Origin of the sequence: Embleya sp. NBC_00888, assembly GCF_045207655.1 — a bacterium.
GTDB lineage: Bacteria > Actinomycetota > Actinomycetes > Streptomycetales > Streptomycetaceae > Embleya.
On the sequence record NZ_CP108784.1, the window covers coordinates 3,108,162 to 3,165,343 of the forward strand.

Sequence of the window (57,182 nt, forward strand, 5' to 3'; positions counted from 1 at the left end):
CGCTAGAGTCTGCACTGGCCGCGCACCAATCCGCTAACCTAGGCGCCACGTGCACGCCACACCAGCTGCGGGTGTAGCTCAATGGTAGAGCCCTAGCCTTCCAAGCTAGTGGTGCGAGTTCGATCCTCGTCACCCGCTCCAAAGGTAAAGGCCCAGGTCAGAGGTTGTTTCTCTGATCTGGGCCTTTGTCGTGCCCGGGCTCTTTCGAGGGGCGCGCACCAGATGCGCACCAGATGGTCCCGGCGGTCTAGTCCCGGTCGGATCGCTCCGAGGCCGGTTTCTTGGCTCGATTCTTTGCCGTCTTCCGAACGGGCTTGGGGGCGACGACCGGCTTCCGCGCCGCCTGGATCTTGGCACTGACGGCCGCAGCGATCTCTTTGTCACGTTCTGCGGTCGCGTGCTGGTAGATGAGCGCCGCACGGGTCGAGGAGTGTCCCATCCGTGCCATCAGCTCACGCAGGCTTGCCCCGGTAGAGGCCGCAAGTGTGTTCCCAGTGTGCCGAAGGTCATGAAAATGGACATCTTTGGTTCCGGCTTTGCGAAGGGCCCGCTTCCAGATGCGGTTGAAGTTGTTCCGGCGGATCGCGCCGCCGCGTGGGCCGAGGAACAAGAGCGCGTCCGGCTCCTTGCCCGTGTACTCGTCCAGGTGAATCTTGATCTCCGGAAGGATCGTCTCCGGGATGGTGACGCTGCGCCTGCTCGCCGTGCTCTTGGGGTCCTTCTCGTACAAAGTCCCCTTGTTGGTCTGGCCACCGACCCGGCGGACGTGGATCAGCCCGTTGTCGAGGTCGACGGAGTTCCGGCGGAGGCCGGCCAGCTCACCGAGGCGGAATCCGAGAAACGTCGCGATCAGGACCATGGCGCGGTAGCGAGGGTCGATCGCTTCCGAAACGCGGAAGACCTCATCCAGGGTCAGCGTCGGTCGTTCGGGTGAGTGCTCGTCGCCGCCGCCCTTGATCCGGCACGGGTTGCGCTTGATCACACCGTCGTCGGCCGCGGTGTACAAAATCGCGCGCAGGAGTCGGTACGACTTGGCCACGGTGACTTGGCCGACGCCGCTCTTGAGCAGGCCGGAGCGCCAGGCCCGGACGTTCGGCTCCTTGATGGCGCGGAGTTCCTTGCCATCGAAGGTCGGGCCGATGTGGAGCCGGAGCAGGATTTCGTACAGCTCGCGCGTGCTCACCGCGAGCTTGGGGTGATCGGCCACCCACTGCTTCGCGTACGGGCCGAAGAGCACCTTGCCTGCGTCGGGATCGATCCAGTTCTCACGCGTGATGTCCGCTTCGACCTGCGACAGCCAGATCTCGGCGTCCGTCTTGGTCTCGAAGGTCTGGGGCGATCGGTGTTCGGTGCCTTCGGGGCCGAGGTAGCTCGCGGTCCATCGACCCGAACGGTATTGGCGGACAGCGCCGAACCGGCGACGGCTCCCCTTGTTGTTCGGCATTACGCGGCCCTCCCCCACGGCTGAGCGGATCGGGGCAGGAGGGGTTGAACGGTGCCGGCACCGATGAGCGCGTCAACGGCGTCGACCGGCACGCGGACGTGACGACCGAGACGGACGAAGGTGATGCGCCGCTCGGAGATCAGTCGCCGGACGTATCGCTCTTTGACGTTCAGACGCTCGGCGGCTTGGGGGACGGTCAGGAGCTTGCGCGGCTTGGGTGCCTTGTCGGTCATGCGGCCCTCCCCCGGGCAGTTGCCGAATTGTCGAGCGGTCCGTCTGCGCGGGCTTTCGCCTCGTCCATGGCGGTGCGCCAGCGGACGCGTTCGGCGACGGCGCGGAGGAGTCGATGGGAGAGCGGTGCGACGTCCGGGTCATCACGGCCGACCGGTTGCCACATGAAGCGGTTGGGGTCGGGGACGTCGGCGGGTTGGCCGATGAGGTCGAGGACCCAGGCGCGACGCTCGGTCTTGTGGTCGGCCATGGTCTTGCCGGACCACTTGCGCGAGACGAGGACCCGCCGGCCGCCGTAGCCGAGGTGGGTGCGGCGGTGGGCCTTCGCCTTGCAGCAGCCGGGGCGCAGGCCCGCGCGGGCGTTCTTCGGCTGGACCCCGTAGAGCAGCCAGTTGGCGCAGGTGGGCGAGCAGGGCTCGTAGCGGAGGGCTTCCACGAGTCGGTCTACGTGTGCGTTCTGGGCGCCGCTCTGGGCTTCGTGGGACTCGTGTGCGGACTTGTTGAGGTACTTGGTCAGGTAGCCGATGCAGCGACGTGCGTCCGGCGAGCCGACCAGGACGCCTTTCGCGTCGACCTGAGTCCCGAACCGGGCGACGTGGATGGGTTCGGCGTCGTCGGCCAGGTCGTCCAACGCCTCGTCCCAGGTGGGCAGTTCGGCGCCGTCGGACGGGTCGAGGTACGTGCCGGCTTCCGAGTCCCAGACCGGCGGAAGGTCGGTCGAGTAGACCGGCTCGTCGCACGCTGGCCACCACACTTGGTGGTAGGTGGCTGCCGCGACCTGGCGGAGTTCGGCCCGGGAGACCGTGCCCCGGATCGCCAGGTGGATATGCGGTGCCAGCCGCCGCTGGTACTCCACCGCGGCGAAGTACTGCACGTCGAAGCCGACCAGGCGCCGCAAGTTCTGCACGAACCGATCGACCAGCTTCGAGAAGTGCAGCGCATCCCGAGCCGCCGCCCGGTAGTCGTAAGCCGACGCATCGACCGGCGTCCCGTCGCGGCGTACACGCCCGTACGAGGGCAGCGTGAGCGTCACGAACAACGACGGCCGGAACACCTTGCCATCAGGCGCGGTATACGCCTTCCCAACCGTCCGCGCGTCGACCTCACGCCGGGGCAGATCAGGAGCATCCTGCCGCCGCCGCGTGGACCGCACCCGCCGCGTGACCGGGTCAGGGTCGATGTTCCCGCGCACCCCGGAGTCGGCCAACTCCTCGTCCACAGCCGCCAGGTCTTCCCCGAGTTCGTCCCGCTCCCCGCCACGCGCCAGGTCGTGCTTCTCCGTCCAGTCCGCCCGAAGCTCTGCCAGCAACCGCTGTTCGTCGGTCGGCTCGTCCGCCTCCTGCACCGGCTCCTCGGTCAGGTGCCACCCCTCCCGACACTGCGCCATCCGCAACCGCCGCTTCCGCTCCGCACAGGTCGGACACACGCTCGCCAGCGTCGCCCCGCATGGGATGTCGACCACGGTCGTCTCACCGGTCATGACATCCGTGCGCCGCAGGGCGATCGGCCGGACACAGACCCCGTGTTCTTGAGCCACAGCCCGCACTACCTCACGTGCCAGCGGCATCCGCGCACGTTCCGCCCGGGTAGTCATCGATCACCCGCCGGAGGCAACGGACCGTACCTTCGGTCGAGTTCAGCCATGAGGGCGTCGTCACTCCGCCGCGTCTGGCTGACCAGATCTGCACGCACGCGATAGAGCACCGCCGTGGCCGTGTCGATGCCCTGGATAGCGGCGTTTGCGGCCTCACGTCGTCCCCCCGAGGTGGGACCGTCCGTCTCGCCAGTCCAGACGGCCACCGCCCTCCCCGCAAGTGCCAGCAGGTTGTACACCGCGGCCATGCGCTCGCTCATGCTCGGCTCAGCCATGGCACGACCCCTCACCGGTCGATTCATCGCTCAGACGTGCCCGCGACCACACGGTGATCGAGGCGCCCGCGATGCTGCCCACCGCCTGGTATTGCACGTACGACGCGCCCGAGGTGGTCACTTGGGCCGACGTCGTCACGCCCTTGGCGATTTCTCCGGCCCACATCCCAACGGCTGCCGCAGCGAACGCCGAGTCGGTGTCGTCGAACACGCGCGCCGTCAGGTTCCACTCGTCAGTCTCCGCGCTCCACACCGTGTGGACGGAGATCAGGTCGGGCAGCGCCGGACGGGCTTCGATCAGCGCGGCCAGGCCCGCGAGCACGTCCCCGAGGTTGGTCAGGATCGGGATGGATGTCATGCCGCCGCCGCCAAGCCGCCGCGTCGGCCGTAGTCGTGGACCATCGCGTCGATCGCGTCATCGGAGACGAACGCCGCTCGAACGCGGACCGGTTCCGGCTGTGTCTCGTGCTTGACGTAGCCGACACCCGCGCCGATCTCGGGTTGCGGCGAGATCAGGTCCGCCGCGGCGCCACGCTCCCTGGCACCGTTGCCAAGGACCATGTCCACCTGGTTCGGCTCGTCCAGCCGGAGGGCGATCCGGTCCGGGAACAGGTTGCGGATGTTCATGACCTCTTTGCGCGGATCCTGCAACGCCCCGATGACGCAGAACCCGACGGACCGTCCCTGTGAGGTGAGCGTGGCTATCGCCGCGTCCGCGCGCTTTCGTAGGTCGCGGTCCGGTTGATACGCCGTCAGGAACGCCAGCTCATCGACGATCAGCACGACAAACGGGCAGGCAGAAGAGGGTTCGTGCTTGCGAACCTTGCCCGCGAACGTCTGGGCCCGCGTATTCATCTCGCCCGCGGCGTCTTCCAGGAGTTCGACCATGGCCGCCGGCTCACAGGCGTAGCGGTGGAAGAGCGACCGGCCGTAGGACAACTCCATGCGCTTCGGGTCGCACGCCCAGAGTTGCACGATGCCCGAGCGTGCAGCCGGCAGGAGCGCGCGGATGACGCCCCAAAGCACCGACCCCTTGCCCGCGCCGGTTACCCCGGCCACCAGGACGTGCGTTCCGTGAAGTCGCAGCCGCCACGGCGACCCGTCGTCACACCGCCCGATCTCCGCAGACGTGAACTCCGGTGTCCACGGGTCCTCGCGCTCCTCCGCCGGCCGCCCGAACCGGATGGACGCCAGCCCGGCAGCGCGTTTGGCCATGTCACCCAGTCCGGGCAGCGGAGGAGCCTCGAAGGATTCGGCCAGCGGGTCCGTGAACCAGGCCCGCAGTACGACGACGCCCCGAGCAGGCGAGGACGCTTCGACCCGGAAGACCTTCCAGGTGTGCGCGATCCCTTCGACGTGGTCACCGAGGTTCTTCGGGATCTGCCCCGGCAGGAGGGACACGACGACGTCGAAGCCCAGTTGGTGACGGCGGATGCGCAGGATCTTCGGATACCGGTACTCGAAGGTCTCGTCGATCCGCGACACCGGTTCCTGTTGCCATAGGCCGAGCGCCTTGGACAACGCGGGCCAGCCCCTTCGGACTCGCGCCGCGAAGGAGAACAGCCACCACCAAATGCCGGCCACCGCCGACGTCAGGTAGATGGAGACGACCAGGTACGAGGCAGTCAGGCCGGCTTTCGCGCGCACCGCCTCATAGACGACGTACAGGGCCACGAGCAGTAAGGCACCCAGCCTCACCCAGGGCCGGTTGAAGACATGCATGATGGGAGACACCCCTTCGAAGATCATCAGGTCGTTCGGATGGGGGCGGCCCCGGTGCGTGAGACCCGCCAAAGTCAGTTCGCACCGGGGCCGCGTCGTACTCCGTGCACGACGAGCCGTCAGGCCGCCGTCTTGATCGCGCTCTTCAGCGGTCCACCCGGCGCTCGCAGGCCGGAGGCGCGGTAGGAGAACGCCACGCGGTTGTTGGACTGGTTGACGTACGCCGTCACCGTCAGGCCCTCGAACTCCACCGGCCGGAACGGCAGTCCGGGCAGCGCGTCCGGAAGGACCGGTTCGGCGTCCGAGGCGACCTTGACCTTCACGGTCGCCTCGTTCGCGTCCGGGTCACCGTCGACCACGGAGACCGCCCAGACCGGCAGCCCGGTCGTCTTGTCGCGCGCCTGAACCTTCACGCCGCCCTTGGACGCCTCGAAGTCGGCCATCGGAACCACCGACTTCGCGAACGCCCCGAACGGGAACACCGCCGCGAAGGACACCGGGATCGCACCCTTGATTGCCACGAACACACCCCTTGTCCAGTTGACTTATCAAGCACTATCGAAGTTAGACATGACAGGTTGACTTGTCAAGTTGCTTTGCGGAGGAAACCCGCCGCCCACAGCGGGATCCTCAGTGAACCGAGTAGACGTCTTCCAGCTCGTGCCGGTCACCGGCCAACACCACGTCCGCGACGTACCAGGCCCGACCGGTCGAGTCGTGGCCGATCACCAGCAGACCGAGCACCGGCTCCCCCGCCGGCAGCTCCAGCAGTTCGGCTTCCTGGTCGCCGGCGCGCCGCGCGCAGATACGCTCGGTGATGTGGTCGATCCGGACCTTGCCGCGGCTCTCGAGATGAGCCCTCAGCCCGCCGGGCAGTGGCTGATCCGAGGCGAGGTCCGTGCGCTCCGCGAGTTCCAGTGGGAAGTAGGACGAGACCAGGTCCGAGGGTCCGTCCTCATCGCGCACCAGCCACCGCCGAAGAAGGGCCTTGGCGCCGGGAGGCAGGCCCAGCGCGGAGGCGGCCCGTCGAGGAAGGTCGACCGTCGTGACCGCGATCAACTCGCCGGAGCCGGAGTCCTCATCGCGCTCCATGACCTCCAGGCCGCGGCGAGCAGGCGTCGCGCGAGACGACTCGGGCCGCCCTCGGACGAAGGTGCCCCGACCTTGCTGCGACTCGATCCAGCCGTCCTGCCGCAGGATCTGGAGCGCCCGCACCACGGTGGGCCGCGACATCCCGAACGCCTGCACGAGCTGGTGTTCGCTCGGCAGGAGCGAGCCGGCCGGATAGGTGCCGTCTTCGATGCGCGACTGAAGCGTCTGCACCAGGCGCACGTACTTCGGTGGAGCCACCTCATACGCCATGCTGCACCCGGTTCTCACTTGACCTGTCAAACGGTTGACCCGTCTACATTCGCAGCAGATGTAGCCACTTTCAAGCTCATCCATGCAGCTCAGTCGATCAAGCAGGCCACGCGTCACTGGCGGAACCGGCTGGTCAGGCCAAGCGAACGGTGAACCACACGATGGTCCCGCCATCTCGGCCGCGCTCGCTTCCGCAGTGCTCGGAGAGCATGCCGACGAGGAAGAGACCTCGTCCGTCGCAGTCCTCCGGTCCGGGCGCGCACGAGAAGGGAATTCCACGCCCGGGGTCGTGCACTTCGATCCGCAACACGTCCCCGTCGAGCCAGCACAGCACGTTGATCAGCCACTCGTACGCGACCTTGACGTGCTCAACCGCGTTGGTGACCAGCTCCGAAAGCATCAACACGCAATCGGCGGAGTCGAATTCGGGGTAGAGCATGTCCAGCAGCGTCGACATCTGGGAACGGCCGACGGCGACGGCTTCCGCAACCGGACGAAGCACGATCCCACCCAAGAGTCGGGCTGTCGGGCTTGGTGCGATGGGACTGATGGGGATGGACATCGTCACGTGCGCTCCTTACCGCTGCCATCACAGTCGAGGCAGCGCCGCTTCTGAGTGACTCTCTTTCGGCCGTTCGAGACGCTCAGCGCCGCACTCGCCCGACCACCCACGTGCTTCCAGCCGCGACCGCGGCAGCGCGGGCACTTCCGAGACGGCGAGTCCCCCGACTTCCCTGACGAGCCCATCCCGCCGCCCCCTCTCCTCAAGTGGCCTTAGCCACTTACTGGATAGTGGCATTGGCCACTTCGGAGCGCAAGCGGTTCTGCACAGATCGTCTTCCGGCGTGCTATCAGCCCAGCGGGTACTCACGCTCGAAGGCCCATCGACCCTGCGGGTAGACCGCTTCCGCGAACTCCAACGGCCGATCGGCGTCGTCGTACACCGTGTGCCGAACGACCATCACCGCCGCTGGTTCGCTCATCCCCAGCTCAGCGGCCTCGTCACCGTGTGCAAGTCGTGCGCAGACCCTGTCTTCGCCGTATCGGCCGTGCCGTCCGGTCACGTCCTCGACATAGGCAAGAGTGCCTTGCCGGATGCGCTCCGGGATCAGCAACAGCGGCGCGACCTCGACAAGCGACGGAGCGAACCATGACGTCGAGACTTCGACCGGCCCACCCTCGTTGTTCGTCACCCGCCGGCGGTGGATCGCTTGCGTCGTTCCGGCCGGAAGCCCGAGACCGCGTACGACGTAGTCAGGGGCATCGACCAGGCCGGTCGACTTGATCACCGCGTACTCGCCGGGCCCATAGATCTTGCCCAACTGACGGGCACGTCCGTACCGTTCGCGGGCCCGTCGGTGGATCTGGACTTCCTGAACGTACGTACCAGAGCCCTGCCGCTTCTCGACCAGGCCCTGTTGCCGAAGCGCGTCGAGTGCTCGGGCCGCGGTCGGCCGAGAGACGCCCCATTGCGTCACCAAGGCTCGCTCGGAAGACACCTCATCGCCGGGGCGAAGGTCGCCGCGCAGGATCTGATCCCGCAGGAAGTTGGCGATCTGAAGGTACTTCGGCAAGCTCTCCTCGATCTCGGGCACTGCTCCTCCTAAAGTGGCTATGACCACTGGCCACTATAGAGCTGGGCTGCCTGCCACCCGCATAGGGTGACCATGTGACGCGGCTCTTACTGGCTGCTGGGGGAGGTGGCGACGCCGTAGCCGCCGCCATGATCCACGCAGCCGAACACGGCACCGACCAAGAAGCCCTGATCCTCACCTACGCGTGGGACCGGCTCCTCATCGACCCACGCCCAGGCCCACGCAGCGCGGCCGACTTCAGCGGCCTGGAAACGTTGGCCCCGGGTGTTCTCGCCATCCGCCCGACGTCAGCTCTCGTCGACCCGGTCGGCTCGTCGACCCTGCCCCGCCTCTCGGGTGAGATCAGGCCCGCGATCGCGCTCTTGGACCCGTACCGCGGCGCCGACGGCTTGACCGAGCAGATCACCGCAGCCATCAACCACACCGGTGCGGACAGCATCGAGATCATCGACGTCGGAGGCGACGTCATCGCCCGAGGCGACGAGCCCGGCCTACGCAGCCCGTTGGCGGATGCCCTCACCTTGGCCGCATGCGCGAACGCCCACGTGCCCACGGTCGTCACAGTCGCCGGCCCCGGCCTGGACGGCGAACTCCTCCAAGCCGAAGTCCTGTCCCGGCTCGGCGACCCGGCCTTCACCCTGACCCGCGACCAGACAACCGCCTTCCTCCCGGTCTTCACCTGGCACCCCTCGGAAGCCACAGCCCTGTTGTCGGCAGCCGCCCGCGGGACCCGAGGAGTCTGCGAGATCCGCGACGCCGGCCTACCGGTCGTACTCACCGAAGCCAGCGCCAGCGTCTACCGCGTCGACCTAGACGACGCCTTGGCCATCAACCTCCTGGCCCGCCGCCTGATCGCCACCACGTCCCTGGACCAGGCGGAACAAATCACCCGCGACGTCTGCGGCTTCAGCGAACTCGACCACGAACGCAACAAGGCAACCTGGCTCAACACAAGGCAACCGACGGACAGCAGCAAGGACGACCACTCGTCCCGCCTGCAAGCGTTCCTCACAGAAGCAGCCACCCGCAGCAGCGACTACGTCACGTTCCGCCGCCTAGCCGAAGCCCTGGAAATCCCCCAGGCCCAGTTGCCAGCCTTCCGAGCCGCTTTGATCACGACCACCCCTGACGCGGACTCGCCACTCGTCTGGCCCACGAGGACTTAAGCCCGCGCCGATCCCTACGGTCGGACGCCGCCGCGGAACGCCAGGACATGCAAGAGCCCGACCAGGCCCCCCGAACTCCAGATCAACCCCTTGGCGATCAGGTCCGGAACATCCGCAAGCGGCACCCACTCCATACGCGCCATCTCGCTCGTCTCGGTCGGCTCCGCGACCTGGGTGGCCCCCTCCCCCACGAACACTTCATGCCACGAGTCGACCATCCCGACCATGGGCTGAAAGCGCGCCACACGCCGGAAAGTGGCCGGCCGATAGCCGGTCTCCTCAAGCAACTCCCGAAGCGCCGTCTCCTCCGGGTCCTCCCCGGGTTCGACCAGCCCGCCGGGAATCTCCCACCCCCACCGGTCCGACACAAACCGATGCCGCCACATCATCAGGACCCGTTCCTGATCATCGATCAGCACCACCATGGCCGCAGTACGCAGCTTGATCACGTGATGCTCGAACCGCTCCCCATCAGGCAGTTCAACATCAGCCAGGAAGACACGCATCCATTCGTTGTCATAGATGATCCGCTCGCCATGAACGACCCAGGCCGAGGAAGTGTCATCGTCAATAACCACACAGGGACACTACCGGCCAAGCCGCCCTCAAGCCGGCCCCTGACAAAGACACCGAGCCGGATGAGCCGCCCCGGCCTTCACTTTTAGATTCGGCTTTATCCGTCAATCTGTTCGAACCGAGCATCCGGTCCCTTCCACCACGTCCAATGCAAGTCAGCTTCAAACCCAGAAAGTGGAACACCAGAGGTCTTTATCATTTGATCCTTATTGTCTAGAGACAAGCACTTTCGCTTATTCTGGACATCAAAGATGATTTCCAGATGCCACTCACAACTCGCAGCTTCAGTGGAACCGATGACGATAAGTTCACATGCTTCACCAGGCATTAGTTGAATTATTCTTTTATCGAAATATGGGACATCTCCGATCTGACGTCGCACTCCTTCATAACTGCATTCCCACGCGTTCGGGCTAGGGGAATCCAAATCGAAGCTCAGAAAGATGAAATCTACAGCCCCTGCCGGAGGATGTCGGACCCGTACGCCAGAAATCGGTGAAGAGACACGGGTTTTGACTACTCGAATTTCACGGATCACACAAGCCCTATTACTGCGGTTCTGGATCGACAGTCGCGCCCGCGACTCTCGGAAGTCATAGGCTCCACGCTCAGCGAGGTAGCGATACATATCGGACGAGGAGTGTGATTCTTTCGGAATATCAGCCAAAGAATCTGCACTGTCGAGCGCAAGCTTCCAATCGCCAGGAATTACTCGATCAAACTTTACGCGTAGTGGTTTCCTGCGATTCCATTGGTTTCGCAAAAAGCCCGTGCTGCGGACGACTGCGGCGCCAGTTGAAACTGTCACGAACTCCAAGGATGCCTCCTAGTCTCGGGTCAACTTCAGCACAACGCGACTAGAGTTCGCGAGCTTCGCAGAGTCACACTGCCGAATTTAGCTCTATTGGATCAAGCGGCGCGCTCCGCGCACCGACGTCCGGGGCCGCGCCGCGCGTGCGGCGCACCCGCCGGTCACGACGCGGCCCCGGACGCCACGAGTCGTGGCTACATCTCGCTCTCACGCGCTTCTTTGACCAGATCCGAAAGTCCATGAGAATCGTAGTAGTGAGCGTTTTGTTCGATCCTATGCGACAAATAATCCCGAATAATACTAAAGCCTGGATACGGACATTCAAAGGCAAAGTCTGCTTCGTCATACTCCAATCTGTAAACATATCTCCCGGACAGGGAATCCCCATCGGACATAAGAGCCATGCCCCCTTCAGTGCGAAAGAAGATGTCTACTTCATCCGCCGCAACATCGATGAGCCAATTGACCGCCTTTGTGGCCTCTGCTGTCAAGACATATACACACATGCGTTCAGTTTGAAACTCCGCAAAAAGCCGCTTGTATAGCTCAGGATCCCATCCGATGCCCTTATATTCTCTGCGCAAATGCCAAAAGTATTCACTTTCCCGAATCATGCAGGTTTGCAGGTGCCCAAGCAGATCGCCAATGACAGAATTCAAGTTACGAAAGGCTGCTTTCGTGCGGGGATATCGCACCGGCCATCGCATTCCAAGCATCCACATCCCGGCCTTGACCAGATTGTCATAGCGCGAATCCAAGAGTCTCGGAATGGCTGCATTTAACTCCGCCGTCAAGTCGCTCCAGCGATCGAGGTCAATCTTTTCTTCCCAGAGAGCGAGTAGAGCAACAGCTTGCTCTGAGATAGAGCGATCCATCTCACCGCTCGGACCGAGTCGATCCGCCACCTGTTTCTCATGTGAAGATTTCATATTGAGAATCAGTTCCACTGAAACATGCTTTCCATCATTCTTGTCGATCAAGGTGTGGTGAGTAGGACACAGAAGGATCAAGTTTGCATATGTATCCAACTTGGCAGAGTCATATTTCGCATCATATCGAGGGCCGTCTTTTCTTGCCGATCTAATGTGAGCCTCCTCTCCCATCACAATCCCAGCCTCTGCAAACATGGGCGAGTCTTCCCCTAGGTCAATTGTCAAAAGCTCCGCACACTGGGAGTATGCGCATCTGTTCCCAGCGCGCCCCCACAGCAGTTTCCGATTCAGCACACTGATTGACATATATCCAGCATGCCAGTTGCAACGGCCGCCCTGGGCTAATTCGACAGAAAGTGCGGTTCGAAGTGGGACTCCGCCCCAGACCCCGGCCCTCTCTCGGAGGGGGTGAGCAGGGCATACACGCTGCGGTTCGTGGATGGTCTTGGGGTCTGGGGGTTCCCTCCTCGATCGGGCACCGGAGGCGTACCCGGAACCCCGGAGGGGCGCAACGGCCGAGCGCGAGCGTCACGTTGTGAGCCGTTGCGCCCCTCCGGGAACCCGGGTCCGTGCAGGCATGCCTGATCGAGGAGGGAACCCCCAGACCGACCACCCACTTGTGGAGCGAGGCAGGCCCGGCTTGCGCACCAGATGCGCACCAGAACGGGGCGCGGCTCAGGGGTCCTCACGGGCACTCAGGGGATGCGCGAACGCCCTGCCGCAGGTGGGTTGTTGCGCACGTCGCGCCCAAGATCACAGGCAACCCTTCCAAGCTAGTGGTGCGAGTTCGATCCTCGTCACCCGCTCAGAAGTACGAAGGCCCAGGTCAGGGGATGTTTTCCCCGGTCTGGGCCTTCGTCGTATCTCGGGACTTTCGGCCCTTGTGTGGTTCTGGCGTGGCTTTGGCTTCTGAAGCGGGCTTGCGGGTTCGGGTCTCGTTCGGGGATTGGGGCGGACAGATTTTTCGTCGGCTTTGGTGTGGCTCCCGGCTCGATCGGGCTTGGTCCGGTGGGGCGACACGTCGGTGGCCGCGTGATCACGCTCACTGGATCGATGTGCCGCGATGGGGCCTGCCGGGGCGGCTTCGTGGTGGAGAGGCGGGTCTTTGGTCCCGGTGCCGAGCGACCTTTGTCCCGTAGTACTCCGGTGAGGCCCACGACCCCTCGAAGCCGTCACGGTCGGTGTACATGGCCGCCCCCGAGGCGGCTCGAGAACGGCCGAGGAGGGGGCTCGCGCGTCGAGCTTCGATGGCGGATCGATCGCGCATTCGATGCCGGTGTTCGTCCGGATCCGCCTGATGTCGGTCGGCGGCTTGGATGCCCGGAGGTGACAGGGGTCCGTTGTCGATGGGGTCTCGGCTGCGTGCCGGGCGGGTTATGGCTGGTGGGTGGTGAGGAGGGGGGCCATGGCTTCGAGGTGGGTGCGGTCGGTTTCGGGGGGCTGGAGGCGGGTGGGTTCGCGGTAGCGGGGGTCGAGGAGGACGTGGGCGATACCGAGGGTGGCGAGGGTGGCCAGGTCCGTCTCGATTTGCGGGAGGGTGCCCTCGCCGGGGAGGCGGTCGGCGTCGGGGATCGGGGTGGTGGTGACTCGGAGTGGGGTGCGCAGGGCGACCGTGGGGGTTGGGCGGGCGGCCTCTTCGGCGGCGGCGCGGAGGGCGGGGAGGCCCTGCTTTTCGAGCCATTGCGGGGTGACGCCCAGGGGGTGCCAGGTGTCGCCGTGGCGGGCCGCGCGGCGGATGGCGGCGGGGCTGTTGCCGCCGATCCACAGCGGTGGGCGCGGGGATTGCAGCGGGCGCGGGGCGGTGTGCACGTTGTGGAAGGAGGTGTGGGTGCCCTCGAACGAGGCGACGTCCTCGGACCACAGCGTGTGCAGCGCCGCGAGGTATTCGTCGGTGATCCGGCCGCGCTCGGCGTACGGGATCTTCAGCGCGGCGAACTCCTCCTCGGCCCAGCCGATGCCGATGCCCAGGACCAGGCGGCCTGCGCTGTACCGGTCCAGGTTGGCGGTCACTCGGGCGGTCAGCAGTGGGTCGCGGTAGGGCAGGATCAGGACGGTGGTGCCCAGTCGGATTCGCTCGGTACGGCCGGCCAGCCAGGCGAGGGCGGTCAGCGGTTCGTAGAAGGGCGCCGGGTATTGGGCGGCGACGTCCGAGGTGACCGCGATGTGGTCGGACAGCATGGCCAGGTCCAGGCCGAGATCCTCGGCATGCCGGACCGAGGTCAACATCGCGTCGGGGCTCGCGGTGGGCCCGTAGTTGGGAATGTTCACGCCGAATCTCATGTACGCCTCCGGGTTGGCCTCGATCGGTCGGCTACGTCGGACTGTCGGCAACACTGACTCGACCGTAGGGCCTGGCACTCGACTCGGGGCCGGATCGAAGGAAGCCCACGCGCGCCACGGGCGGTGAGCGCAGCGAGGAGCCCGCATCGCGGATGCCGTGCCGGGCGCGGCACTAGGGGAGGTTGATCGCGGTTATGCCGGTGAGGACCAGGATGGTGGCTGCTATTCGGTGGCGGCCGTAGGTCTCGTGGAAGATCAGGGTGCCGATGATCGCGCCGAAGACGACCGAGGTTTCGCGGAGGGCGGCGATCGTGGCCAGGGTGCCTCGGGTTTGGGCCCAGATGACGAGGGTGTAGGCGGCGAGTGACATCGCGCCGCCGAGCAGGCCCCAGGCGCGTTGCGGGTTGGGGGTGGTGGTGGGGTCTCGGCGGGCGCGGAGGCGCAGGACCAGGATGGTCGGGGCCGATTCGAGGACGAACAGCCAGGCCGCGTACGACATCGCCGAGCCCGAGGAGCGTGCGCCGACGCCGTCCAGGACCGTGTACAGCGCTATCGCGCAGCCGGTGGCCAGTGCGGCCAGGACCGCGGTGGCCTCGCTGCGGCGCGGGATGCCGCCGGCCAGGGCGAGGACCAGCATGCCCACCGAGATCACCACGACACCGACGGTCTGCGTCAGAGTCAGGTACTCGTGCAGCAGGGTCACCCCGATCAGCGCGGTGACCCATGGGGAGGTGCCGCGCGCGATCGGATACACCTGGCCGAAGTCGCCCAGCCGATACGTCTCCAGCAGGAGCAGGTTGTAGACCATGTGCAGGGCCGCCGAGCCGAGCAGCCACGGCCAGGCGCCGGCGGCCGGGACGCCGACGAACGGCAGGCAGGACAGGCCGATGGCCAGGCTTGCCACCTGGATCATCACCATCGTCCCGAGCCGGTCCTTGAGCCCGTGCGCGAGCGCGTTCCAGGCCGCGTGCAATCCCGCCGAGCCCAGCACGGCGACGGTGACGGCGGGCGTCACGTGCGCTCGCGCGGCGGCCGGGCCGGCGTACGGAGGGCGCCGGTCGCAGCGGCGTCCCCGTTCGGAGCGGCTTCGTCGGTCCGGAGTCGGACGGCGCGCTCGGGCGCCCGGGAGCAGGTCATTCGGGGCATCCAAGCACGGGACATCCAAGCACGGAGGGCGGAATAATGACTTTCCATATGACGCACGCCTCTTCCGAAGACGCCTCCTCCGCCCGCACTCTCTCCGTCCCCTCCGTCCCCGCCACCCGCCGTACCCCCGCCGCCCGCGCCGCCTCCGCCCTCGCCTCGTTGCGCGGCCTCGCGCTGGGTGACGCGCTCGGCGCCCAGTTCTTCGTCCCCGACAACCTCCCGCACCTGGCCGATCGCAGCCTGCCGAGCGGCAGTTGGCCGTGGACCGACGACACCGAGATGGCCTGCGTCCTGCATGCCGAGTTGACCGGGCGCGGCACCGTCGACCAAGACGAGTTGGCCAAGTCCTTCGCTCACCGGCACGACTTCGATCGGGGCTACGGGCCGTCCACGAACCGGATGTTGCGCCTGGTTCGCCAAGGCGGTGATTGGCGCACGCTGGCCGCCGAACCCTTCGACGGCCAGGGCTCGTGGGGCAACGGGGCGGCGATGCGCGTCGGGCCGCTGGGCGCGTGGTTCGCGGACGACCTCGACATGGTGGCGGAGCAGGCCGCGTTGTCGGCCGAGGTCACGCACACCCATCCCGAGGGCGTCGCCGGCGCGGTCGCGGTGGCCGTCGCGGCGGCAGGCGCGGTGACCCTGGGCCGACCGGGTGCGGGCGACTTCGTGAGCTTCGTCCGCGATCGCACCCCCACCGGCCTGGTCCGCGAACGGCTGGGCGCGGCACTGGATCTGGTGGACCGTCAGGACTCCCGCGCGGTCGGCCGGATACTCGGCAACGGTCGCGAGGTGAGCGCACCGGACACGGTCCCGTTCGCGGTGTGGTCCGCGTCCCGGCACCTCGACGACTACCCGGCGGCCTTCTGGTCCACCGCGAGCGCGGGCGGCGACGTGGACACCACATGCGCGATCGTCGGCGCGATCGTGGGTGTCCGGGCCGATGTGCCCGCCGAGTGGACGAGGCATGTGGAACCGCTGCCGACATGGTGGCAGGAGGCGGTGGCGAACTTCCCGCTCAAATAGTTGGCAGAGTTCGCCGAGGTGCACGATGATGAGCGCGCTCTCGTCGCGACGCGCCGATCGGCACCAACTTGCCGTCGGGGCAGGCCGGTTCGTAATGCGTCGCGGAGAGCCCCGACTCGTTCGTCGCCGGCTGAACCGTCTTGTGGGGAGACGTGGTCCGGGCTGCGAGTTCGGTGTGTCGACTTCCTGATGGCCCGTCACACTCTCTTCGCGGCCCGCCGCGTCGTGCTCTCGCGCGACGCTGCGAACCGGCGTGGTGCGTCGGAGCGGGCCGCATTCCTCGGAGGAACCCGTTCCATGCGCACATCCATGTCTCGACTGGGCTCGATCCTGATCACCGGTGCACTGCTCGTTGCGGCGACCGCGTGCGGTTCCGACGACGACAAGAAGGACAGCGGGAAATCGGCCGCCGGCACGCCGAGTCCGAGCGCACCGACCGCGCCGTCAGCGCCGTCAGCGCCGATTCCGGGTACGCCGATGGCCGGCACGACGCCGCCGGCTGCCCCGTCCTCGGCCGCCGGCGCGGTTTCCGCGTTGACCGGCCCGCAATTGGAGAAGGCCGTACTCACCGCCGCCGACCTCCCACAAGGCGTCTACCTGACCCGGCCCGCGGCCGGGTCGGACGACCGGGCGACCGCGACGCCCGCCGACTGCCAACCGCTCGTGGACCTGTTCCTGCCGAGGCAGGGCGCCACGAAGCCGGCCGCCGTCGCACAGGCCTTCGTGTCGATCGGCACCCCGATCCCCACCGGCGTGATCGGTAGCGAGTTGTTCTCCTTCTCGGGCACCGACGCCGAAACCGTGATGGCCAAGGGGCGCGCGGCCCTGAAGAACTGTGGGTCGGTGTCGATGAAGGACCCCGAGGGGGAGACCTCGACGATCAAGCACACCGAGGTCGCCCACCCGAAGCTCGGCGACGACACGTTGGCGATCACCAGCTCGCCCGAGGACGGCGGCGCACGCGCGTCGATCGCGATCCGGGTCGGCTCCACGCTGATCGTGATCAGCTCCGCGGACCTTTCCGGCAACACCGTCAAGGTGCCGGAACTCGCCCTGGTCACCAAGCAGGTCGAAAGGATCACGGCAGCGGCGAAGTCGTGATTCCCGACGGGTCGGCGGTGAATGGTTGGCAAATGCAAGCAGGTTCCAGCATGATGTTGCCGCTCTCGTTGCGCCCCCCGTCGACGGGGCGGCCGCGCCCGGCCGGACACGGCCGACGCTTCGGCTCCGGGGCGGCGAACTCCGCCCGATCGGCGCCGGATGCCCTGCTCGTGGGTGGGATGAGCGTGCGGCCGGTCGGCCGCTGTTCCGCTTCCTGATGGCCCATCGGATCCCGATCGGCCCGATCGCCGTCCTCGTCCGGCGTTCGGGCCCCACCGGAACGACCGAGCTTCTCCGAAGGAACCTCGTATGCGCAGAATCGTGATTCGGGTGGGAACGGCGGTGATCGCCGGGGCTGTGCTCCTGGCGGCGACCGCGTGCGGTCGCGACGAGGAGGCGTTGGCGCGCGAGTACGCGAACACGGCCACGCCCGAGGCGACGGCCGCGGCGACACCGGCACCGTCCGGGACCGCCCCGGCGGGCTCCGCGCCGCCGGCCGCCGGGCCGCCCGCCTCCGGCCCGCCCGCCGCGGACTCCTCCGCCGGGGAGCCTCCGCCCGCACAACCCCCCACCGACGAGTCGGCCGCCCCGTCCGAGAACGGCAACGGGACCGGTTCCGACCCGTCCGCGCAATCCCGCCTCGATGCCGCCCTGTTGACCGCTGCGGAGATGCCGCCCGGTGCCTACGAGGCCGTCTCGAACGACCGCACCGAACTCCGGCAGACCGCGCGGGACACCGCGTGCCAGCCGCTGATCGACCTGCTGCGCCCGGCCCAGGCCGCCGGCGCGCCCACCGCGTCCGCGCAGGCGTCGGTGACCAGGGGCGACCCGACACCGAACGGCTTCACCATCGTCGAGCTGTTCGCCTTCACCGACGCCGGCGCGCGGAACCTGTTCACCCAGGGCCGCGACGCGCTGAAATCCTGCGCGTCGATCACCTCCACCGACGCCGAGGGCGAGACGAGCACCGACGCGTACGCCGCGATCGCGCACGCCACCCTCGGCGACGAGTCGTTGGCGGTCGGGATGACCCCCGAGGCGGGCGGCGCGCTGGGCCAGATCGTGGTCCGGATCGGCTCGACGGTCGTGGTGGTCAGCAACGCGGACCTGTCCGCGACCACACCCACGCTTCCGGCCGACGACCTCGTCTCCCGCCAGATCGCCAAGCTCACGGCCGCCCCGCGCGTCTGACACGGCCCGCATCCCGGCACCCGGTCGGCGCGCCCGAGCGCCGACCGGGTGCCCCCTCGACGCTCGCCTGCGCCAACTCGACGCCCACCGGTGCCCGCTCGACGCCTGCCGGTGCCCACTCGACGCCCACCACCGCGTGCGACACGCTCTCGACGGGGGGCGCCGAGCACGGTCAGCTCGAGTCGCGGGCCCGCAACGTCATCCGCCACATGTCCAGATCGCCCTGGATCGCCCCCTCGCCGACCGCGACGATGGCCGCCGCCACCGCGCTCATCGGCTTCAACTCCTCGAAGGCGACCGAGGTCAGCCGGGGCCGGACCATCTCGCACAGGCTCAGGTCGTCCGTCCCGACGATGGCGAGTTGCTCCGGGATCGCGACGCCCACGTCGGCCAACGCGCCCATGAGCAGCGCGGCGTATTCGTCGTTGTAGCCGTACACCCCGTCGGGACGCCCCTCGTCCCGCCACTCCCCCGCGATCCGCGCGGCCTCGGCCGGATCCTCGGCCATCTCCACGACCCGCACCGTGCCACCCGCCGCCTCGGCCGTGGCCCGGAAGCCCTCGAGCCGTTCCAGGCCCATCTCGGCCAGGCCCGGCTCGCGCGGCACCACCACGGCGAAGTCGCGCCGACCCCGTTCGATCAGATGCTCGGCGGCCCGGCTGCCCGCCGCCTCGTGATCGGCCTTCAGAGTGAGCGCGACCGGCGCGGGGCTGTGGCCCAGGGCCACCACGGCGATCCCGCGCGAGGTCAGGTATTCGACGCCGTCGGCCGACATCCGCTCCGGCAGGACCAGCACCACCGCCGGGTTCAGCGCGCCCCACGCCTTCGCCGCCTCGATGCCGTGCGCGGCGGGATTGCCGTGGATCACCAGGGTGTACCCCAGGGCGTGCAACTCGCGGGCCAGGCCGTCCAGGAAGCGCTGGATCAGTTGTCCGAACGGCACCACGTAGGTCGGCACGATCACCAGATCGGTCCGCCCGCGCCGCAACGATCGCGCGTCCGAACGCGGCTCGTAACCCAGCCCGGCGGCGACCTCACGGACCCGGCGCCGGGTCTCCTCGGGGATACGGCTGTCCACGACATCGTTCATCGCGTACGACACGGTCGCGCGCGAAACGCCTGCGGCGCGGGCCACATCGGCCCCGGTCGGGGGGCGTCTCGTTGTGCTCATGGGGCGATTGTCGCCCAGGTCGGGGCCGCACCGGGCATGTGGCCCGCCGTGCCGGTCCTCGTGTCGACGTCCCCGTCCCAATTGGCTGATTATGCGTCAGGAAGGCCCGGTCGCATCGCGACCGGGCCTTCCGAATTCCTCGGCGAGCCTCACCCGCCGAAAACGACGAGGAGACTCATCCGGCGAGCCTCACCCGCCGAAGGCGACGAGGAGCCTCATCCGACGAGCTCCTCCCGCCGAAGGCGGCAAGGAGACTCACCCGACGACCATGGCGAGGAGACTCACCCGATGAAGGTGATCCGGTCCGCCGCCGGCGGCGCCAACGGCGCGCTCGCCGACGAATGGGCCGCGAAGTAGGCCAGCAGCGCGTCCAGATCGGACCCGCCGACCAGCTTGTTCGTACCGGTCTTGAAGGCGGCGAAGCCGTCGCCGCCGCCGGCCAGGAACTCGTTCGCGCTGACCTTGTAGGTCGCGGCCGGGTCGATCGGCACGCCGTTGAGCTTGACGCTGCCCGCCACGATCTTCGCCGCGCCGGTCTGCGACCGGTCGGTCGTGTAGGTCAGGCCCTTCGATATCTGCAACACCTTCGGGCTGGCCGCGTTGCCACCCGTGTACTGCTGCGCGAGCAGGTCGAGCACGGCCTGACCCTTGAGGTCCAGGGTCTGCATCATGTTGGTGAACGGCTGCACCGTGAACGCCTCGCCATAGGTGACGACGCCGTCCCCATCGGTGCCGGCCGCCGCGTATTGCAGGTCGGAACGGATCCCGCCCGGGTTCATGAACGCGATCTGCGCACCGCCCTTGTCGGCCGGCGCGGTCGCCTCCAACTGCGCGTCGGCGATCACGTCACCGAGCGGCGACTCGGGCGTGGTCGCGCCGCGTCCGCGAATGTCGCCGGAGATGTAGCCGATCGAGCGGTTGGACACCGGGGCCGCGAGCTTCTGCCAGTCGGCCAGCAGACTGGTCAGGTCCGGGGCCTTCGGGCTGTCCCGGCGTACGACCGTGTTCGTCGCCTTGACCGACGTGCGCACGATGTCACGGGTGCGCTTGTCGTAGGTCGCGTCGATCTTGGTGTACACCTTGCCGAACGACGAAGCGCTGGTGACCATCCGCGGCTTCCCGGCCGGGTCCGGGATGTTGCACGAGTACGCCTGGTGCGTGTGGCCGGTGACGACCATGTCGATCGCCGGGTCCAGGCCCTTGGCGATGTCCACGACCGGACCGGACAGGCCCAGGTTGCCGCCCGCGTTGCAGTCGTAGTTGTACGCGTTGTTCGCGGGCAGGCCGCCCTCGTGCAGCAGCACCACGATCGACTCGATGCCGATCAGCCGCAACCACGGCACGATGTTGTTGGCGGTCTGGATCTCGTCCTTGAACTTCAGGCCCTTGACACCCTCGGCGGTGACGATGTCCGGGGTGCCCTCCAGGGTCATGCCGATGAAGCCGACCCGCGCGCCGCCCACGTTCTTGACGGTCACCGGGGCCAGGATCGGCAGGCCGGTGCGCTCGTCGAGCACGTTGGCCGCGAGGTACTGGAAGTCGGCTCCCTTGAACGTGCGGCCCGGGGTGTAGCAGCCCTCGGTGGGGTGGCAGCCACCCCACTGCATGCGCTGGAGTTCCTTCTTGCCCTCGTCGAACTCGTGGTTGCCCACCGAGGTGACGTCCAGGCCGACCTTGTTCAGCGCCTCGATGGTCGGCTCGTCGTGGAACAGGCCCGACAGGAGCGGGCTCGCCCCGATCATGTCGCCGGCCGCGATGGTCAGCGAGTTGGGGTTCTTCGCCCGCTCCGCGCGCAGTTGGGTCGCGAGGTGCTCGATGCCGCCGGCCGGGATCGCGACGGGCTTGCCGTCGGGACCGATCTCGGTGACGTTGCCCGCGGAACCCTGCGGTTCCTCCAGGTTGCCGTGCAGGTCGTTGAGCGCGAGGAATTGCAGATCCGTCGTGCCGGAGGGCCGGCCCTGGCCGGCGCGTGCGTCGGCGGTCGCCGTGCCGCCCATGGCGAGCAGGCTCGCGGCGACCAGGCCGGTGAGGGCGAGGCGACCGCGGCGTCGTCTAATCCCGAGCATGGGATCCCTTCCGATGGCGCGCAGTGGTGACGCGCGTAGAAACGGGGACTGAAGGTGTCACGAAGGCAGAGATTAGGGGCAGTTCCCCGACCGGCACGAGACCTCACGCGAAACCGTTTCGTGAAACCGTCGTGAACTCGGGCGACCGCCGCGCGCACAGGGCATGATCAACCACCGTTTCCCACCCCCGGGCACTGGGCAGCCGTACGGCGTGGCACCTAAAAGGGAGGGATGTCCGCGATGCGCGTGGAATTCGCGACCGAACCGGGTCATCCGGGCAAACCGAACGAGGACTTCGTCGTCGCGGGGCCGACGACGCTGGTGCTGCTGGACGGTGTGACGTCGAGTTCGGACAACGGATGCAAGCACGGTGTCCCGTGGTTCGTCGAGCGGTTGGGCACCGCCCTGTTCACGCACAGCGGCGGCCGGCCGGACCGGTCCCTGGCCGAGTGTCTGCACGACGCCATCGAGGACACCTCGGCCCTGCACGTGGACGGCTGCGACCTGGCCCGGCCGGACGCGCCCGCCGCGACGGCGGTGGTGGCGCGCGTGGTCGAGGACCGGTTGGAGTACCTGGTGTTGTCCGACTCGACGCTGTTGATCGAGCGGGACGAGGACCTGACCGTGATCACCGACGATCGCCTGGACGTGATCGGCGTGGCCGCTCGCCGGCGCCGGGACGCGCATGCGACCGGCACACCCGAGTACCTGACGGCACATCAGGAGTACGCGGACACCCTGCGGGCGGCGCGGAACGTGGCCGGCGGCTACTGGGTCGCGGCGGCCGATCCGGAGGCGGCGGGCGAGGCGTTGACGGGCGGACTGGACCTGGGCGAGGTACGCGCGCTCGCCGTGTTGAGCGACGGGGCCAGCCGACTGGTCGACCGGTTCGGGCTGAGCGACTGGGATCGACTGATGACCACGCTGCGGCACTTCGGGCCGGCCGAGGTGTTGGCGCGGGTCCGGGCCGCGGAGGCCTCCGACGCGGACGGCACGCGCTGGCCACGCGGCAAGCCCTGCGACGACGCGACGGCGGTGTGGGCTCTGGTGTAGCCGGCCCGCGGACAGGCTCCGGACGCCGGACCGCGCCCCGACCCGGCCCCAACCCCCGACCCCCGACCCCCGAACGCCGAACGCCGGACGGGCCGTCGACGACCCGACCGGCGTTCGACGCGCCGCCGGACTATTTCGGCAGCACGCTCTCGATCGCGGCGATCAGGTTCGGGTCGTGCGGGTCGGTCTGCGGCCGGAACCGACCCACGATCGCGCCGTCGGCGGAGAGCAGGAACTTCTCGAAGTTCCACTGCACGTCACCCGCGCCGCCCTCGGCGTCGGAGGCCGCCGCGAGCACGTCGTAGAGCGGATGCCGGTCCGGTCCGTTGACGTCGATCTTCTCGGTGAGCGGGAACGTGACGCCGTAGGTCGTGGAGCAGAACTCGAGGATCTCCTCGGCGCTGCCCGGCTCCTGACCCATGAACTGGTTGCAGGGCACGCCCACGACGGTGAAGCCGCGCGCGCCCAGTTCCTTCTGGAGTTCCTCCAGGCCGGTGTACTGCGGGGTCAGGCCGCACTTGGACGCGACGTTGACGACCAGTGCGACCTTGCCCTCGGTGACACCGCCCAGGGTCGTACGCTTCCCCTCCAGCGTGGCGATGGGGGTATCGAGGATGCCCATGATCGTTGTCCTTCCTGCGTGGTGCCGCTCGCAGCGACGCGATCCGATGACGTGGAGCGCTCCGAGACGGCGCGAGTAAGACCTGAAGACTCGACGCTATCGAGCACAGCGGTAGGCTGCCCGACCGCGTCAGGCCGAATCACCACGCCGTGTGGCGTACACATCCGCCAGTCCCGCGCGCCACCCCACCGCACACGGACCGGTGATCGCCGCGCGCTTGCCGGTGTCCTGTACCTGACCGCGCAGCGTGCCCGGTTGCTCGCGCACCACCACCTCGGCCGGCAGGCCGCTCAGATCGGCCATGTGCGCCGCCCAGTCCTGCACGCTCACCGGCTCGTCGCCGCCCCAGTTGACCACCGTCGCGGGGGTGGACGCCGCGTCCAGCAGGGCCGCCGTCTGGCTGTTGATGTCGTCCTGGTGGATCGGGCTGTACATGCACGGATCCCAGCGGGTGACGATCGGTTGCCCGGCCAGCACCGCGTCCAGGTGCATCGTCGGCAGGCCGCCGCCCGGGCCGTAGGAGGCGTTCATCCGGGCGATCACCACCGGGAGGTCGAACGCGCGGGCGCAGTAGCGCGCCACCGCCTCCTCGGCGGTCTTGGAGACCGAGTAGGTGGGCGCGTGCGAGACGTTGGCGTCGCCGAGCGGGTCGGTCTCACGGAAGACGTGCATCGGGTCGGGATGCGGCTTGAGCACCGACGCGGTGGACATCACCAGCGCCGCCTTGGCCCGTCGACAGTGCTGGAGCAGCAGCCCGGTGCCCTCCGCGTTGACCCGCAACGCCTCGTCGTAGTCCAGCCCGGGACCCTGGAAGGTGGCCAGGTGCAGGACGTGGGTGAAGTCCTCGGGCAGCTCGCCGAAGTCGCCCGAGCCCAGGTCGACGGCGCGCGTGGTCACGCCCAGCGCGTCCACCCGCTTGCGGTCCTCGGCGTTCGAGAAGCGGGCGATGCCCCATACCTCGTTGTCCCGGGCCAGGTACTCGGTCAGCGGGTAGGCGATCTGGCCCGCGGGGCCGGTGATCAGGATCTTCTCGCCGGACAGCATGCGGCTCCTCGGGGACTCGGGTACGCGATCCGTAACGGATCCGGCTGCGATCCGTACGCGAAGTACGACGTCGAGCTTCGACGGTACATCTGACGTACCGTCATATCCGAGACGGAGCAGGGAGGCCAGAGCGGTCGTACGTGGCCCCGGACACCCTCGTGCGTGGCCCGGGAACCCGCGCGCGGGTTCCCGGGCATCCTCGCGCCGGTCCCCGGACACCCCGATGGCGCCCACCGCACGGGGGTGGCGGGGGCGCCAGGGGTATCGAGGATGGGTCTGCGGGCTCCGACGGCGGGCCTCGAACGCGCCGCCGGGGCGCGAACTCAGACCTCGATCTCCTCCTCGATACGCTTGAGGCTGTGTCGGGCCAGCGCGAGGTTGGCGCGGTCCTTCATCAGCACGATGTAGAGGAACAGACCCTTGCCGGCCCGGCCGGTCAGCGGCCGGATCACGTGGTACTGCTTCCCGAGCGTGATCAGGACGTCCTCGATCTGGTCGCCGAGGTGCAACATCTCCATCGTGCGCATCTTCGCGCGCATCACGTCGGTGTTTCCGGCGGCGGCCACGTTCAGGTCGAGTTCCTTGCTGCCGCCGAGAATTCCGAGCGCCATTCCGCTCGTGTAGTCGACGAGGGCCACACCCACGGCGCCCTCGATCGTCATTGCTTCCTTGAGGGCCGTTTCCATATTGGCCATGATTGCCTCCGGGGCGATCGGCGGTGCGGCTTTCCGGTGGACTCCGACAGGCTCGTCCTCGGGCACTGCTGCGACACCCGGGGTCGGCGGCCCGACCGGGATCACCTCGATCGGGTCGGCGTCGACTGCCGCGTTGGGATGGGCCTCGATTGCTTCGATGACATCCGCCTCGGTCACAGGGGTCCACTCGCTGTCGGACCCGGTCGGCAGGTCGCCTGATCTGCGCCGGGACGGCCTCGACCGTCGCGGGGGTTGTGCCATCTCCGCCCAACTCCTCGCGATCGGGCTCCTCGATGTCGAAGCCCGCGCGGGTGAACCCCGCCGGCCCGCGTCCGCCTTGGCCCGCACCGGCACCGGATCGCCGCGGCCGAACACGGGCGTCGCCGAGGGCGCCCGTGCGCCGATACTCACGACCTCCGTCGAATTCACGCCCCCGCCGCTCAAGTCACGCGCCCCTTCCCCCTGTGTGCGCCCGTTCCATCCGCGCGCCCGTACTTTGCGCGTTGCCCGTATCTTGTGCGTCTGTTGCGGGTCTGGGAATTCGAGTTCGACTGCTTCGAACTCGACGTCCCGGACTCACTGAACGGCAGCGTAGAAGCAGCTCGAAGAGCCCTGCGGGCAATATTCGATTAATTTCCGGAAACCCGGTCCGGACGCGACCCGGGCGCTAAAATCCCCTGCCCCGCACGAACGGCCCGCCGTCGGGGGCTGTCCTGGGAAGTGACTCGCCGGTAGCGTCGGCCGCGATCCCCCGCCCGAATACCCGTCCGAGTCGAGTTCGAGGAGACGCACATGTCCGGCACCGATGCTCCGCAGGCCCAGGACGTGCAGGGCCGGCAGCCGACCCCGCCGCAGCCGGTGTCCCCGGCCGACCTGAGCTTCGCCCTGCCGCCCACGTTCGAGACCGTCGAACAGGAGCGCCGGCACCGCAAGGAGCGGTTGACCGCGGCGCTGCGGCTGTTCGGTCGGTTCGGCTTCGAGGAGGGGGTGGCCGGCCACATCACCGCGCGTGATCCGGAGCTCACCGATCACTTCTGGGTCAACCCGTTCGGGATGTCGTTCAAGCACATCACCGTGGACGACCTGATCCTGGTCAACCACGAGGGACAGGTCGTCGAGGGTCGATTCCACGTCAACCAGGCCGCGTTCGCGATCCACTCGCAGATCCACGCGGCCCGTCCCGACGTGGTCGCGGCGGCACACAGCCACTCCGTGCACGGCCGGGCGATCTCCGCACTCGGCATCCGGCTCGAACCGATCACGCAGGACGTGTGCCCGTTCTACGAGGACCACGAGCTGTTCGACGATTACGCGGGCGTCGTACTCGATGCCGAGGAGGGCCGCCGCATCGCCAAGACGCTCGGCCCGCGGAAGGCGCTGATCCTGCGCAACCACGGCCTGCTCACGGTGGGGCAGTCGGTCGACGCGGCGGCGTGGTGGTTCATCACCATGGAGCGCTCCTGCCAGGTACAGCTGCTCGCCCAGGCGGCCGGTGAGCTCAAGCCGATCACGCCGGAGAACGCGCGGCTGACCCGGGAACAACTGGGCAACGACACGGTTGCCTGGATCAACTACAAGCCGCTGTACGACGTGATCAGCCGCTCCGAACCGGACCTGTTCGGCGTGGACGGCCCGATGACGATCTGATCACCCGACGATCCGATCACCGCGGTCGGCGCCGGATCCGGGCAATCCGGTCCCGGCCGCCGACCGGATCCGCCGACCGGGCGCAATCTCGCCGATATCCGGCCGCGTCGGGAGTCAAATCACCCGGTTGCGGAAAGTACAACAGCATGTACGAACGGAGCCTTCCGCGGCACTTCGCCCGCTCGGCGCGGCCCGCCCGCCCGCGCGCCCGGGTGTGGCTGCCCGAGGTCGCGAGCCCGGTCGACCCCTCGGTGCTGTGGCGCCGGGTCGGCCAGTTCGTGGTGGACGTGCTGGCGTCCGCGCTGTTGCCCGGCGCCGCGATGTTCCTGTTCGTCCTGCTGCCCACACATCCCGACGGTTCGATCCGCAGCGGCCCGCTGACCGCGACGATCACCGTCGGTGTGCTGCTGGTCGCGCTGGCGATCCTGTTCTGGTACTGGGTACTGCGGCCCGCCGAGCACGACGGGCGCACGTGGGGCATGCAGATGTTCGGCATCCGGGTCGTGGACGTGTCCGGCGGGCGGGCGGGGCGGCGTCAGCTCGGGATCCGCTGGCTGCTGCTGTGCGTCGACGCGTTCGCGCTCGGCGCGGTCGGCCTGGCCGCGGTGCTCACCAGCGAGCGGCGCCAGCGGGTCGGTGACCGGGTCGCGGGCACCGTGGTGGTCCGGGGCCGAGGACCCGGCCTGAACTGAGCACCGCACGGCGTGGCTCGGCGCCGCGCCGCGCTCACCACGCCGCACCGCACCGCGTCCCGCCGCACCGAGCCGCACCCGTCGACGATCACGCTCCGGAATGCGGCAATTGCTCGACCGCTCCGCCCGCATTGTGGTCTTGCGCACGGTTTGCAAAAGCCATCTTGTCGCCATGTCCATCCGACCACTAGTGTCGGCTCGCCGTGGTGCTCGGGAAGCCGGTTCGATGCCGGCGCGGCCCTCGCCACTGTGATCGGGAAGTTCTCCTCCACCCCCGCGGAAACGTTGATTCGTCGCCGCGGGAAGCCACTGGGACCGCTCGCGCGGCCCCGGGAAGGCGGAGACGTGAACGTACGACCCGTCAGCCAGGAGACCGGCCACGGCGATCGTCCGTCCACGAGGTGTTGGAGAGGGACCCTTCCTCATGCATATCGCAGAGGGCTATCTGCCCTGGGAACACGCTGCCGCCTGGGGCGTCGCGTCGGCCCCGTTCGTCGTCCACGGCACCCGCGCGCTCACCCGCGAGGTGCGCGACAAACCCGAGAACACCCTGCTGCTCGGCGCGTCCGGCGCGTTCTCGTTCGTGCTGTCCGCGCTGAAGATCCCTTCCGTCACCGGTAGTTGCTCGCATCCCACCGGCACCGGACTGGGCGCGATCCTGTTCCGGCCGCCGATCATGGCCGTACTGGGCACGATCACCCTGCTCTTCCAGGCGTTGCTGCTCGCGCACGGCGGGCTGACCACGCTCGGCGCGAACGTCTTCTCCATGGCGATCGTCGGCCCGTGGGCCGGCTACGGCGCGTATCGGCTGGCCCGTTCGCTCCTGGACGGACGCGGCGGCACCACCCCGCTGGATGTCGCGGTGTTCGTGGGCGCGTTCGTCGCGGACCTGAGCACCTACTGCGTCACCAGCGTGCAGTTGGCCCTGGCCTTCCCCGACCCGGACAGCGGATTCGCGGGCGCGTTGGCCAAGTTCGGCGGCATCTTCTCCCTCACCCAGATCCCGCTGGCGATCAGCGAGGGTCTGCTGACCGTCCTGGTCGTGCGCTTGTTGCGGCAGTCCAGCCGAGGCGATCTGGTCCGGCTCGGTGTGGTCACGGACGCGCGGATCGCGCGCGAGGAGGAGAAGTCCAAGTGAAGCGCTCCACGAAGATCAACCTGCTGATCGTGGTGGCCGTGGTGCTGCTCGCGGTCCTGCCCGTGGTGTTCGGCATGGGCGACCACAAGGACGAGCCGTTCACGGGCGCCGACACCCAGGCGGAGACCGCGATCACGGAGAACGACCCGGACTACGAACCGTGGTTCAGCCCGTTGTACGAACCGCCGTCCGGAGAGATCGAGTCCGGCCTGTTCGCGTTGCAGGCCGCCCTCGGCGCGGGCGTGGTCGGCTACATGTTCGGGGTCAAGCGCACCCGCCGCCGGCTCGCGCCGGACGCCTCGGACACGCCCGACGAACCGACCGCCGCTTCGGCGAATGCCGAGGCGACACCGGCGGACCAGACGCCGGCCTCGGTCCCGGGCCGCTGATCCCGTGCTGCCGATCGACGCGGCGGCGCACGCGAGTTCGTGGCGTCACCGCCATCCGGCCGACAAGGCCGTGCTCTCCTTCGGGCTGCTCGGGTGCGCGGTGGCGCTGCCGCCGTGGCCCGGCGCGGTCGTGGTCGCGGCGACCGTCCTGGTCGTCGCGTTCGGCTTCGCGCGCGTGCCCGCCCGGCGGTTGTGGCGGGCCGCCCGCGCGCCGCTCGGATTCGCCGCCACCGGCGCGCTCGCCCTGCTCGTCACGATCGGCGCGGACGGCGTCGGCTGGGCCCCGGACGGGCCGCGCCACGCCGCCGAGTTGCTCGCCCGCTCCACCGCCGCGGGCCTGGCGATGCTGCTGTTCGCGTTCACCACACCGCTGTCGGACGTACTGCCGAGGCTGACCCGGGTGGGCGTGCCGGCCGCCGTGGTGGACGTCGCCGCGGTGATGTATCGGATGTTGTTCCTGCTCTACGACACGACCACGCGGATCAACCAGGCCCAGGCGGGCCGGCTGGGTCATCGCACCCGGCGAGCCCGTTGGCGCTCGGTGGCCGGGCTCGGCTCGGCGGTCTTCGTGCACGCGTTCGCCCGCGCCCAGCGCCTGGAGGCGGGTCTGGCCGGACGCGGCTACGACGGGCGCCTGCGGGTGCTGGTGGACGAGGTACGCGTCTCGCGGGCGTTCGTCGCGGGCTCCCTGTTCGTCGTGGCGGCGGTCGTCGCCGCCACTCTTCTCCTGGTATCGGTGGTGCCGTGATTCCGTTGCGGGTACGAGAGATCGGCTACGCCTACGAGGACGGGCCGGCCGTGTTGAGCGGACTGTCCCTGTCCGTTCCGACCGGACGCGCGCTGGCGCTGCTGGGGCCCAACGGCAGCGGGAAGACCACGCTGCTGCGGCTGTTGACCGGCGGCCTGACACCGGACTCGGGGCGGGTCGAACTGCACGAGGTGCCGATTCGGCACGACCGCAAGGGGCTCACCGCGCTGCGGCGGGCCGTGCAACTGGTCGTCCAGGATCCCGACGACCAGCTCTTCTCGGCGTCGGTGGCCCAGGACGTCTCGTTCGGGCCGCTCAACCTGGATCTTGACCCGGCCGAGGTGCGCTCACGGGTGGCCGAGGCGCTGGCCGCGCTCGGGATCACCGAACTGGCCGAGCGGCCCGTGCACCTGCTGTCCTTCGGACAGCGCAAGCGGGTCGCCATCGCCGGCGCGATCGCGATGCGGCCCGAGGTGCTGGTGCTGGACGAGCCGACCGCGGGCCTGGATCCGGCCGGGCAGGAAGCGCTGTTGCACACGCTCGACCACTTGCGTGCGACCGGGACGACGGTGGTGATGGCCACCCACGACGTGGACCTCGCGCTGCGCTGGGCCGACGACGCGGCGGTCCTCGCACACGGGCGCCTGCACACCGGGCCGGCGCACGAATTGCTCGCGGACACCGAGTTGCTGGCCGCCGCGAGCCTGCGGCCGACCTGGGCGCACGCGGCCGCCGCCGTACTGGCGGCACACGGGCTGGCCCCGGCGGGCACCCTGCCGCGCACGCCCGCCGAACTGGCCGCCCTGGCCGTGCGTGCGACCCCGACCACCGCGGAACCCGCCCACTGAGCGAACCCCGGGCCGGCCTCAGCGCCGGCGCAGCAGCACCACCGCGCGGTCGTCGCCCACGTTGCGCCCGGCCGCCGCCACGATCCGGCGCGCCGCGTCGTGGAAGTCGTCCCGGACCAGCCGCTCGGCCTCGCCGAGGAAACGGTCGATGCCGGTGGCGATGTCCTCACCGGGCATCTCCACCATGCCATCGGTGAACAGCAGGAGCGCGTCGCCGGTGCCCAACCGGCCCTTGACGCCCTCGAAGGTCGCGTCCTCGATCACCCCCAGGAGCGGGCCGACCGCCTCGAGCACGTGCCATCGCCCGGAGCCGGCGTTCCAGTGCACGCCCGGTGGGTGACCCGCCGAGATCAACTCGTACTCGCCCGACTCCAGGTCGAGCACGACGTGCACCGCCGTCGCGAAGCCCTCCGCCCACTCCTGGCGCAACAGGTAGTCGTTCGCCGCCGGCAGGAAGCCGTGCGGGGGCAACGATCCGAGCAGCCCGCCGAACGCGCCGGACAACATCAACGCGCGCGTGCCCGCGGCCAGCCCCTTGCCGGAGACGTCGACCAGCACCACCTCGAGCACCCGCCCGCCGCCCGCGCCGCGCGAGGCGACCAGGAAGTCGCCGGAGAACGACTGCCCACCGGCCGGTCGCAGCACCACCTCGGTATGCCACTGCGGCGGCAGTACCGGCATCTCGCCCTGGGCCCGCAACCGGTCCCGCAGGTCGAACAACATCGACTCGCCACGTGTCCACTGCACGCCCAGGCGGGTCCGCATCCGGGCCATCAGCAGCACGATGCCGGCGATCGCCCCGACCACCACGATGGTGCCCGCGGTGACCTCGTCCGGGTCGTGCACCTGGTGCTGCGCGACCAGTACGCCGGCGGTGGCCGCGTACAGCAGGAGCAGGCTGGGCATCCGCAGCACCAACCCGCCGACCAGGATCGGCAGCGCCGTCATCGTGGCCGGGAACCACGACGCGTTCACATCCGAGAGCAGGCCGCACGCGGTGACCGCGGCCAGCAGTCCGGCCAGGGCGAACCCGTCGGAGGGGAAGACCCGATGCCGCAGCCAGGTCACGACGCGCCGGCCCGAGCGCGCGAGTGTCGCGCGCCTCCCGGTCCGGCTTGCCCGGTTTCCTCTGCTCGTCGGCGCGGCCACCCCGCGACACTACCGAACGGTCACCAATCGGAGGTTACGCCGACGGCTGACAGGTGGGACACCAGAACAGATTCCGGCCGACCAACTCGGCGGTCTTGACCGGGGTTTCACACACCAGACACGGCATGTCGGTGCGCCGGTAGACGTACACCTCGCCACCGTGGTCGTCCTTGCGCGGCTCGCGGCCCATCGCCTCGGGGGTGTGCTCGGGACGCACGGTGTCGATCCGGCCCAACCGCACGCCCTCGCGCATCAGCAGCACCAGGTCGGCCCACATCGCGTCCCAGGTCTCCCGTGCGAGCCGGTTGCCCGCCAGCCGGGGGTCGACGCCGAACCGGAACAGCACCTCGGCGCGGTAGACGTTGCCCACGCCCGCGAGCACGTTCTGCTCCATCAGCAGCGCGCCGATCGGCTTCGCGCTGCGGTGGATCCGCTGCCACGCCGCCGCCGGGTCCGCGTCCGCCCGCAGCGGGTCGGGGCCCAGCCGGGCGTGCACCGCGTCCTTCTCGGCCCGGTCCAGCAGTCGGCAGGCGGTGGGGCCGCGCAGGTCCGCCCAGGCCGCGCCGCCCGGCACCTTCGCGGCCAGCCGCAGCCGGACCTGGCCGACCGGGTCGGGCAGCTTGTCGCCCTCGCCGAAGGAGAACTGTCCGTACAGGCCCAGATGCACGTGGATGTAGCGCTCGCCGGAGAACTCCAGGAACAGGTGCTTCCCGTGCGCGTCGGTGGCGACCAGGGGCTCCCCGTCGAGCAGCGCCGCGCTCTCCGCGAATCGGCCCTGCGGGCTGCTCAGCCGCAGCGGCAGTCCGCCGAAGCGCTCCTGGTGGGCGGTGGCGAGACGGTGGATGGTGTGGCCCTCGGGCACGCGGCCTCCAGTGCGGCGACGAATGCGCGGTGATGGATCCGGGTGGTGGAACCCGGTGGTGGATGCGCGGTGGTGTGACGCCTCCACGCTACCGATCCGCACCGACATGGCGGCGCCCCCGACCGGACGGACCGATCGGGGGCGCCGGCGGAGCGGCCTCGGGCTACGGCAGGGTCGGCAGTTCGCCGGTGTTCTCGTACTTGGTGAGCATGTTGATCCGGCGGGTGTGCCGCTCCGCCTCGCTGTACGGGGTGTTCACGAAGACCTCGAGGAACTTCGTCGCCTCGTCGAGGGAGTGCATGCGCGCGCCCATCGAGATCACGTTCGCGTTGTTGTGCTCGCGGGCCAGCGACGCGGTCTCCTGGCTCCACACCAGGGCGCAGCGCACACCCTTGACCTTGTTCGCCGCGATCGCCTCGCCGTTGCCGGAGCCGCCGAGCACGACGCCGAGGCTGCCCGGGTCGGCGGCCACCCGCTCGCCGGCCCGCAGACAGTACACGGGGTAGTCGTAGGAGTCGGCCTGTACGGCCGGGCCGCAGTCGACGGCCTCGTGGCCGTTGGCGTCGAGCCACGCGATGAGGTGCTGCTTGAGGTCGTAGCCGGCATGGTCGGAGCCGAGGTAAACGCGCATGGGCCGCAGTCTCTCAGGCTCGGTCCCGAACGTCCCATCAGGGCCGGTATCCACCGGGTGGCGTGTCCGGCGCGCCGGTCGGCCGAGGCGGCGCGGTGGGCGGCGGGCCCGCGGGCCGGATGGTGGTGGGGGCGTCGTACGGCGACTGCGGCGGGAGGCCGAAGGCGAGGTTGCCGGGGGCGGCGGGCGGGCCGTACCCGGCGGGTTGGCCGTAGACGGTCATCGGCGGTTGCGGGTACCCGGTCGGGTTCGCCGCCCCGCGCGCCGCCACGTAGCCGGCCGCCGCGGCCAGGCCCACCAGCCAGCCGGTGAGCAGCCCGAAGTAGGCGCCGGCCTGGATCGTGGTCATCGCGTCCTGGAAGCCCGAGATGCCGCGCCCGCGCCCGGCCTCGTCGTGCACGATCGTGAAGACGGTCAGCGAGTGCAGCGCGCCGCCGAGCACCAGCGAGAACCAGCCGAGCACGAACGCCATGAAGCCGCCGGCGCGCTCGCCCAGGCCGCGCGCACCGAGCGCGAGCACCGCCGCGACCACCACGAACAGCACCGCGATGCCGACATAGCCCGCGGTGACGTCCTTGGTGGTGAAGCTGACCCGGAACTCGTCACCGAGTTCGCCCTTGTCCGCGATCCACAGCGGATGACCGATGATCCGCAGCAGCACCATGTACCACTTGCCGCTGTCGCTGCTCTCGCCCCACGACTCCTTGAACACCCACTGGTTGCCCAGCCCGGCCACGATCAGGAACGCGACGACGGTTCCGCTGATGGCGATGCGCTTGGTTGCCCCCGGTCTCATGGGACGAGAGTAGGCGTCCGCGGGTGCCGCTCGCCAAGAAAATCGGGCCCCGCCTCCCCTTGTGGGGAAACGGGGCCCGACCGGTGACGGGGCGTCAGCCGCGCCGGCCGACCAGCTTCCAGGCGGTGGGCAGCAGCGCCGTCGCGAGCAGGATCTTGACCGCGTCGCCGAAGAGGTAGTTCCGCATGCCGATCTCGTACGCCGTGGACATCGAGATGCCGAGGTCGTGCGCGAGGTAGGTGAGGCCGGCCGCGTAGATCACCGCGTTGCCCAGCACCATCGTGCCGACGGTGCGCAGCGCGCTGCGGTCGGTGCCGCGCTGGGCCAGGAAGCCGGCCGCGGCGGCGGCGAGCACCATGCCGAACACGTAGCCCAGGGTCGGGAAGCCGGTGCCGGAGGTGCCCTCCGCGAACCACGGCATGCCCGCCGCGCCCAGACCCAGGTAGAGCACCATCGCGGCGAGCCCTCGCCAGGCGCCGAGCGCGCTGCCGGCGAGCAGCACGGCGAAGGTCTGCGCGGTCACCGGGACCGGCGAGCCGGGCACCGGGACGGAGATCTGGGCGGCGAGGCCGACGAACGCGGACGCGCCGACGACCAGCGCGGCGTCGCGCACGGCGGCGCCTTTGAAGACCCGGGCGGGGACCAGGTCGGCCAGGACGGGGCGGCGCGCGTCGAGAAGGGCAGTACTCACAGCTGACTCCACACTCTTGGGTTGCGGGACCCTGTGAACTTAACCAATCGGACATCGAACGATCACGGCGGTGCCCGACAACGTATTAATCCGAACATTGTCGAGCGCCACCGGAAGCACAGTGTCGAGCACCACCGAAAGCGTTCGGCCGAGCGTCACAGTTGCAGCGACTTGACCTCCAGGTACTCCTCCAGGCCGAACCGACCCAGTTCGCGCCCGTTGCCGGACTGCTTGTAACCGCCGAACGGGGCAAGCGGGTTGAACGCTCCGCCGTTGATCTCCACCTGGCCGGTGCGCATCCTGCGGGCGAACGCGACCGCCGCCTCGCGGTTGGGCCCCCACACCGCGCCGGCCAGACCGTAGGGGGTGTCGTTGGCGATCCGCTCGGCCTCCTCCTCGGTGTCGTAGGCCAGGATCGACAACACCGGGCCGAAGATCTCCTCGCGCGCGATGGTCATCTCGTTGGTGACGTCGGAGAAGACCGTGGGCCGCACGTGGTAGCCGCCCTCGACGCCCTCGGGCAGTTCCGGGCCGCCGGCCACCAGGGTCGCGCCCTCCTCGATGCCCTTGGCGATGTAGCCGCGCACCCGCTCGAACTGGGTCGCGTTGACCAGCGGGCCGAGCTTTCCGGTCATCGCCGTCGCGGTCTCCGCGGCCAGTTCGACCGCGCGCGGCAGGTCGTCGCGGTGCACCAGCATCCGGGTCGGCGCGCTGCACGTCTGCCCGCTGTTGAGGTACGCGCCGCCCACGCCCGCGCGCACCGCCTTCTCCAGGTCGGCGCCGGGCAGGATCACGTTGGCGGACTTGCCGCCGAGTTCGAGCGCGACCCGCTTGACCGTCGCCGAGGCGAGCTCGGACACGCGCGTGCCGGCCCGGGTCGAGCCGGTGAACGAGACCATGTCGACGTCCGGATGGGCCGCGATGGCCTCGCCGACCACCGGTCCGGTGCCGGAGACCAGGTTGACCACGCCCGCCGGGAAGCCCGCGTCGTGCAGGATCTCGAAGAACAGGTGTGCGGCCTGCGGCGCGACCTCGCTGGCCTTGAGCACCACGGTGCAGCCCGCGACCAGCGCCGGGCCGAGCTTGTTGGTGATCTGGTGCAGCGGGAAGTTCCACGGGGTGATCGCGCCGACCACGCCGACCGGTTCGCGCACCACCAGCGAGGACCCGATGTTCTCCTCCCACGGGAACTCGTCGGCGAGCTTGACGTAGCTGCCCAGCACGACCAGCGGCAGACCAAGGTGCACCCGCTCGACCAGTGCGGCGGGCGCACCCATGTCCGCGACGATCACCTCGGCCATCTCGGCCGAGCGCTCGGCGAGCAGGTCCCGCGCCTTCGCGAGCAGCGCGGCCCGCTCGGCCGGCGGCGTCGCGGCCCACCCGGGGAAGGCGCGCCTGGCCGCGGCCACGGCCAGGTCCACGTCGGCGGGCGTGCACTGCGGCACGGTCGCCACGACCCGCTCGGTGTTCGGGTCGACGACCTCGATGGTCTCGCTCGACGAGGGAGCCGTCCACGCGCCGTCGATGTAGATCGTGTCGTAAGCCTTGGTCATGCCGCCGGACTCCTCGCCGCTCGTCACTGGGACGCAGCCGAGCGTACGTCGACACGTGTGCAATACACAGAGCCGGCCCGAGAACCCGCGCACCCGAGCGCATCGGCCGCTCGGCGGGCCCGCTCAGAGCGTGGACGGATCCGTGCAGCCGTGCGGGCCGTTCGACGTCCACACCAGGTCGCCACTGCGGCCGGTGACCGGGAACTCGCGGGCCAGGCCGACCTCGTGCAGGCGCGCGAGCGGCGTGAAGGACACCCCGTACTCGCCCTGGCCCTTGTCGAAGCCCCAGTCCTTGTAGACCTCGACCCGATACACCAGGCGCACGTCGGGCAGCACCGGCGAGCCCGGGATCGACGTGGTGCCGGGCAACACCTCGATCCGGCCGGTGATCCGATACTGGAGACCGCGCATGGCCAGCCACCAGTCGGTGTCGTCACCGCGCCGGATCAGCACGCCGTGCCAGTGCGTGGTGGTCTCGAAGACGCTCTCCAGACCCCCGCTGTCGTGCCAGCGGATCGCCGCGAGCGCCCACCACTCCTCGAAGTGGGTGAGCGCCGCGCGGCGGAACGGCTTGGCCCGCAGCGGCTGGGTCGGGTCGATCACGAACGGCGCGCCGCGCCCGACCAGGTAGTGCCGCAGCGAGGCCGCCCCCATCCGCAGTCCCACGCACCGCCACAGCGGCACGACCGCGCGCAGCCCGAAGGCGAGCGCGCGGTCGCGCAGCCGCGGCATGCGGGACCCGTAGGGGGCGTTGCCGTTGGGCGTGCGTGGATCCGGCCGCCCGGTTCGGGAAGTGTGGATCACGCTGCTCTGGCGTTCCGGAGCCGTCATTTATCCAGATTAATTAGCTTTGCTTCGCTTTGTAGCGGTTTCCCGGTCGCTGCCGGCAGGTTTCATCCGGTCAGTCGAAGCCGGTCGAGCCGGTCAGTCGAAGATCGGCCCCTGGTCCCGGGTGCGCTTGATCTCGAAGAAGCCCGGCGTGCCCGCGACCAGCACCACACCGTCCCAGAGCTTGCCCGCGTCCTCGCCCTTGGGCGCCGGCGTCACCACCGGGCCGAAGAACGACACGCCGTTGACGCTGATCACCGGGGTGCCGACGTCCATGCCCACCCGGTCCATGCCGTCGTGGTGCGACTTGATCAGCGCCTCGTCGTACTCGGTCGAGTCGGCGGCGTCGGCGAGTTCGGTGGGCAGCCCGGCCTCGGTGAGCGCGGCCTCGATCATCTCGCGCGTGAACTCCTCGCCGCCCGGGTGCCGGCGCGTGCCCAGCGCGGTGTACAGCGGCAGCAGCACCTCGTTGCCGAAGCGCTGCTCGGCGGCGATGCACACGCGCACCGGCCCCCAACCCCGCTCCAGCATCTCCTTGTACGCGTCCGGGATGTCGTCCCGGCCGCTGTTGAGCACGGACAGGCTCATCACGTGCCACTGCACGTCCACAGGGCGGATCTTCTCCACCTCGAGCATCCAGCGGGAGGTCATCCACGCCCACGGACACAGCGGGTCGAACCAAAAGTGCGCTATGTCGCGGGCGGATCCGTCGTCCTTGGTGGTCACAGCGGGGTTCCTCTCGATCCTGATACCTGGTGCGCGGTGCCTCGCGCCCGACCGCGCCGTGCGCGCGGCCGAACACCGGACGGCGGGCCGGCCGTCGATGCTGTGCAACCCGCGAGCGCCCCGTGCCATTCCTGCCGACCGGGACAATCCCGCGGCGCCGCGCGCCCACCCCGACCGGCGGCGTCCCCGCCGCCGCGGATCCGGCCGGGAAACCGGGCCGACACCGTCGCCCCCGCCGTGAAAGGATCGGCCGGGACCGCAGCCAACCAGGGAGTGATCCAGTGCCCGGCAGGAACCTGACCCGCGAGGAGGCCCGCACGCGGGCCCGGATCCTGAGCGTCGAGGACTACGACGTCAGGCTCGACGTCAGCACCGACAGCACGGAGACGTTCCGCTCCGAGACGGTGCTCCGTTTCGGATGCCGAGAGGCGGGTGCGGCCACGTTCGTGGATCTGCTCGCCCCGCACGTACACGAGGTCGTGCTCAACGGCCGCGAGCTCGACCCCGCGCAGGTCTTCGACGGCACCCGGGTGCTGCTGGACGACCTGGTCGAGGGCGCCAACGAACTGCGTGTGCTCGCGTCGTGCGCCTACAGCCGCACCGGCGAGGGCCTGCACCGCTTCGTCGACCCGGTCGACGAGCGGGTCTACCTCTACACCCAGTACGAGCCGGCCGACTCGCGCCGGGTGTTCGCGAACTTCGAACAGCCGGACCTCAAGGCCTCGTTCCGGTTCTCGGTGACCGCGCCGGCCGACTGGCACGTGGTCTCGAACTCGACCACGCCGGACCCGATGCCGGTTCGCGACGGGGTCGCCCGCTGGGACTTCGCGCCCACGCCGCGCATCTCCACCTACCTGACGGCGGTCGTGGCCGGTCCCTACCACGCGGTCTTCGACACCTACACCGGCCCCGACGGCCTGGTCGTCCCGCTCGGCGGGTTCTGCCGCGCGTCGCTGGCCGACGCGTTCGACCACGAGGAGATCTTCGAGGTCACCCGGCAGGGCCTGGACCTGTTCCACGACCGGTTCGACTTCCCGTACCCGTTCGGCAAGTACGACCAGCTCTTCGTGCCCGAGTACAACCTCGGCGCGATGGAGAACCCGGGCGCGGTCACCTTCACCGAGGACTTCGTCTTCCGCTCCAAGGTCACCGACTCGGCGTACGAGAACCGCGCCAACGTGATCCTGCACGAGATGGCCCACATGTGGTTCGGCGACCTGGTCACCCCGCGCTGGTGGGACGACCTGTGGCTGAAGGAGTCCTTCGCGGACTTCATGGGCTCCTACTCGCAGGGCGCGGCCACCCGCTGGACCGACGCGTGGACCAGCTTCGCCGCGCGACGCAAGGACTGGGCGTACCGCCAGGACCAGCTGCCCACCACCCACCCGATCGTGGCGGTGATCAACGACCTGGAGGACGCCAAGCTCAACTTCGACGGGATCACCTACGCCAAGGGCGCCTCGGTGCTCAAGCAACTGGTCGCCTACGTGGGCGAGGACGAGTTCTTCGCGGGTGCCCGGTCGTACTTCAAGCGGCACGCGTGGGGCAACACCACGCTCGCCGACTTCCTCTCCGCCCTGGAGGAGACCTCCGGCCGCGACCTCAAGTCCTGGTCGGCGGACTGGCTGGAGACCGCCGGCGTGAACACGCTGCGGCCCGCGATCGAGACCGACGCGGACGGCGTGATCACCTCGTTCGCGGTGCTCCAGGAGGCCGCCCCGGGGTTCCCCACACTGCGTCCGCACCGGATCGCGATCGGCCTGTACGACGGCGCCGAACGCGTCGCCCGGGTCGAGGTGGACGTGGTCGGCGAGCGCACCGAGGTGCCCGAGCTGGTCGGCCGCGCCCGCACCCCGCTGATCCTGCTCAACGACGACGACCTCGGCTACGCGAAGGTGCGCTTCGACCCGCGGTCGTGGCAGGCCCTGCTCGACTCGCTCGGCGAGCTGGACTCCTCGCTCGCGCGCGCCCTGTGCTGGGGCGCGGCCTGGGACATGACCCGGGACGGCGAACTGCCCGCGAGCGAGTACCTGGCGCTGGTGCTGCGGCACGCCGGCCGGGAGAGCGACGTGGGCGTCGTGCAAAAGCTCCAGGTGCAGGTCAAGACCGGACTGGACCGCTACACCGATTCCGCGTTCCGGGCCGAGGGCCTGCGCCTGCTCGCGGCCGGTGCGCTGGCCGCGCTTCGGGCCGCACCGGCCGGCGGCGACCACCAACTGGCCTGGGCCCGTTGCCTGGCCTCGGCGTCCTCGACCACCGAGGAACTCGCCTTCCTGCGCGACCTGTTGACCGGTGACGCCGAGATCGCCGGGCTGGCGGTGGACACCGAGCTGCGCTGGGTGCTGTTGCGCGCGCTGTGCGCGGGCGGCGCCGCCGACGAGCCCGACATCACCGCCGAGGTCGAGCGCGACGGCACCGCGGCGGGCCGCCGGCACGCGATCGAGTGCCGGGCCGCGCGACCCACCGCGGCGGCCAAGGCCGAGGCGTGGCGGCTCGTGGTGGAGACCGACGAGCTGCCCAACGCGATGCTCAACGCGGTGATCGTGGGCTTCGCCACGCCCGGCCAGGAAGAGCTGACCGAGCCGTACACCGACCGCTACTTCGCCGCGCTCGCGCCGGTCTGGCGGGACCGTTCGATCGAGATCGCCCGCCGGATCGTGGTCGGCCTGTACCCGTCGGGTCGGGTCGACGCCGACACGCTGCGCCGGACCGACGACTGGCTGGCCGCGGCCGAGCCGGTGCCGGCGCTGCGCCGGCTGGTGCTGGAATGCCGTGACGACGTGGTGCGTGCGCTCAAGGCTCGAAAGCGCGACCAGCGGAACTGAAAGACCTTCGCGGACCCCGCCGTCATCCCGGGCGGGGTCCGATCCGTCGGCCGCCCCTTCCCGGCGGCGCCCATCCCACAAGGAGCGCAGCGTGCCCGGTACCAATCTGACGCGTGACGAAGCCCGCGAGCGGGCCCGGATACTGTCCGTCGACTCGTACGACATCACCCTCGACCTGACCGGCACCGGTGCGACGTTCCCGTCCACGACCGTGTTGAGGTTCGGGTGTACCGAGCCCGGCGCGGCGACGTTCGTCGATCTGGTCGCCCCCGAGGTGCACGAGATCACCCTCAACGGCAAGGCGCTCGACGTCGCCTCGGTGTACGCGGACAGCCGGATCGCGCTGACCGACCTCGCCGAGAGCAACGAGCTGCGCGTCGTCGCGTCCTGCGCGTACATGAACACCGGCGAGGGCCTGCACCGCTTCGTCGACCCGGTGGACGACAAGACCTACCTCTACACCCAGTTCGAGGTGGCGGACGCGCGCCGGGTGTTCGCCAACTTCGAACAGCCGGATCTGAAGGCCACCTTCGCCTTCACGATCAATGCCCCGAGCGACTGGCACGTGGTCTCCTGCTCGCCCACCCCCGAGCCCTCGGCCGGCGCCGACGGCACCTCGGTGTGGGCGTTCGAGCCGACCCCGCGGATCTCCACGTACATCACCGCGCTGGTCGCGGGCCACTACCACGCGGTCCAGGACAGCTATACGGCCGAGGACGGCACCGTCGTCCCGCTCGGCGTGTACTGCCGGGCCTCGCTCGCGCCGTTCCTGGACGCGGACGACATCTTCGACGTCACCAAGCAGGGCTTCGACTACTTCCTGAAGCAGTTCGACTTCCCGTACCCGTTCGCGAAGTACGACCAGCTCTTCGTGCCCGAGTACAACGCGGGCGCGATGGAGAACGCGGGCTGCGTGACGATCCTGGAGGACTACGTCTTCCGCTCGAAGGTCACCGACACGTCCTACGAGACGCGTGCCGAGACCATCCTGCACGAGCTCGCGCACATGTGGTTCGGCGACCTGGTCACCATGCAGTGGTGGGACGACCTGTGGCTGAACGAGTCGTTCGCCACCTACGCGTCGGTGCGCTGCCAGGCCGAGGTGACCCGGTGGTCGCACGCGTGGGCCACGTTCGGCAACCGGATGAAGACCTGGGCCTACCGGCAGGACCAGCTGCCGTCCACGCACCCGATCTTCGCGGACATTCGGGACCTGGAGGACGTCGAGGTCAACTTCGACGGGATCACCTATGCCAAGGGCGCCTCGGTGCTCAAGCAACTGGTCGCCTACGTGGGCAGCGAGAACTTCTTCGCGGGCGTGCGGGCGTACTTCAAGAAGCACGCGTGGGGCAACAGCCGGCTGGCCGACCTGCTCGGCGCGCTGGAGGAGACCTCGGGCCGGGACCTGAAGGCGTGGTCGCGCGAGTGGCTGGAGACCGCCGGCGTGAACACGCTGCGGCCCGCCATCGAGACCTCCTCGGACGGCCTGATCACCTCGTTCGCGGTGCTCCAGGAGGCTCCTCGGGAGTGGCCGACGCTGCGCTCGCACCGGATCGCGATCGGCTTCTACGACCGCACCGACGCGGGCCTGGTCCGCACCCACCGGCTGGAGCTGGACATCACCGGCGCCCGGACCGAGGTCGCGGACCTGGTCGGCCTGACCCGGCCGGCCGTCGTGCTGCTCAACGACGACGACCTGACCTACACCAAGATCCGGCTCGACGAGGAGTCGCTCGCGTTCGTCACCGACGCGATCGGCGAGTTCGTCGACCCGCTGCCGCGCGCGCTGTGCTGGGCGGCCGCGTGGGACATGACGCGCGACGCGGAGATGGCGACGCGCGACTACCTCAAGCTGGTGCTGGCCGGCGCGGGCGGCGAGAAGGACATCAACATCGTCCAGTCGCTCCAGCGCCAGGTCACCAGCGCGCTGGAATTGTACGCCGACCCCGCGCACCGCGAGCGCTCGCTGGCCGAACTGGCGGTGGCGGCGGAGCGGTTCCTGCGCGCGGCCGAGCCGGGCAGCGACCACCAGCTCGCCTGGGCCCGATGCCTGGCGTCGGTGGCCGCGCGGCAGGACCACCTGCAACTCCTGCGCGGTCTGCTGGACGGCGGGGAGCGGGTCGAGGGCCTGGCCGTCGACGCGGACCTGCGCTGGGCGCTGCTGCTGCGGTTGTCCGCGACGGGCGTGGCGACCGACGCCGACGTGGACGCCGAGGTGGAGCGGGACTCGACCGCGGCCGGGCAGCGGCACGCGGCGGCCTGCCGCGCGGCGCGACCGACCGCCGCGGCCAAGAACGAGGCGTGGGCATCGGTGGTGGAATCCGGCGCGCTGCCCAACGCGATCCAGGCGGCGGTGATCGGCGGCTTCGTCCAGCCGGCCCAGCGCGACCTGCTCGCGACCTACACCGACCGGTACTTCGCCGCGATCGCGGAGGTGTGGAAGACCCGCACCAACGAGATCGCCCAGCAGATCGTGATCGGCCTGTACCCGACCCTCCAGGTCACCGCCGACACCCTGGACCGCACCGACGCGTGGCTCGCGGCGGCGGAACACCCGGCCGGGCTGCGGCGCCTGGTGGTGGAGAGCCGCGACGGGGTGGCCCGGGCGCTTCGGGCGCGGGCGCGCGACACACGTTAGCCGTGGGCGCGGGGTTGGCCGGCCTGCGGCCCGGCCGTCCTCGACGCCGGACGGGCTGAACGTGGCCTCAAGCGCCGGCCTGGCTACTTGGCCTCAAACGCCGGCCGGGCTGATCGAGCGTCCGGTGGGCTGATTGCCTCGAACGCCGCCCGGGCTGTCGACAGCCCGGGCGGCGTTCGGGACGCCGGCGGTTTGCACGGAAGGGTCAACCCGGTGCGCGGGTGCGTGGGTGCGCCCGGTAGCGTGGGTTTCGTGGTGAACAGGAATGCACTTCGCGCCGGGGCCGTGTCGGCCGTTGTCACGCTCATGTCGCTGATTTCGGCGCCGGCGTTCGCGAACGTCCGCGACGACGGCGACGACCCGGCTCCCAAGCTGGGTATCGGCGAGACCCTCGGGATCTTCGTCGGCATCCCGATCCTGTCCTTCCTGATCATCGCGGGTCTCGTGATGCTTCCGGACATCGTCAAGAAGAAGCACTGACGTTCGACCGAAGCCGCCGACCGGGTCCGCACCCGGTCGGCGGCTTCGGCGCGTCCGCCCTCTACAGGCCGCGAAACGCCCGGGCCAGCGACACCGCGCGCGGGTTGACCGGCAGGTCCTCCAGGTAGACGTGCCGGCCCTCGCCGTCGGCCACCGGCAACAGCCAGTTCGGGTACTGGTCCCAGGTGCCCGGCAGGTTCTGCGGACGACGATCGCCCACCCCGTCCGGCAGCCACACGCCCAGCAGTCGGCACGGCGTCGCCGCGAGCAGTCGGTGCAGGGCCTCGACCGTCTCCCGCTCGCCCGCACCGGGCCGCAGGTAGCCGCGCCGGCGCAGCAGTTCGAGCCACTGCTCACGGTCGGCGAGGTCCTCGGCGCGTTCGGTCTCCGCATCCCGCACCAGCAGACGCAGCCGCTCCCACAGGTCGATGTGCTCGCCCGCGAGCCGGGCCGCGGTGGGGGGCAGGTCGTGCGTGGTCACCGTGGCCAGCGAGCCGGCCCGCCACTGCTCCGGCGGCAACGGCCGCCCCTTGTCGTCGCGTTCGAACCACAACACCGACGTGCCCAGGATGCCGCGCTCGGCCAGATAGGTGCGCACCCACGGCTCCACCGTGCCCAGGTCCTCGCCGATCACCACCGCGCCCGCGCGGTGCGCCTCCAGTGCCAGGATGCCGACCATCGCCTCGTGGTCGTAGCGCACGTAGGCGCCCTGGGTCGGGCTGTTGCCCTTGGGTACCCACCAGAACCGGAACAACCCGAGCACGTGGTCCACCCGCACCGCGCCGGCGTGCCGGAACACCGCGCGCAACAGTTCGCGATACGGCGTGTAGCCCACCTCGGCCAACCGCAGTGGGTGCCACGGCGGCTGGTTCCAGTCCTGGCCGATCTGGTTCATCGCGTCCGGCGGCGCACCGCCGGTGGCGCCCAGGGCGAGCACCCGGCCGCCGCGCTCGGAGCCGAGCACCCACGCGTCCGCGCCGTCGGGATGCACGCCGACCGCGAGGTCGTGCACGATACCCACCGCCATGCCCGCGGCGGTCGCCGCGTCCTGCGCGGCCCGCGACTGGTCGGCCAGCACCCACTGGGTCCACCGGTGGAAGTCGATCGCGCCGGCGAGCCGTTCACGCTCGGCGTCGACCTCGGCCGCGTCCGGGTCGTGCAGTTCCTCGGGCCAGGCGCGCCAGGACGGGCCGTACTCCTCCACCAGCGCGCACCACGTGGCGAAGTCGGTCAGCCACTGACCCTCGCGCGCGATGAACGCGCGATAGTCGGCGTCCCGACCCAGACTGCGCGGCACCTTGTGGACCAGCGCGAGCGCCTCCCGCTTGGCCACCCGTACCGCGTCCCGGTCCAGGTGCTCGGCGCCGTCGTGCCCGTCCCCCGCCGCGGCCCTGAGCTCCTCGGCGACCGCGCGCTCGACCGGGGTCAGGTAGGCGAACTCGGGGATGGCCTCGACCCGGACGTACATCGGGTCCGGGAAGCGTCGGCTCACCGGCAGATACGGCGAGGCCTCCACCGGCGGCACCGGCGAGGCCGCGTGCAGCGGGTTGACCAGCACGAAGCCGGCGCCCTGGGTGCGCGCCGACCACACCGCCAGGTCGGCCAGGTCGGCCAGGTCGCCGATCCCCCACGACCGGCGCGAGGGCAGCGAGTAGAGCTGGACCATGTATCCCCACGAGCGCCGGTCGGGCGTGGGCAACACTGCCGGGGTGATCGCGACCGGGCACGAGGCGCGGACCTCCTCGCCGCCCGTGCTCGGCACGCCGCCCGAACCGAGCGACTCCTCGGGTTCGGGCGAGCAGCGCGCGTGCAGGGTGTGCCAGCCCAGGGGCAGGTCGCCGGGAATCCGGTGCCCGCCGACCGGGTCACCGAGCGGTCCGCGGTCCGGGCCGGGGCCGAGGTCGCGCCGGATCCCGCCGTTTTCCAGTTCGAGCCACAGGTCGACCCGGTGTCCGGCCGGCACGTTGACGGTGAAGCCGGCCGCGCGGCCCGAGCGCAGCACCAGGACCGGCGGCAGCAGCCGGGTCCGGCGCAGTTCCTCGTGCGCGGCGAGTGCGGCCCGGGCGCTCTCGGGTGTCGACGCGTCCACCCCGAGCGCGCCGAGCACCGCTATCACCGTCGCCGGGTCGGCGTGCACGACCTCGCCGCGCCACCCCTGATACTCCGTGGCCACGCCGAACGCGGAGGCGAGCCGGACCAATTCGGGAGACGGTTGCGATACGCGTGGTTCCTCCATGCCCGCGAGCATCGCACCCGAACGGCTCCGGCGTCGGCGTGTCCGGCCGACACGCGAGCTGGTGTGTCGGGTTCCGGGCGGCGGCTCCGGGGGAACCCGTCGAAACAAAAACGGCGACGGGCTCCCCTGAGGAAATCCGCCGCCTTCTAGGCGCTCGCGACCTGGTCGAAATGGTCGAAGCCCGCTTCCTGTGCACCGTACGGCGCCAGGTATGGCTCCCAGCGCGGATCACGGAACCCGGTTCCGAGGATCCGCCAGGCCAGGCCGGTGGGTTGGGATGGTGTGCGCGGCATTCGCCAGCCCAGCTCGGCGATGTACCGGTCGCTCTTGACGTGATTGCAGCGACGACACGCCGAGACCACGTTGTCCCACGTGTGTTGCCCGCCCCGGCTGCGCGGGACGACGTGGTCGACGCTGGTGGCGGCGCTTCCGCAGTAGACACAACGCCCTCCGTCGCGAGCGAACAGCGCGCGGCGGGTGAGCGGTACTTGGCCCCGAAAGGGGATACGGACGAAACGGGTCAGTCTGATCACACTGGGTACGGGAATCTCGGTGGTGGCGCTGTGCAGGATGGTGCCTGTCTCTTCCAGGCACATTGCCTTGTCGTTCAGCACGAGGATCAGTGCGCGGCGAACGGGCACCACGCACAGGGGCTCGTACGACGCGTTGAGGACCAGCGAATGCGGCACGTATGCCTCCCTGTGACGCCGACAGCGCGTGGCTCGCGCCGGGGACGATCGGCCTCCAGTGTCCATGCCGGGATACCCCCCGCGCTACCAGGAATCGACAAGGTCACAGAGCGTTCACCTGCACGAGTGGCCCCGCGTGGCCGAGTGGTGACCGTGCGCACCGATGGGCCCGGACGTCTAGGGTGCGCCCATGACGCGCTCTGTGCAGCCCGCGGAACACGCCCCCCTCGAGACCCCGCGCGCCCCCGCCGCCGCCCGTGGGGACACGGTCGACGTGCTGTTCGGCCGCCCCGTCCCGGATCCCTATCGCGCCCTGGAGGACCCGGACGCGCCGGCCACCCGCGCGTGGTCCGCGGCGCAGGACGAGTGGTTCCACGCCCATGTGGACCATCTGGCCGGACGCGACGCGCTGCGCGCTCGGCTGGCCGAACTGCTCGCCACCGGCCTGACCGGGCTGCCCTGTTGGCGCGGCGACCGGCACTTCCTGATCCGCCGCGACCCCGGCCGCGAGCACGCGGTGCTGTTCGTGGTCGAGCCGGACGGCGCCGAGCGTGCGCTGGTGGATCCGATCGCGATCGACCCGACCGGCACCACCACACTCGACCAGTGGGTGCCCTCGGACGAGGGCGACCGGCTCGCCTACCTGCTCTCCACCGGCGGCGACGAGGAATCCCGCCTGTACGTGCTCGACGTACGCACCGGCGCCCGGATCGAGGGCCCGATCGAACGGGTGCGCGACACCTCGATCGCCTGGCTGCCGGGCGGCGACGCGTTCTATCTGGTGCGCCGGTTGCCGGCGGGGGAGGTGCCCGCGGGCGAGGAGCAGTACCACCGCCGGGTGTACCTGCACCGGGTCGGCACCGACCCGGCCGCGGACGTCGAGGTGTTCGGCGCGGGCACCGAGCTGGCCACCTACTTCGGCGTCGGGGTCAGCCGGGACGGCCGCTGGCTCACCGTGTCCGCGTCGCTGGGCACCGCGCCGCGCAACGACCTGTGGCTGGCCGACCTGCGCGCGGGTTCGCCGGAGCGGCCGGTGCTGCGGCCGGTGACGGTGGGCCTGGACGCGCTCACCGGTGTGCGGGTGGGCCGGGACGGGCGGTTGTACGTGTTCACCGACCTGGCCGCGCCGCGCGGTCGGCTGTGTGTGGCCGACCCGGCGGCGCCCGGGCCCGATGGCTGGCACGATCTGGTCGCGGAGGAACCGGACGCGGTGTTGACCGGCTTCGCGATCCTGGACGGCCCGCACGCGCCCACACCGACCCTGCTGGTCACCCGGACCCGGCACGCGGTGGGCGAGTTGACCGTGTGCGACCTGGCCACCGGCGCGGTGCTGGCCCGGCCGGCGACGCCCGGCGGCTCGCCCGGTTCGATCGGCGGTCTGGCCGAGCACCCCGAGGGCGGGCACGAGGCGTGGTTCGGCTGGTCGGACTACACCGCGCCGTCGGCGGTGCTGCGCTACGACGCGCGCACCGGCGCGATCGACACGTGGGCCACCGCACCGGGCACCGCGACGCTGCCGGACGTGCACGTGCGCCAGGAGAGCTACCGGTCGGCGGACGGCACCGAGGTGCGGATGTTCGTGATCGCGCCGACCGCCGATCCGGACCGGCCCCGACCCGCCGTGTTGTACGGCTACGGCGGCTTCGGCATCTCGCTCGGCCCGGCCTACTCGGCGGGCGCGCTCGCCTGGGTGGAGGCCGGTGGCGTGTACGCGATCGCGAATCTGCGCGGCGGCGCCGAAGAGGGCGAGGAGTGGCATCGTGCGGGCATGCGTGGGCACAAGCAACGCGTGTTCGACGATTTCCACGCCGCCGCGGAGCACCTGACCGCCCGGGGCTGGAGCGCGCCCGACCGGCTGGCCGCGTCCGGCGGCTCCAACGGCGGGCTGCTGGTGGGCGCCGCGCTGACCCAGCGGCCGCAGTTGTACGCCGCCGTGGCCTGCTCGATGCCGCTCCTGGACATGGTCCGCTACGAGCGGTTCGGACTCGGCCGGTTGTGGTCCGACGAGTACGGCAGCGCCGAGGTGGCCGAGGAACTGGACTGGCTGCTCGGCTACTCGCCCTATCACCACGTGCGCGCGGGCGTGCGCTACCCGGCGGTGCTGTTCACCGTGTTCGACGGCGACAGTCGGGTCGACCCGCTGCACGCGCGCAAGATGTGCGCGGCCCTGCAGGACGCGAGCACGAGCGGGCGCCCGGTGTTGCTGCGCGCCGAGGCCGAGGTCGGCCACGCGGCCCGTTCGGTCTCGCGCACGGTCGAACTCACCGTGGACACCCTGTCCTTCCTGGCCGACCGGACCGGTCTGGAGCTGAACGCGCGCGCGGACGACGGCGGCAGAGGTGGGGGTTCGGTGAGATAACGGTGATCAACGACAGAAGGTACGAACAAGAGGTATCGCACGAGGGCCCTCGGCCTCGTGGCTACTGTGGGGAGCCGATCCCCCCTCGCGGGGGCAGTGTCTCCCGCTCGTCGTCCGAAAGGTCTCGTACGTGTCCGCGCCCGTCCCCGGAATCCTGCTGTCGTACGACGTCGCCAAGAGCGACGGCAAGGTGTCGTCCTGGTTCGACCGGCACGGCGAGTCCCTCGTGGTGACGCCGATCCGGATCCTGGTGATCATCCTGGTGGCGCTGATCCTGCGCGCGGTGACCAGGAAGTTGATCACCCAACTGGTCGGCCGGATGGCCAACAGCGGCACCGACAGCAGCGGGCGGCCGGTGACCGGCTTCCTGTTGAACGCCGAGCGGCGCCGCCAGCGCGCCGAGACGGTCGGCTCGGTGCTGCGCAGCACCGCGTCGTTCGTGATCCTGGGCATCGCCGGGCTGATGGTGCTCGGCGAGTTCAAGGTCAATCTCGCGCCGTTGCTGGCCAGCGCCGGCATCGCGGGCATCGCGCTGGGCTTCGGCGCGCGCAACCTGGTCACCGACTTCCTGTCCGGGATGTTCATGATCCTGGAGGACCAGTACGGCGTGGGCGACCTGGTCGACGCGGGCCCCGCGACCGGCACCGTGGTCGAGGTGGGCCTGCGGATCACCAAGCTGCGCGACGTGGACGGCACCGTCTGGTACATCCGCAACGGCGAGATCAAGCGGATCGGCAACAAGAGCCAGGGCTGGGGCACCGCCAAGGTGGACGTCCAGGTCGGGTACCACGAGGACGTGGACAAGGTGCGCGCGGCGATCGCCTCCACCGCCGAGGCGCTGGCCGAGGTCGAGCCGTGGAACGAGCGCGTGTGGGGCTCGGCGAACGTGGTCGGGATGGAGTCGGTGACCGCCGACTCGGTGGTCCTCCAGGTCCAGATCAAGACCATGCCGGGCCAGGAGTTGCCGGTCGCGCGCGAGTTGCGCGGCCGACTCAAGCGCGCGTTCGACGACGCGGGCATCCGGATCAGCGAGCCGATCGCGAGCGCGACGGGACCCGGCGCGGAGGAAGGCCCGGCGCCCGCCCCGGCCGAGCCGGCACCGGTTCCGGTGAACCCGCCGCCGGCCCCGCCGACGCCGCAGGCACCGGGTGCGCCGGGGGGCTCCTGACCTCGGGCCGGACGGTGGGCGCGGGGGACGGCGGACGCGGACGCATGGTCGCCGGGCCGCACGGTGGGCGCGGTTAGTCGCCGGGGCCGCCCGCGAACGGGTTACCGCCGGACCCGTCCGGCGGACCGAACGGGTTGCCCTCGGGCGCGTCCGCGCCGGGTCGCGCGTGCTGTCCCCGAGACTGGGCCGGGTGGACTCTCCCCTGTGTCTGGTCACCGGTGCCACCGGCTACCTCGGTGGCCGGCTGGTGCCCGAACTGCTCGCGGCCGGCCACCGCGTCCGCTGTATGGCCCGAACCCCGGCCAAGCTGCGTGACCACCCGTGGGCGGACCGGGTCGAGATCGTCCGCGCCGACGTACTCGATCCGGCCGCGGTGCGCCGCGCCCTCGACGGCGTGGACGTCGCGTACTACCTGATCCACGCGCTCGGCAGCGGACCGCGCTTCGCCGACACCGATCGCGAGAGTGCGCGCACCTTCGCCGCCGCGGCCGAGGACGCGGGCGTGGGCCGGTTGGTCTACCTCGGCGGGCTGGGCCCGGCCGCCGGGTCCGCCGCCCGCGACTCCTCGCCGCACCTGCGCTCGCGCGCCGAGGTCGGCGAGATCCTGCTCGCGTCCTCGGTGCCCGCGGTGGTGCTGCGCGCTGCGGTGATCATCGGCTCGGGGTCGGCCTCGTTCGAGATGTTGCGCCATCTCACCGAGCGGCTGCCGGTGATGGTCACCCCGCGCTGGGTCACCTCGCGGATCCAGCCGATCGCGGTCCGCGACGTCCTGCACTACCTGGTCGGATGCGCCGAACTGCCGCCGGAGGTGGACCGCGCCTTCGACATCGGCGGGCCCGACGTGCTGACCTACGAGCGGATGATGCAGCACTACGCGGCGATGGCGGGCCTGCCCCGGCGGCGCGTGTTGCCGGTGCCGATGCTCACACCGTCGTTGTCGAGTCACTGGGTGGGCCTGATCACACCGGTGCCCGGCGCCCTGGCCCGACCGCTGGTGGAGTCGCTGCGCAGCGAGGTGATCTGCCACGAGCACGACATCGCACGCTGGATCCCGGACCCGCCGGACGGCCCGACCGGCTTCGACCGCGCGCTCGAACTGGCCCTCAAGCGCATCCGCGACGCGGACGTGGCCACCCGCTGGTCCTCGGCGGGCCTGCCCGGTGCGCCGAGCGATCCGCTGCCCACCGACCCGGACTGGTCCGGCGGTTCGCTGTACGAGGACGTCCGCGAGGCGGAGCCGGCCGCCTCCCCCGCGGCCGTGTGGCGGGTGATCGAGGGCATCGGTGGCGACAACGGCTGGCACTCGTGGCCGCTGGCCTGGTCGGTGCGAGGCGCGCTGGACCGGATCGTGGGCGGGGTCGGGCTGCGCCGCGGACGCCGGGATCCGCACCGCCTGCGGGTCGGCGACTCGCTGGACTTCTGGCGGGTCGAGGAGGTGGTGCCCGGCGAACTGCTCCGGCTGCGCGCGGAGATGCGGCTGCCGGGACTGGCCTGGCTGGAGTTCACCGTCGGTACCCGGGACGGCCGCACGCGCTATCGCCAGCGTGCGCTGTTCCATCCCCGGGGTCTGCTCGGGCACGTCTACTGGTGGGCGGTGTTCCCCTTCCACGGCATCGTCTTCGGCGGCATGCGCCGGGGCATCGCCCGGGCCGCGGAACGATCGGGCTGAGCCTGCCCGACCCGCCGGGCCATCTGGGAGGATGGAACGGTGACCGAGATGCGAGAGCCGGAACCGAGTCTCTACGAAGCCGTGGGCGGCGAGGAGACGTTCGTCAAGCTCGTGCACCGCTTCTACCAGGGCGTGCGCGAGGATCCCCTGCTGCGCCCGATGTATCCGGAGGAGGACCTCGACGGTGCCGAGGACCGGCTGCGGATGTTCCTGGTGCAGTACTGGGGCGGTCCACGCACCTACAGCGACCAGCGCGGGCACCCGAGGTTGCGGATGCGGCACGCGCCGTTCGCGGTGACCGAGGAGGCCCGGGACGCGTGGCTGCGGCACATGCGGGCGGCGGTGGAGGACATCGCGTTGCCGGCCGAGCAGGAGAACACCCTGTGGGACTACCTGGTCTACGCCGCGCAGTCGATGGTGAACCGCCTGGACTGACGGGCCGACAGCCGCATCCGCGATCCGCCGGAGACGGCCTATCGCACGTGGTCGGTGGCACGACGCGGTCTTCCACCGGATCCACGTGCGCGGCTTCGCGGACGGCGAACCCGGTGCGGGTGGCGCCCCTCGGCGCGCGGCGGCTCGCCTCCGGCCCGGTGGATCCGGGCGACGCCGATCAGCTCGTGCCGCCGCCGGACACCGCCGCGTGGTGGTCGGACGCGGACTGATCGGGTTCGCACGCACGCACCGGGTGCCGGTACAGCACGCTGGGCCACCACATCACCCGGCCCACGTCCAGGGTGAGCGCGGTGACCAGGATCGAGCGGACCACGATGCTGTCCAGGAGCACGCCGAGCGCGACCGCGAAGCCGATCTCGGCGAACGTGACCACCGGCAGCGTGCCCAGGACGCCGAACGTGCTCGCCAGCACCAGACCCGCCGAGGTGATCACGCCGCCGGTGGCGCGCAGCCCGATCAATGCCCCCGGCCGCGCGCCGTGCCGGGCGGTCTCCTCACGCACCCGGGTCATCAGGAAGATGTTGTAGTCGATCCCGAGCGCGACCAGGAAGACGAACACGAACAGCGGCAACGACGTGTCGGCGCCGGCGAAGCCGAAGACGTACTCGAAGACCAGCGCACTGGCACCGAGCGCCGCGGCGAAGGACAACACGACGGTGGCCACCAGGATCACCGGCGCGGCCACCGCGCGCAGCAGCAGGGCCAGGATCACCAGGACGGCCAGGAGCACGAGCGGAATGATCCACTTGTCGTCGTGCCGCTGGGCCCGGGCGATGTCGATGTTCACCGCGGTGGTACCGCCGACCTCGGCCGCCGCGTCCGGTACGGCGTGTGCCAGGTCGCGCAGTCGCTCGACCGTGCGTTGCGCGGCGGTGCCGTCCGCGCCGTCCCTGAGCGTGGCGTCGATCTCCACCAGCCCGTTCCGGGCCCGGACCTGGTGCGCGGGCAGCACCCCCGGGTCGGTGGACAGCGCCGCGACCACGGCGCCGGCCGCCGGTTCGCGGGCGATCACCACGACCGGGGCGCCGGAGCCCTGCGGGAAGTAGCGGGCCGCGACCTCGGCCCCCTTGATCGACTCCGGGTGCCCGATGAAGGTGTCCTTGTTGCTGAGCCCGTCGGCCTTGAGCGCGAACAGGCCGAGCGAGAGGGCGGCCAGCGCGAGGCTCGTGCCGATCCACACGATCCGCGGCCGCCGGGCGATCCCGTTGCCCATCCGGGCCCACAGGCCGGTGGCGGCCGGGTCGGCGGTGCCGTGTCCGGGCCGGACCGGCCAGAAGACCCATCGACCGCAGATCACCAGCAGGGCGGGCAACAGCGTGACCATCGCGACCAGGCCGACCAGGATGCCCAGCGCGCACACCGGACCGAGCCCCGAGGTCGAGTTCATCCGCGCGGCCAGCAGGCACAACATGCCCACGCCGACGGTCGCGGCGCTGGCGAGCAGCGCGGGTCCGGCGCGCAGCAGCGCGTGCGCCATCGCCTCGTGTCGGTCCTGGTAGCGGCGCAACTCCTCGCGATAGCGCGCGACCAGGAGCAGTGCGTAGTCGGTGCCCGCCCCGAAGATCAACACGGTCAGGATGGCCGCGCTCCGGGCGTTGACCACGACCACGTCGTGCTTGGCGAACAGGTAGACGAAGGCCTGCGCGCCGAACAGCGCCGCCACCACGGTGAGCACCGGCAGCAACCACAGGGTGGGGCTGCGATAGGTGAGCAGGAGCAGCACGATCACCACGGCGAGCGCGCTGTACAGCAGTACGCCGTCGATGCCCTCGAACGCCTTGCCCTGGTCCGCGCCGATCCCGGCCGGGCCGGTCACGTAGGCGTGCAACCCCGGCGGTGACCCCTCGGTGATCGTGTCCACGTCGTCGACGACGTCGATGAACTCGCTCCAGCCGACCTTCGGGTCCATCTCGATCGGCGCCGGCACCTGGGCCGCGCGGCCGCCGGGCTCGAAGGTCGGGTCGGCGATCGGCCCGACGACGCCCGGGGTGTGCCGGATCCGCTCGGTCTGCGCCAGGATCGCGGCGCGGTCCGGCTCGCTCAGCCCCGCGGTGCGCTCGTAGACCACGACCGCGGTGACCGTGTCGACGTCCTGGAGCCGACTCTGCAGCTTGATCACCTTGGTCGACTCGGCCGCCCCCGGCAGCCACGCGGACGCCTCGTTGCGCTCGACGTCCGGCAACTTGCCGGCGAGCGGGAACGCCCCGACCAGCAGCGCCACCCACACGATCAGCACAACCCACTTGGATCGCCGCCCACAGGGCCAAGCGGCCATCGCCTTGACGCGCTCCATGGTCCGGTCCCCTCGCCACGAACAACGCTCGTCACACAACGCCGGTATGTGTCTCCCGAGACAAAGATCGACACACCACGTCGCCGAACATGACGGAGCGTCAAGGAAAGCTGACGAGGCATCAGGAGGCGTCGGCGCGACGTCGGTTCGACCCGGACAGCGGTCTCGGCCGGCCACCGGCATCGGTCGTTCGGGCATGTCGGCCGACGCACGCGGGCCGGGACGGGCCCCTCGGGCGGGTCGAGGGCCCCGGACCGGACCGGCGTCAGCGGGTGAAGAGGATGCCCGGGGCGCCTTCCCGGCGGACGGAGACCGAGCCGTAGCGGGCCTCCAGGCGCAACCAGGCGCCGCAGGAGAGGATCTCCACCCGCGCCTCGGGATCGGGTGGGCCCAGGAAGCCGAACGACTGGGCGGCGTGCGCGGCGCGCAGCGGGAGCCGGCCGGTCATCGGTCGGGTCCAGATGTCGGCGGCGATTCGGTCGAGTTCGGCGCGCGGCAGGCCGGGCTCGGTGCGGGCTCGGAACTCCGCGACGCCGGCGGCCACTTCGCGGGCCAGGTCGAGCACGGCGAGCTCGGCGACCCGCTCCCAGCCGGTGCGCGGCGGCAGCAGGCCGGCCCACCCGGGCCCGGTCACCGACTGCGGCAGGGTCACGCTCGCGTCGTCGGTGATCGCGTCCAGGAGTTGTCCCGCGGACACGGTCGCGTCCACTGTCGCGGGCCCGGCCAACTCGCTCGCACGCAGCGTGATCACGCCCGACGCGGCCTCGCCGAACGGCGGGTGGCCGAACGTACCGAGCACCGGGCCCTCGGCCCGCACCCGCACCACCGCGCGGCGGTCGTAGCGCAACAGTCGGCTCAGGTAGCCGCCCAGGTCCGCGGCAACGGCGGGATCGGCGAAGCGCAACACGGTCATGGGCGGACCGGCCGCCCCTCGGGCTCGTCCCGCGGCTCGACGAAGCGCTCGAGGTAGGCCCGCTCCTCCGCGGTCAGGCGCCGGGGGCGCTGCTCGTCGAGCGAATAGGGCACCAGTACCGACAGCGCCGTCGCGTACACCTGCTCGTCGTCCTTGATCTCGTAGGCGAGCGTGAACCGGGCGGCGCCGATGTGGGTCACCCACGTCTCCACCCGCACCGGCTCGGCACGCCACACCAGCGGCCGTTTGTAGTCGATCTCGTGCCGGGCGATCACCACGCCGTCGGAGAGCGTCTTGGCCCCCTCGCGTTGCCCGAGGGTGAACATCATGTCCACGCGCGCCTCCTCCAGGTAGCGGAGGTACTGCACATTGTTGATGTGCCGGTAGGCGTCCATGTCGGACCACCGAAGCGTCGCCTGGTAGATGTGCCTGGCCACGTGCCCAGCCCTCTTCTCTGTTCCCGTGTCGATGCGTCCCGAGTGCCCGAGCGCGTGCCGGCCGGGGGACGCCGGTGGCCTGCCGTATGCGGGCATACGACAGGCCACCGGTTACGCCGTGCCGACCGCGTGGGTCAGTTGCGCTTGAGCTTCTTGTAGGTCGCGCGGTGCGGCCGGGCCGCCTCGGCGCCCAAGCGCTCGATCTTGTTCTTCTCGTACGACTCGAAGTTGCCCTCGAACCAGAACCACTTCGAGTCACCCTCGTAGGCGAGGATGTGCGTGGTCACCCGGTCCAGGAACCAGCGGTCGTGCGAGACGACCACGGCGCAGCCCGGGAACTCCAGGAGCGCGTTCTCCAGGCTGGACAGGGTCTCGACGTCGAGGTCGTTGGTCGGTTCGTCGAGCAGCAGCAGGTTGCCGCCCTGCTTGAGCGTCAATGCCAGGTTGAGGCGGTTGCGCTCACCGCCGGAGAGCACCCCGGTGGGCTTCTGCTGGTCCGGGCCCTTGAACCCGAACGCGCTGACGTAGGCCCGGGACGGCACCTCGACGTTGCCGACCTTGATGTAGTCCAGGCCGTCGGAGACGACCTCCCACAGGTTCTTCTTCGGGTCCAGGCCGCCGCGCGACTGGTCGACGTAGGAGACCTTGACGGTCTCGCCGACCTTGATGTCGCCCGCGTCCGGTGTCTCGGCGTCGATCAGCATCTTGAACAGCGTGGTCTTGCCCGCGCCGTTCGGACCGATGATGCCCACGATGCCGTTGCGCGGCAGCGTGAAGGACAGGTCGTCGATCAGCAGCTTCTCGTCGAAGCCCTTGCTGAGGTGGTCCACCTCGACCACGACGTTGCCCAGGCGCGGACCCGGCGGGATCTGGATCTCCTCGAAGTCCAGCTTCCGCATCTTGTCCGCCTCGGCGGCCATCTCCTCGTAGCGGGCCAGGCGCGCCTTGCTCTTGACCTGGCGGCCCTTCGCGTTGGAGCGGACCCACTCGAGCTCGTCCTTGAGCCGCTTCTGCCGTTTGGCGTCCTTCTGCCCTTCGACCTTCAGGCGGGTGGCCTTGGTGTCCAGGTAGGTGGAGTAGTTGCCCTCGTAGGGGTGCAGCCGACCGCGGTCGACCTCACAGATCCACTGGGCGACGTTGTTCAGGAAGTACCGGTCGTGGGTGACCGCGACGACGGTGCCGGCGTACTTCTCCAGGTGCTGTTCCAGCCACTGGACGCTC

At 70.1% G+C, this 57,182-nt stretch carries 52 protein-coding genes, 1 tRNA gene, 1 pseudogene and 1 riboswitch (1 of these 55 only partly in view); of the genes and pseudogenes, 19 read left to right on the top strand and 35 right to left on the bottom strand.

Annotation, left to right across the window (positions count from 1 at the left end):
- The first annotated feature begins 67 nt into the window (after window positions 1-67).
- Window positions 68-141, top strand: a tRNA-Gly gene (locus OG948_RS12540).
- Window positions 142-247: 106 nt separating this feature from the next.
- Here OG948_RS12540 and OG948_RS12545 read toward each other — a convergent pair.
- From OG948_RS12545 to OG948_RS12590, 10 genes are all read right to left on the bottom strand, one after another.
- Window positions 248-1,444: a tyrosine-type recombinase/integrase gene (locus OG948_RS12545; RefSeq protein ID WP_406296234.1), complete on the bottom strand. Its 1,197-nt coding sequence runs from the start codon at window positions 1,442-1,444 to the stop codon at window positions 248-250.
- On the bottom strand, window positions 1,444-1,677 hold the full coding sequence (locus OG948_RS12550; RefSeq protein WP_406296236.1) for a helix-turn-helix domain-containing protein: 234 nt from the start codon (window positions 1,675-1,677) through the stop codon (window positions 1,444-1,446). Before OG948_RS12550 ends, OG948_RS12545 begins: the two co-directional genes overlap by 1 nt.
- Entirely contained in the window at window positions 1,674-3,269 is a 1,596-nt protein-coding gene (locus tag OG948_RS12555; protein WP_406296238.1) for a replication initiator, read from the bottom strand. Before OG948_RS12555 ends, OG948_RS12550 begins: the two co-directional genes overlap by 4 nt.
- Complete coding sequence (locus OG948_RS12560; RefSeq protein ID WP_406296239.1) at window positions 3,266-3,544, bottom strand: hypothetical protein; 279 nt, start codon at window positions 3,542-3,544, stop codon at window positions 3,266-3,268. Before OG948_RS12560 ends, OG948_RS12555 begins: the two co-directional genes overlap by 4 nt.
- On the bottom strand, window positions 3,537-3,866 hold the full coding sequence (locus OG948_RS12565) for a hypothetical protein (protein ID WP_406296241.1): 330 nt from the start codon (window positions 3,864-3,866) through the stop codon (window positions 3,537-3,539). Before OG948_RS12565 ends, OG948_RS12560 begins: the two co-directional genes overlap by 8 nt.
- Window positions 3,867-3,898: 32 nt before the next feature.
- The gene (locus tag OG948_RS12570; protein WP_406296242.1) at window positions 3,899-5,266 is read right to left on the bottom strand and encodes an FtsK/SpoIIIE domain-containing protein; all 1,368 of its coding nucleotides are present in this window, start codon (window positions 5,264-5,266) and stop codon (window positions 3,899-3,901) included.
- Window positions 5,267-5,385: 119 nt separating this feature from the next.
- The gene (locus OG948_RS12575; protein ID WP_406296244.1) at window positions 5,386-5,787 is read right to left on the bottom strand and encodes a plasmid replication, integration and excision activator; all 402 of its coding nucleotides are present in this window, start codon (window positions 5,785-5,787) and stop codon (window positions 5,386-5,388) included.
- 109 nt (window positions 5,788-5,896) lie between these two features.
- Window positions 5,897-6,628 (bottom strand): GntR family transcriptional regulator, encoded by a 732-nt coding sequence (locus OG948_RS12580; RefSeq protein WP_406296246.1) that lies wholly within the window; start codon window positions 6,626-6,628, stop codon window positions 5,897-5,899.
- Window positions 6,629-6,761: 133 nt separating this feature from the next.
- Window positions 6,762-7,130: an ATP-binding protein gene (locus OG948_RS12585; RefSeq protein WP_406296248.1), complete on the bottom strand. Its 369-nt coding sequence runs from the start codon at window positions 7,128-7,130 to the stop codon at window positions 6,762-6,764.
- 349 nt (window positions 7,131-7,479) lie between these two features.
- Window positions 7,480-8,223, bottom strand: coding sequence for a GntR family transcriptional regulator (locus tag OG948_RS12590; protein WP_406296250.1), 744 nt, complete (start codon window positions 8,221-8,223; stop codon window positions 7,480-7,482).
- A gap of 74 nt (window positions 8,224-8,297) precedes the next feature.
- Here OG948_RS12590 and OG948_RS12595 point away from each other — a divergent pair, with 74 nt between their 5' ends.
- Window positions 8,298-9,389, top strand: a complete 1,092-nt coding sequence (locus OG948_RS12595) for a DUF1152 domain-containing protein (RefSeq protein ID WP_406296251.1) — start codon at window positions 8,298-8,300, stop codon at window positions 9,387-9,389.
- 14 nt (window positions 9,390-9,403) lie between these two features.
- On the opposite strand, the gene OG948_RS12600 is transcribed toward OG948_RS12595, so the two are convergent.
- The 6 genes and pseudogenes from OG948_RS12600 to OG948_RS12625 all read right to left on the bottom strand — a co-directional run bounded on the left by OG948_RS12600 (window position 9,404) and on the right by OG948_RS12625 (window position 15,003).
- The gene (locus OG948_RS12600) at window positions 9,404-9,967 is read right to left on the bottom strand and encodes an NUDIX hydrolase (protein ID WP_406296253.1); all 564 of its coding nucleotides are present in this window, start codon (window positions 9,965-9,967) and stop codon (window positions 9,404-9,406) included.
- A 95-nt stretch (window positions 9,968-10,062) separates the two neighbouring features.
- Window positions 10,063-10,782 carry a hypothetical protein gene (locus OG948_RS12605; protein ID WP_406296255.1) on the bottom strand — a complete coding sequence of 240 codons (720 nt, stop codon included), beginning with the start codon at window positions 10,780-10,782 and terminating at the stop codon, window positions 10,063-10,065.
- A gap of 188 nt (window positions 10,783-10,970) precedes the next feature.
- The gene (locus tag OG948_RS12610; RefSeq protein WP_406300404.1) at window positions 10,971-11,756 is read right to left on the bottom strand and encodes a hypothetical protein; all 786 of its coding nucleotides are present in this window, start codon (window positions 11,754-11,756) and stop codon (window positions 10,971-10,973) included.
- A pseudogene (locus OG948_RS12615) lies at window positions 11,757-12,014 on the bottom strand (HNH endonuclease); the annotation flags it as partial.
- Between the two features lie 1,068 nt (window positions 12,015-13,082).
- Window positions 13,083-13,988, bottom strand: coding sequence for a TIGR03619 family F420-dependent LLM class oxidoreductase (locus OG948_RS12620; protein WP_406296256.1), 906 nt, complete (start codon window positions 13,986-13,988; stop codon window positions 13,083-13,085).
- A gap of 172 nt (window positions 13,989-14,160) precedes the next feature.
- Window positions 14,161-15,003, bottom strand: coding sequence for an EamA family transporter (locus tag OG948_RS12625; protein WP_406296257.1), 843 nt, complete (start codon window positions 15,001-15,003; stop codon window positions 14,161-14,163).
- A 179-nt stretch (window positions 15,004-15,182) separates the two neighbouring features.
- Here OG948_RS12625 and OG948_RS12630 point away from each other — a divergent pair, with 179 nt between their 5' ends.
- The 3 genes from OG948_RS12630 (at window position 15,183) to OG948_RS12640 (ending at window position 18,449) form a co-directional block, all read left to right on the top strand.
- Entirely contained in the window at window positions 15,183-16,157 is a 975-nt protein-coding gene (locus OG948_RS12630) for an ADP-ribosylglycohydrolase family protein (RefSeq protein ID WP_406296259.1), read from the top strand.
- Between the two features lie 297 nt (window positions 16,158-16,454).
- Window positions 16,455-17,258, top strand: a complete 804-nt coding sequence (locus OG948_RS12635; protein WP_406296260.1) for a hypothetical protein — start codon at window positions 16,455-16,457, stop codon at window positions 17,256-17,258.
- A 309-nt stretch (window positions 17,259-17,567) separates the two neighbouring features.
- The gene (locus OG948_RS12640) at window positions 17,568-18,449 is read left to right on the top strand and encodes a hypothetical protein (RefSeq protein WP_406296262.1); all 882 of its coding nucleotides are present in this window, start codon (window positions 17,568-17,570) and stop codon (window positions 18,447-18,449) included.
- Window positions 18,450-18,621: 172 nt separating this feature from the next.
- Here OG948_RS12640 and OG948_RS12645 read toward each other — a convergent pair whose 3' ends face one another.
- On the bottom strand, window positions 18,622-19,620 hold the full coding sequence (locus OG948_RS12645) for a LacI family DNA-binding transcriptional regulator (RefSeq protein ID WP_406296264.1): 999 nt from the start codon (window positions 19,618-19,620) through the stop codon (window positions 18,622-18,624).
- Window positions 19,621-19,901: 281 nt separating this feature from the next.
- Entirely contained in the window at window positions 19,902-21,686 is a 1,785-nt protein-coding gene (locus tag OG948_RS12650) for a bifunctional metallophosphatase/5'-nucleotidase (protein WP_406296266.1), read from the bottom strand.
- A gap of 240 nt (window positions 21,687-21,926) precedes the next feature.
- Between OG948_RS12650 and OG948_RS12655 the strand changes: the two genes are divergently transcribed.
- Window positions 21,927-22,739 (top strand): protein phosphatase 2C domain-containing protein, encoded by an 813-nt coding sequence (locus OG948_RS12655; RefSeq protein WP_406296268.1) that lies wholly within the window; start codon window positions 21,927-21,929, stop codon window positions 22,737-22,739.
- Window positions 22,740-22,869: 130 nt separating this feature from the next.
- Here OG948_RS12655 and OG948_RS12660 read toward each other — a convergent pair whose 3' ends face one another.
- The 3 genes from OG948_RS12660 to OG948_RS12670 form a co-directional block, all read right to left on the bottom strand.
- Window positions 22,870-23,361, bottom strand: a complete 492-nt coding sequence (locus OG948_RS12660) for a glutathione peroxidase (RefSeq protein ID WP_406296270.1) — start codon at window positions 23,359-23,361, stop codon at window positions 22,870-22,872.
- Between the two features lie 129 nt (window positions 23,362-23,490).
- Window positions 23,491-24,405 carry an NAD-dependent epimerase/dehydratase family protein gene (locus OG948_RS12665; protein ID WP_406296272.1) on the bottom strand — a complete coding sequence of 305 codons (915 nt, stop codon included), beginning with the start codon at window positions 24,403-24,405 and terminating at the stop codon, window positions 23,491-23,493.
- Window positions 24,406-24,728: 323 nt separating this feature from the next.
- Window positions 24,729-25,100, bottom strand: a complete 372-nt coding sequence (locus tag OG948_RS12670; RefSeq protein WP_406296274.1) for a hypothetical protein — start codon at window positions 25,098-25,100, stop codon at window positions 24,729-24,731.
- A 792-nt stretch (window positions 25,101-25,892) separates the two neighbouring features.
- Here OG948_RS12670 and OG948_RS12675 point away from each other — a divergent pair.
- The 6 genes from OG948_RS12675 (at window position 25,893) to OG948_RS12700 (ending at window position 30,562) form a co-directional block, all read left to right on the top strand.
- Window positions 25,893-26,747, top strand: coding sequence for a class II aldolase/adducin family protein (locus OG948_RS12675; protein WP_406296275.1), 855 nt, complete (start codon window positions 25,893-25,895; stop codon window positions 26,745-26,747).
- A 146-nt stretch (window positions 26,748-26,893) separates the two neighbouring features.
- On the top strand, window positions 26,894-27,439 hold the full coding sequence (locus OG948_RS12680) for an RDD family protein (protein WP_406296277.1): 546 nt from the start codon (window positions 26,894-26,896) through the stop codon (window positions 27,437-27,439).
- Between the two features lie 187 nt (window positions 27,440-27,626).
- Window positions 27,627-27,836, top strand: a riboswitch (cobalamin riboswitch).
- 27 nt (window positions 27,837-27,863) lie between these two features.
- Window positions 27,864-28,577 carry an energy-coupling factor ABC transporter permease gene (locus tag OG948_RS12685; protein WP_406296279.1) on the top strand — a complete coding sequence of 238 codons (714 nt, stop codon included), beginning with the start codon at window positions 27,864-27,866 and terminating at the stop codon, window positions 28,575-28,577.
- Window positions 28,574-28,966, top strand: a complete 393-nt coding sequence (locus OG948_RS12690) for an energy-coupling factor ABC transporter substrate-binding protein (protein WP_406296281.1) — start codon at window positions 28,574-28,576, stop codon at window positions 28,964-28,966. Before OG948_RS12685 ends, OG948_RS12690 begins: the two co-directional genes overlap by 4 nt.
- A gap of 4 nt (window positions 28,967-28,970) precedes the next feature.
- A complete protein-coding gene (gene cbiQ, locus OG948_RS12695) occupies window positions 28,971-29,714 on the top strand; it encodes a cobalt ECF transporter T component CbiQ (RefSeq protein WP_406296283.1) in 744 nt (247 codons plus the stop codon).
- Window positions 29,711-30,562 (top strand): energy-coupling factor ABC transporter ATP-binding protein, encoded by an 852-nt coding sequence (locus tag OG948_RS12700; protein WP_406296285.1) that lies wholly within the window; start codon window positions 29,711-29,713, stop codon window positions 30,560-30,562. The genes cbiQ and OG948_RS12700 overlap by 4 nt, the downstream gene beginning before the upstream one ends.
- Before the next feature lie 18 nt (window positions 30,563-30,580).
- Here the strand turns inward: OG948_RS12700 and OG948_RS12705 are convergent, their stop codons facing one another.
- The 8 genes from OG948_RS12705 to OG948_RS12740 form a co-directional block, all read right to left on the bottom strand.
- Complete coding sequence (locus OG948_RS12705; protein WP_406296287.1) at window positions 30,581-31,630, bottom strand: PP2C family protein-serine/threonine phosphatase; 1,050 nt, start codon at window positions 31,628-31,630, stop codon at window positions 30,581-30,583.
- Window positions 31,631-31,745: 115 nt separating this feature from the next.
- Window positions 31,746-32,573, bottom strand: coding sequence for an Fpg/Nei family DNA glycosylase (locus tag OG948_RS12710; protein WP_406296289.1), 828 nt, complete (start codon window positions 32,571-32,573; stop codon window positions 31,746-31,748).
- Window positions 32,574-32,736: 163 nt separating this feature from the next.
- Window positions 32,737-33,204 (bottom strand): ribose-5-phosphate isomerase, encoded by a 468-nt coding sequence (locus OG948_RS12715; RefSeq protein WP_406296291.1) that lies wholly within the window; start codon window positions 33,202-33,204, stop codon window positions 32,737-32,739.
- A 37-nt stretch (window positions 33,205-33,241) separates the two neighbouring features.
- Complete coding sequence (locus tag OG948_RS12720) at window positions 33,242-34,000, bottom strand: hypothetical protein (protein WP_406296292.1); 759 nt, start codon at window positions 33,998-34,000, stop codon at window positions 33,242-33,244.
- 94 nt (window positions 34,001-34,094) lie between these two features.
- A complete protein-coding gene (locus tag OG948_RS12725; RefSeq protein ID WP_406296293.1) occupies window positions 34,095-34,691 on the bottom strand; it encodes a biotin transporter BioY in 597 nt (198 codons plus the stop codon).
- A 155-nt stretch (window positions 34,692-34,846) separates the two neighbouring features.
- A complete protein-coding gene (locus tag OG948_RS12730) occupies window positions 34,847-36,244 on the bottom strand; it encodes an aldehyde dehydrogenase family protein (protein ID WP_406296296.1) in 1,398 nt (465 codons plus the stop codon).
- A gap of 123 nt (window positions 36,245-36,367) precedes the next feature.
- Window positions 36,368-37,075, bottom strand: coding sequence for a hypothetical protein (locus OG948_RS12735; protein ID WP_406296298.1), 708 nt, complete (start codon window positions 37,073-37,075; stop codon window positions 36,368-36,370).
- A 93-nt stretch (window positions 37,076-37,168) separates the two neighbouring features.
- On the bottom strand, window positions 37,169-37,798 hold the full coding sequence (locus OG948_RS12740) for a disulfide bond formation protein DsbA (RefSeq protein ID WP_406296299.1): 630 nt from the start codon (window positions 37,796-37,798) through the stop codon (window positions 37,169-37,171).
- Window positions 37,799-38,079: 281 nt separating this feature from the next.
- Here OG948_RS12740 and pepN (OG948_RS12745) point away from each other — a divergent pair, with 281 nt between their 5' ends.
- The 3 genes from pepN (OG948_RS12745) to OG948_RS12755 all read left to right on the top strand — a co-directional run bounded on the left by pepN (OG948_RS12745) (window position 38,080) and on the right by OG948_RS12755 (window position 43,741).
- On the top strand, window positions 38,080-40,623 hold the full coding sequence (gene pepN, locus OG948_RS12745; RefSeq protein WP_406296301.1) for an aminopeptidase N: 2,544 nt from the start codon (window positions 38,080-38,082) through the stop codon (window positions 40,621-40,623).
- A gap of 91 nt (window positions 40,624-40,714) precedes the next feature.
- Complete coding sequence (gene pepN, locus OG948_RS12750) at window positions 40,715-43,261, top strand: aminopeptidase N (RefSeq protein WP_406296303.1); 2,547 nt, start codon at window positions 40,715-40,717, stop codon at window positions 43,259-43,261.
- 306 nt (window positions 43,262-43,567) lie between these two features.
- Window positions 43,568-43,741 carry a hypothetical protein gene (locus OG948_RS12755; protein ID WP_406296305.1) on the top strand — a complete coding sequence of 58 codons (174 nt, stop codon included), beginning with the start codon at window positions 43,568-43,570 and terminating at the stop codon, window positions 43,739-43,741.
- Between the two features lie 61 nt (window positions 43,742-43,802).
- Here the strand turns inward: OG948_RS12755 and malQ are convergent, their stop codons facing one another.
- Complete coding sequence (malQ, locus tag OG948_RS12760) at window positions 43,803-45,977, bottom strand: 4-alpha-glucanotransferase (RefSeq protein WP_406296307.1); 2,175 nt, start codon at window positions 45,975-45,977, stop codon at window positions 43,803-43,805.
- A 146-nt stretch (window positions 45,978-46,123) separates the two neighbouring features.
- Entirely contained in the window at window positions 46,124-46,666 is a 543-nt protein-coding gene (locus tag OG948_RS12765; RefSeq protein WP_391582935.1) for an HNH endonuclease, read from the bottom strand.
- 190 nt (window positions 46,667-46,856) lie between these two features.
- On the opposite strand from OG948_RS12765, the gene OG948_RS12770 reads away from it, so the two are divergent.
- The 4 genes from OG948_RS12770 (at window position 46,857) to OG948_RS12785 (ending at window position 52,297) form a co-directional block, all read left to right on the top strand.
- Window positions 46,857-49,025: a prolyl oligopeptidase family protein gene (locus OG948_RS12770; RefSeq protein WP_406296310.1), complete on the top strand. Its 2,169-nt coding sequence runs from the start codon at window positions 46,857-46,859 to the stop codon at window positions 49,023-49,025.
- Between the two features lie 130 nt (window positions 49,026-49,155).
- Window positions 49,156-50,193 (top strand): mechanosensitive ion channel family protein, encoded by a 1,038-nt coding sequence (locus OG948_RS12775; RefSeq protein WP_406296312.1) that lies wholly within the window; start codon window positions 49,156-49,158, stop codon window positions 50,191-50,193.
- Window positions 50,194-50,383: 190 nt separating this feature from the next.
- Complete coding sequence (locus tag OG948_RS12780) at window positions 50,384-51,862, top strand: SDR family oxidoreductase (protein ID WP_406296313.1); 1,479 nt, start codon at window positions 50,384-50,386, stop codon at window positions 51,860-51,862.
- 48 nt (window positions 51,863-51,910) lie between these two features.
- Window positions 51,911-52,297 (top strand): globin, encoded by a 387-nt coding sequence (locus OG948_RS12785; protein WP_406300245.1) that lies wholly within the window; start codon window positions 51,911-51,913, stop codon window positions 52,295-52,297.
- A 178-nt stretch (window positions 52,298-52,475) separates the two neighbouring features.
- On the opposite strand, the gene OG948_RS12790 is transcribed toward OG948_RS12785, so the two are convergent.
- From OG948_RS12790 to ettA, 4 genes are all read right to left on the bottom strand, one after another.
- Window positions 52,476-54,611 carry an MMPL family transporter gene (locus OG948_RS12790; RefSeq protein ID WP_406296314.1) on the bottom strand — a complete coding sequence of 712 codons (2,136 nt, stop codon included), beginning with the start codon at window positions 54,609-54,611 and terminating at the stop codon, window positions 52,476-52,478.
- Between the two features lie 265 nt (window positions 54,612-54,876).
- Complete coding sequence (locus OG948_RS12795; RefSeq protein ID WP_406296316.1) at window positions 54,877-55,524, bottom strand: hypothetical protein; 648 nt, start codon at window positions 55,522-55,524, stop codon at window positions 54,877-54,879.
- The gene (locus OG948_RS12800) at window positions 55,521-55,961 is read right to left on the bottom strand and encodes an acyl-CoA thioesterase (protein ID WP_406296318.1); all 441 of its coding nucleotides are present in this window, start codon (window positions 55,959-55,961) and stop codon (window positions 55,521-55,523) included. The genes OG948_RS12795 and OG948_RS12800 overlap by 4 nt, the downstream gene beginning before the upstream one ends.
- A 134-nt stretch (window positions 55,962-56,095) precedes the next feature.
- Window positions 56,096-57,182, bottom strand: partial view of an energy-dependent translational throttle protein EttA gene (ettA, locus tag OG948_RS12805; protein ID WP_406296319.1) — the 3' portion only. Its footprint extends 578 nt past the window's final position; only the last 1,087 of its 1,665 coding nucleotides appear in the window; its start codon lies off the right edge, out of view; its stop codon occupies window positions 56,096-56,098.

What these genes read in the sequence shown, in the direction of transcription:
- OG948_RS12545 (WP_406296234.1), bottom strand. Translation starts at nt 1,444, where the DNA reads ATGCCGAACAACAAGGGGAGCCGTCGCCGGTTCGGCGCTGTCCGCCAA.
- OG948_RS12550 (WP_406296236.1), bottom strand. Translation starts at nt 1,677, where the DNA reads ATGACCGACAAGGCACCCAAGCCGCGCAAGCTCCTGACCGTCCCCCAA.
- OG948_RS12555 (WP_406296238.1), bottom strand. Translation starts at nt 3,269, where the DNA reads ATGACTACCCGGGCGGAACGTGCGCGGATGCCGCTGGCACGTGAGGTA.
- OG948_RS12560 (WP_406296239.1), bottom strand. Translation starts at nt 3,544, where the DNA reads ATGGCTGAGCCGAGCATGAGCGAGCGCATGGCCGCGGTGTACAACCTG.
- OG948_RS12570 (WP_406296242.1), bottom strand. Translation starts at nt 5,266, where the DNA reads ATGCATGTCTTCAACCGGCCCTGGGTGAGGCTGGGTGCCTTACTGCTC.
- OG948_RS12580 (WP_406296246.1), bottom strand. Translation starts at nt 6,628, where the DNA reads ATGGCGTATGAGGTGGCTCCACCGAAGTACGTGCGCCTGGTGCAGACG.
- OG948_RS12620 (WP_406296256.1), bottom strand. Translation starts at nt 13,988, where the DNA reads ATGAGATTCGGCGTGAACATTCCCAACTACGGGCCCACCGCGAGCCCC.
- OG948_RS12630 (WP_406296259.1), top strand. Translation starts at nt 15,183, where the DNA reads ATGACGCACGCCTCTTCCGAAGACGCCTCCTCCGCCCGCACTCTCTCC.
- OG948_RS12635 (WP_406296260.1), top strand. Translation starts at nt 16,455, where the DNA reads ATGCGCACATCCATGTCTCGACTGGGCTCGATCCTGATCACCGGTGCA.
- OG948_RS12640 (WP_406296262.1), top strand. Translation starts at nt 17,568, where the DNA reads ATGCGCAGAATCGTGATTCGGGTGGGAACGGCGGTGATCGCCGGGGCT.
- OG948_RS12645 (WP_406296264.1), bottom strand. Translation starts at nt 19,620, where the DNA reads ATGAGCACAACGAGACGCCCCCCGACCGGGGCCGATGTGGCCCGCGCC.
- OG948_RS12650 (WP_406296266.1), bottom strand. Translation starts at nt 21,686, where the DNA reads ATGCTCGGGATTAGACGACGCCGCGGTCGCCTCGCCCTCACCGGCCTG.
- OG948_RS12655 (WP_406296268.1), top strand. Translation starts at nt 21,927, where the DNA reads ATGCGCGTGGAATTCGCGACCGAACCGGGTCATCCGGGCAAACCGAAC.
- OG948_RS12660 (WP_406296270.1), bottom strand. Translation starts at nt 23,361, where the DNA reads ATGGGCATCCTCGATACCCCCATCGCCACGCTGGAGGGGAAGCGTACG.
- OG948_RS12665 (WP_406296272.1), bottom strand. Translation starts at nt 24,405, where the DNA reads ATGCTGTCCGGCGAGAAGATCCTGATCACCGGCCCCGCGGGCCAGATC.
- OG948_RS12670 (WP_406296274.1), bottom strand. Translation starts at nt 25,100, where the DNA reads ATGGCCAATATGGAAACGGCCCTCAAGGAAGCAATGACGATCGAGGGC.
- OG948_RS12675 (WP_406296275.1), top strand. Translation starts at nt 25,893, where the DNA reads ATGTCCGGCACCGATGCTCCGCAGGCCCAGGACGTGCAGGGCCGGCAG.
- OG948_RS12680 (WP_406296277.1), top strand. Translation starts at nt 26,894, where the DNA reads ATGTACGAACGGAGCCTTCCGCGGCACTTCGCCCGCTCGGCGCGGCCC.
- OG948_RS12685 (WP_406296279.1), top strand. Translation starts at nt 27,864, where the DNA reads ATGCATATCGCAGAGGGCTATCTGCCCTGGGAACACGCTGCCGCCTGG.
- OG948_RS12715 (WP_406296291.1), bottom strand. Translation starts at nt 33,204, where the DNA reads ATGCGCGTTTACCTCGGCTCCGACCATGCCGGCTACGACCTCAAGCAG.
- OG948_RS12720 (WP_406296292.1), bottom strand. Translation starts at nt 34,000, where the DNA reads ATGAGACCGGGGGCAACCAAGCGCATCGCCATCAGCGGAACCGTCGTC.
- OG948_RS12730 (WP_406296296.1), bottom strand. Translation starts at nt 36,244, where the DNA reads ATGACCAAGGCTTACGACACGATCTACATCGACGGCGCGTGGACGGCT.
- OG948_RS12735 (WP_406296298.1), bottom strand. Translation starts at nt 37,075, where the DNA reads ATGACGGCTCCGGAACGCCAGAGCAGCGTGATCCACACTTCCCGAACC.
- OG948_RS12755 (WP_406296305.1), top strand. Translation starts at nt 43,568, where the DNA reads ATGTCGCTGATTTCGGCGCCGGCGTTCGCGAACGTCCGCGACGACGGC.
- malQ (WP_406296307.1), bottom strand. Translation starts at nt 45,977, where the DNA reads ATGGAGGAACCACGCGTATCGCAACCGTCTCCCGAATTGGTCCGGCTC.
- OG948_RS12770 (WP_406296310.1), top strand. Translation starts at nt 46,857, where the DNA reads ATGACGCGCTCTGTGCAGCCCGCGGAACACGCCCCCCTCGAGACCCCG.
- OG948_RS12785 (WP_406300245.1), top strand. Translation starts at nt 51,911, where the DNA reads ATGCGAGAGCCGGAACCGAGTCTCTACGAAGCCGTGGGCGGCGAGGAG.
- OG948_RS12790 (WP_406296314.1), bottom strand. Translation starts at nt 54,611, where the DNA reads ATGGAGCGCGTCAAGGCGATGGCCGCTTGGCCCTGTGGGCGGCGATCC.
- OG948_RS12795 (WP_406296316.1), bottom strand. Translation starts at nt 55,524, where the DNA reads ATGACCGTGTTGCGCTTCGCCGATCCCGCCGTTGCCGCGGACCTGGGC.